The sequence below is a fragment of the Vibrio sp. B1FLJ16 genome, assembly GCF_905175385.1.
In the GTDB taxonomy this organism is placed as follows: domain Bacteria; phylum Pseudomonadota; class Gammaproteobacteria; order Enterobacterales; family Vibrionaceae; genus Vibrio.
Genome location: NZ_HG992749.1, coordinates 2306860 through 2364530, shown reverse-complemented (window position 1 = coordinate 2364530; position 57671 = coordinate 2306860). Strand labels below are relative to the sequence as shown.

At 44.0% G+C, this 57671-nt stretch carries 48 protein-coding genes and 1 pseudogene (1 of these 49 running past the window's edge); 35 read left to right on the top strand and 14 right to left on the bottom strand.

The genetic code is table 11. The annotated features are described in order from the left end of the window. The 3 genes from pnp to KHN79_RS10695 all read left to right on the top strand — a co-directional run. A protein-coding gene (pnp, locus tag KHN79_RS10705; RefSeq protein WP_182008785.1) for a polyribonucleotide nucleotidyltransferase crosses the window boundary here: on the top strand, positions 1-2004 show its 3' portion. The gene continues 132 nt to the left of window position 1, outside the view; 2004 of the gene's 2136 nt are visible here — the last part of the coding sequence; its start codon lies off the left edge, out of view; the stop codon is at positions 2002-2004. A 196-nt stretch (positions 2005-2200) separates the two neighbouring features. Next, positions 2201-3118, top strand: a complete 918-nt coding sequence (gene nlpI / locus KHN79_RS10700) for a lipoprotein NlpI (protein ID WP_182008784.1) — start codon at positions 2201-2203, stop codon at positions 3116-3118. 144 nt (positions 3119-3262) lie between these two features. After that, positions 3263-4612 (top strand): MATE family efflux transporter, encoded by a 1350-nt coding sequence (locus KHN79_RS10695; protein WP_182008783.1) that lies wholly within the window; start codon positions 3263-3265, stop codon positions 4610-4612. Positions 4613-4656: 44 nt separating this feature from the next. On the opposite strand, the gene KHN79_RS10690 is transcribed toward KHN79_RS10695, so the two are convergent. The 3 genes from KHN79_RS10690 to KHN79_RS10680 all read right to left on the bottom strand — a co-directional run bounded on the left by KHN79_RS10690 (position 4657) and on the right by KHN79_RS10680 (position 8730). Continuing rightward, positions 4657-5535: a U32 family peptidase gene (locus tag KHN79_RS10690; protein WP_182008897.1), complete on the bottom strand. Its 879-nt coding sequence runs from the start codon at positions 5533-5535 to the stop codon at positions 4657-4659. 20 nt (positions 5536-5555) lie between these two features. Beyond that, positions 5556-6569: a peptidase U32 family protein gene (locus KHN79_RS10685; protein WP_182008782.1), complete on the bottom strand. Its 1014-nt coding sequence runs from the start codon at positions 6567-6569 to the stop codon at positions 5556-5558. Between the two features lie 121 nt (positions 6570-6690). After that, positions 6691-8730 carry an EAL domain-containing protein gene (locus KHN79_RS10680; RefSeq protein ID WP_182008781.1) on the bottom strand — a complete coding sequence of 680 codons (2040 nt, stop codon included), beginning with the start codon at positions 8728-8730 and terminating at the stop codon, positions 6691-6693. Between the two features lie 340 nt (positions 8731-9070). Between KHN79_RS10680 and KHN79_RS10675 the strand changes: the two are divergent. The 12 genes and pseudogenes from KHN79_RS10675 to deoD all read left to right on the top strand — a co-directional run bounded on the left by KHN79_RS10675 (position 9071) and on the right by deoD (position 20721). After that, positions 9071-9597: pseudogene (locus KHN79_RS10675) on the top strand (SCP2 domain-containing protein). Beyond that, positions 9581-10084, top strand: coding sequence for an N-acetyltransferase (locus tag KHN79_RS10670; protein WP_182008780.1), 504 nt, complete (start codon positions 9581-9583; stop codon positions 10082-10084). Before KHN79_RS10675 ends, KHN79_RS10670 begins: the two are co-directional and overlap by 17 nt. A gap of 254 nt (positions 10085-10338) precedes the next feature. Further along, complete coding sequence (locus KHN79_RS10665) at positions 10339-10737, top strand: DNA polymerase III subunit psi (RefSeq protein WP_182008779.1); 399 nt, start codon at positions 10339-10341, stop codon at positions 10735-10737. A gap of 52 nt (positions 10738-10789) precedes the next feature. Continuing rightward, entirely contained in the window at positions 10790-11245 is a 456-nt protein-coding gene (rimI, locus tag KHN79_RS10660; protein ID WP_182008778.1) for a ribosomal protein S18-alanine N-acetyltransferase, read from the top strand. 146 nt (positions 11246-11391) lie between these two features. Continuing rightward, positions 11392-12981 (top strand): peptide chain release factor 3, encoded by a 1590-nt coding sequence (gene prfC, locus KHN79_RS10655; RefSeq protein WP_182008777.1) that lies wholly within the window; start codon positions 11392-11394, stop codon positions 12979-12981. Positions 12982-13099: 118 nt separating this feature from the next. Further along, positions 13100-13282 carry a DUF5363 family protein gene (locus tag KHN79_RS10650; protein WP_182008776.1) on the top strand — a complete coding sequence of 61 codons (183 nt, stop codon included), beginning with the start codon at positions 13100-13102 and terminating at the stop codon, positions 13280-13282. Beyond that, positions 13269-14042 carry a TatD family hydrolase gene (locus KHN79_RS10645; RefSeq protein WP_182008896.1) on the top strand — a complete coding sequence of 258 codons (774 nt, stop codon included), beginning with the start codon at positions 13269-13271 and terminating at the stop codon, positions 14040-14042. The genes KHN79_RS10650 and KHN79_RS10645 overlap by 14 nt, the downstream gene beginning before the upstream one ends. A 205-nt stretch (positions 14043-14247) precedes the next feature. After that, positions 14248-15531, top strand: a complete 1284-nt coding sequence (locus KHN79_RS10640; protein ID WP_182008775.1) for a NupC/NupG family nucleoside CNT transporter — start codon at positions 14248-14250, stop codon at positions 15529-15531. 565 nt (positions 15532-16096) lie between these two features. After that, positions 16097-16873, top strand: coding sequence for a deoxyribose-phosphate aldolase (gene deoC, locus KHN79_RS10635; RefSeq protein WP_182008774.1), 777 nt, complete (start codon positions 16097-16099; stop codon positions 16871-16873). Positions 16874-17114: 241 nt separating this feature from the next. Next, positions 17115-18443, top strand: a complete 1329-nt coding sequence (gene deoA, locus KHN79_RS10630; RefSeq protein ID WP_182008773.1) for a thymidine phosphorylase — start codon at positions 17115-17117, stop codon at positions 18441-18443. A gap of 178 nt (positions 18444-18621) precedes the next feature. Continuing rightward, positions 18622-19842, top strand: a complete 1221-nt coding sequence (locus tag KHN79_RS10625) for a phosphopentomutase (RefSeq protein ID WP_182008772.1) — start codon at positions 18622-18624, stop codon at positions 19840-19842. 159 nt (positions 19843-20001) lie between these two features. After that, the gene (gene deoD, locus KHN79_RS10620) at positions 20002-20721 is read left to right on the top strand and encodes a purine-nucleoside phosphorylase (RefSeq protein ID WP_182008771.1); all 720 of its coding nucleotides are present in this window, start codon (positions 20002-20004) and stop codon (positions 20719-20721) included. An 83-nt stretch (positions 20722-20804) separates the two neighbouring features. On the opposite strand, the gene KHN79_RS10615 is transcribed toward deoD, so the two are convergent. Continuing rightward, entirely contained in the window at positions 20805-21410 is a 606-nt protein-coding gene (locus KHN79_RS10615; RefSeq protein WP_182008770.1) for a YtjB family periplasmic protein, read from the bottom strand. 92 nt (positions 21411-21502) lie between these two features. Between KHN79_RS10615 and serB the strand changes: the two genes are divergently transcribed. Then, positions 21503-22483: a phosphoserine phosphatase gene (gene serB / locus KHN79_RS10610; RefSeq protein WP_182008769.1), complete on the top strand. Its 981-nt coding sequence runs from the start codon at positions 21503-21505 to the stop codon at positions 22481-22483. 62 nt (positions 22484-22545) lie between these two features. Here serB and KHN79_RS10605 read toward each other — a convergent pair whose 3' ends face one another. Then, positions 22546-24894 carry a PilZ domain-containing protein gene (locus KHN79_RS10605; protein WP_182008768.1) on the bottom strand — a complete coding sequence of 783 codons (2349 nt, stop codon included), beginning with the start codon at positions 24892-24894 and terminating at the stop codon, positions 22546-22548. 134 nt (positions 24895-25028) lie between these two features. Between KHN79_RS10605 and radA the strand changes: the two genes are divergently transcribed. Together radA and fusA are read left to right on the top strand one after the other, a co-directional pair. Continuing rightward, complete coding sequence (gene radA / locus KHN79_RS10600) at positions 25029-26408, top strand: DNA repair protein RadA (RefSeq protein ID WP_182008767.1); 1380 nt, start codon at positions 25029-25031, stop codon at positions 26406-26408. A 219-nt stretch (positions 26409-26627) separates the two neighbouring features. Beyond that, positions 26628-28715, top strand: a complete 2088-nt coding sequence (gene fusA / locus KHN79_RS10595) for an elongation factor G (protein ID WP_182008766.1) — start codon at positions 26628-26630, stop codon at positions 28713-28715. Positions 28716-28806: 91 nt separating this feature from the next. Here fusA and KHN79_RS10590 read toward each other — a convergent pair whose 3' ends face one another. Continuing rightward, positions 28807-29733: a LysR substrate-binding domain-containing protein gene (locus KHN79_RS10590; RefSeq protein ID WP_182008765.1), complete on the bottom strand. Its 927-nt coding sequence runs from the start codon at positions 29731-29733 to the stop codon at positions 28807-28809. Between the two features lie 98 nt (positions 29734-29831). Here KHN79_RS10590 and KHN79_RS21755 point away from each other — a divergent pair, with 98 nt between their 5' ends. Continuing rightward, a complete protein-coding gene (locus KHN79_RS21755; protein WP_182008764.1) occupies positions 29832-30041 on the top strand; it encodes a DUF1127 domain-containing protein in 210 nt (69 codons plus the stop codon). A gap of 60 nt (positions 30042-30101) precedes the next feature. Here the strand turns inward: KHN79_RS21755 and KHN79_RS10580 are convergent, their stop codons facing one another. Both KHN79_RS10580 and KHN79_RS10575 read right to left on the bottom strand, forming a co-directional pair. Next, the gene (locus KHN79_RS10580; protein ID WP_182008895.1) at positions 30102-31793 is read right to left on the bottom strand and encodes an AMP-binding protein; all 1692 of its coding nucleotides are present in this window, start codon (positions 31791-31793) and stop codon (positions 30102-30104) included. A gap of 147 nt (positions 31794-31940) precedes the next feature. Beyond that, positions 31941-32669, bottom strand: a complete 729-nt coding sequence (locus KHN79_RS10575; RefSeq protein WP_182008763.1) for an AraC family transcriptional regulator — start codon at positions 32667-32669, stop codon at positions 31941-31943. A 377-nt stretch (positions 32670-33046) separates the two neighbouring features. Between KHN79_RS10575 and KHN79_RS10570 the strand changes: the two genes are divergently transcribed. From KHN79_RS10570 to KHN79_RS10505, 14 genes are all read left to right on the top strand, one after another. Beyond that, positions 33047-33226: a hypothetical protein gene (locus KHN79_RS10570; protein WP_182008762.1), complete on the top strand. Its 180-nt coding sequence runs from the start codon at positions 33047-33049 to the stop codon at positions 33224-33226. Between the two features lie 19 nt (positions 33227-33245). Beyond that, positions 33246-33728 (top strand): prepilin peptidase, encoded by a 483-nt coding sequence (locus KHN79_RS10565; RefSeq protein WP_310648663.1) that lies wholly within the window; start codon positions 33246-33248, stop codon positions 33726-33728. An 84-nt stretch (positions 33729-33812) separates the two neighbouring features. Then, entirely contained in the window at positions 33813-35120 is a 1308-nt protein-coding gene (locus tag KHN79_RS10560; RefSeq protein WP_182008761.1) for an AAA family ATPase, read from the top strand. A 14-nt stretch (positions 35121-35134) separates the two neighbouring features. Then, a complete protein-coding gene (cpaB, locus tag KHN79_RS10555; RefSeq protein WP_182008760.1) occupies positions 35135-35884 on the top strand; it encodes a Flp pilus assembly protein CpaB in 750 nt (249 codons plus the stop codon). Between the two features lie 7 nt (positions 35885-35891). Continuing rightward, positions 35892-37358: a type II and III secretion system protein family protein gene (locus KHN79_RS10550; RefSeq protein WP_182008759.1), complete on the top strand. Its 1467-nt coding sequence runs from the start codon at positions 35892-35894 to the stop codon at positions 37356-37358. A 13-nt stretch (positions 37359-37371) separates the two neighbouring features. Beyond that, positions 37372-37596, top strand: a complete 225-nt coding sequence (locus tag KHN79_RS10545; RefSeq protein ID WP_182008893.1) for a hypothetical protein — start codon at positions 37372-37374, stop codon at positions 37594-37596. A gap of 31 nt (positions 37597-37627) precedes the next feature. Then, positions 37628-38914, top strand: a complete 1287-nt coding sequence (locus KHN79_RS10540) for a pilus assembly protein TadG-related protein (RefSeq protein WP_182008758.1) — start codon at positions 37628-37630, stop codon at positions 38912-38914. A 1-nt stretch (position 38915) separates the two neighbouring features. Next, the gene (locus KHN79_RS10535) at positions 38916-39383 is read left to right on the top strand and encodes a TadE/TadG family type IV pilus assembly protein (protein WP_182008757.1); all 468 of its coding nucleotides are present in this window, start codon (positions 38916-38918) and stop codon (positions 39381-39383) included. After that, on the top strand, positions 39380-39898 hold the full coding sequence (locus tag KHN79_RS10530) for a TadE family protein (RefSeq protein WP_182008756.1): 519 nt from the start codon (positions 39380-39382) through the stop codon (positions 39896-39898). Before KHN79_RS10535 ends, KHN79_RS10530 begins: the two co-directional genes overlap by 4 nt. Before the next feature lie 10 nt (positions 39899-39908). After that, on the top strand, positions 39909-41126 hold the full coding sequence (locus tag KHN79_RS10525; RefSeq protein WP_182008755.1) for an AAA family ATPase: 1218 nt from the start codon (positions 39909-39911) through the stop codon (positions 41124-41126). A 12-nt stretch (positions 41127-41138) separates the two neighbouring features. Further along, a complete protein-coding gene (locus tag KHN79_RS10520) occupies positions 41139-42578 on the top strand; it encodes a CpaF family protein (RefSeq protein ID WP_182008754.1) in 1440 nt (479 codons plus the stop codon). 8 nt (positions 42579-42586) lie between these two features. Beyond that, the gene (locus KHN79_RS10515; protein WP_182008753.1) at positions 42587-43555 is read left to right on the top strand and encodes a type II secretion system F family protein; all 969 of its coding nucleotides are present in this window, start codon (positions 42587-42589) and stop codon (positions 43553-43555) included. Positions 43556-43557: 2 nt separating this feature from the next. Then, the gene (locus KHN79_RS10510) at positions 43558-44517 is read left to right on the top strand and encodes a type II secretion system F family protein (protein ID WP_182008752.1); all 960 of its coding nucleotides are present in this window, start codon (positions 43558-43560) and stop codon (positions 44515-44517) included. A gap of 18 nt (positions 44518-44535) precedes the next feature. After that, positions 44536-45552, top strand: coding sequence for a CDC27 family protein (locus KHN79_RS10505; protein ID WP_182008751.1), 1017 nt, complete (start codon positions 44536-44538; stop codon positions 45550-45552). Between the two features lie 404 nt (positions 45553-45956). Here KHN79_RS10505 and KHN79_RS10500 read toward each other — a convergent pair whose 3' ends face one another. Continuing rightward, positions 45957-46865 (bottom strand): O-antigen ligase family protein, encoded by a 909-nt coding sequence (locus KHN79_RS10500; RefSeq protein ID WP_182008750.1) that lies wholly within the window; start codon positions 46863-46865, stop codon positions 45957-45959. Positions 46866-47366: 501 nt separating this feature from the next. Then, entirely contained in the window at positions 47367-48494 is a 1128-nt protein-coding gene (chrA, locus tag KHN79_RS10495) for a chromate efflux transporter (RefSeq protein WP_182008749.1), read from the bottom strand. A 110-nt stretch (positions 48495-48604) separates the two neighbouring features. Here chrA and KHN79_RS10490 point away from each other — a divergent pair, with 110 nt between their 5' ends. Beyond that, a complete protein-coding gene (locus KHN79_RS10490) occupies positions 48605-49516 on the top strand; it encodes a LysR family transcriptional regulator (protein WP_182008748.1) in 912 nt (303 codons plus the stop codon). Between the two features lie 60 nt (positions 49517-49576). On the opposite strand, the gene KHN79_RS10485 is transcribed toward KHN79_RS10490, so the two are convergent. The 4 genes from KHN79_RS10485 to ebgR form a co-directional block, all read right to left on the bottom strand. Further along, positions 49577-51004 (bottom strand): amino acid permease, encoded by a 1428-nt coding sequence (locus KHN79_RS10485; RefSeq protein ID WP_182008747.1) that lies wholly within the window; start codon positions 51002-51004, stop codon positions 49577-49579. Positions 51005-51208: 204 nt separating this feature from the next. Beyond that, entirely contained in the window at positions 51209-51658 is a 450-nt protein-coding gene (locus KHN79_RS10480; protein ID WP_182008746.1) for a beta-galactosidase subunit beta, read from the bottom strand. Positions 51659-51661: 3 nt separating this feature from the next. After that, positions 51662-54760: a beta-galactosidase subunit alpha gene (ebgA, locus tag KHN79_RS10475; protein WP_182008745.1), complete on the bottom strand. Its 3099-nt coding sequence runs from the start codon at positions 54758-54760 to the stop codon at positions 51662-51664. A 403-nt stretch (positions 54761-55163) separates the two neighbouring features. Beyond that, the gene (gene ebgR / locus KHN79_RS10470) at positions 55164-56150 is read right to left on the bottom strand and encodes a transcriptional regulator EbgR (RefSeq protein WP_182008744.1); all 987 of its coding nucleotides are present in this window, start codon (positions 56148-56150) and stop codon (positions 55164-55166) included. Positions 56151-56607: 457 nt separating this feature from the next. Between ebgR and galE the strand changes: the two genes are divergently transcribed. Further along, a complete protein-coding gene (gene galE / locus KHN79_RS10465) occupies positions 56608-57627 on the top strand; it encodes a UDP-glucose 4-epimerase GalE (protein WP_182008743.1) in 1020 nt (339 codons plus the stop codon). Positions 57628-57671 lie beyond the last annotated feature (44 nt).

Below are 57671 nucleotides of genomic sequence, written 5' to 3'. Positions count from 1 at the left end.
GTTGTTGGTAAGAAAGAAGCAGTAGCGGGTCAGGATTTCTTCCCACTAACGGTAAACTACCAAGAGCGTACTTACGCTGCAGGTAAGATCCCAGGTGGCTTCTTCAAGCGTGAAGGACGTCCATCTGAAGGCGAAACACTGACAGCTCGTCTAATCGACCGCCCAATCCGTCCACTGTTCCCAGATGCATTCAAAAACGAAGTGCAAGTTATCGCAACAGTTGTATCTGTAAACCCAGACGTTCAGCCAGATATCCCAACCATGATTGGTACTTCTGCAGCGCTTGCTATCTCTGGTATTCCATTCAATGGTCCTATCGGTGCAGCACGTGTTGGCCACATTGACGGTCAGCTAGTTCTTAACCCTAGCCAAACTGAGCTAAACACTTCACGTCTAGATCTTGTTGTTGCGGGTACAGAGTCTGCGGTACTAATGGTTGAATCAGAAGCTGACAACCTGACTGAAGAAGAAATGCTGGCAGCAGTTGTGTTCGGTCACGATCAACAACAAGTTGTAATCAATGCAATCAACGAGTTCAAAGCTGAAGTTGCTACTCCAGCTTGGGATTGGGTTGCTCCTGAAGAGAACACTGCGCTTAAGACTAAGATTGCAGATCTAGCAGAAGCTAAGCTTGTTGAGGCTTACCAAATCACTGAGAAGATGGCTCGTTACGACCGTATCCATGCGATTGCAGCAGAAGTAAACGAAGCGTTACTTGCTCAAGATCCTGAAGCTGATACGAAAGAAATCCACACTATCTTCCACGATCTAGAGAAGACAGTAGTACGTCGTAGCATCATCGCGGGTAACCCACGTATCGACGGTCGTGAGAAAGACATGGTTCGTGCGCTTGACGTACGTACTGGCGTTCTTCCACGTACTCACGGTTCTGCGCTATTCACTCGTGGTGAAACTCAGGCTCTAGTGACAGCTACTCTAGGTACTCAACGTGATGCTCAAATCATTGATGAGCTAACGGGCGAGCGTAAAGACCACTTCCTACTACACTACAACTTCCCTCCATACTGTGTAGGCGAAACTGGTTTTGTAGGTTCTCCTAAGCGTCGTGAAATTGGTCACGGTAAACTGGCGAAGCGTGGTATTGCTGCAGTAATGCCATCAGTAGATGAGTTCCCGTACACTGTACGTGTTGTATCAGAAATCACAGAATCTAACGGTTCATCATCAATGGCTTCTGTATGTGGTACATCTCTGGCTCTTATGGACGCTGGTGTGCCAATCAAGTCTTCTGTTGCGGGTATCGCAATGGGTCTTGTGAAAGAAGGCGATGATTTCGTTGTTCTTTCAGACATCCTTGGTGACGAAGACCACCTGGGTGACATGGACTTTAAAGTAGCAGGTACTAACACTGGTGTTACTGCACTTCAAATGGACATCAAGATCGAAGGTATCACTAAAGAGATCATGCAAATTGCGCTTAACCAAGCACAAGGCGCACGTAAGCACATCCTGTCTGTAATGGATGAAGCGCTTGCTGGTGCTCGTGATGATATCTCTGAGTTCGCTCCGCGTATCCATACAATGAAGATCAGCGCAGAGAAGATCAAAGACGTTATCGGTAAAGGTGGTGCTGTTATCCGTGCTCTAACTGAAGAGACGGGTACAACTATCGAAATCGAAGACGACGGTACTATTAAGATTGCTGCAACTGAAGGTGCTGCTGCGAAAGAAGCTATCCGCCGTATCGAAGAGATCACTGCTGAAGTTGAAGTAGGTCGTATCTACACAGGTAAAGTTGCACGTCTTGCTGACTTTGGCGCATTCGTTACCATACTTCCTGGTAAAGATGGTCTGGTACACATCTCTCAAATCGCTGAAAAACGCGTTGAGAAAGTATCTGACTACCTAACTGAAGGTCAGGAAGTTCAAGTTAAAGTACTTGAAATTGATCGTCAGGGCCGTGTACGTCTAAGCATGAAAGAAGCGGTAGAGAAGCCAGCTGAAGATGCAGCAACTGAAGCACCTGCAGCTAAAGACGAGTAATCTAACGTTTGTCTTTCGGTCTTTTATTAGCTTAAAAGCCTGAAAGCATGCTATAAAGGGGAGCATTTTTGCTCCCTTTTTTTTGTCTGTTTCGCGGAGTTTGCACTCAGGGAAGGCAAATTATCCTACTATTGCATTTAAAGGTAAGGCAATAAGAGAAACTGACCCGGAGCGGTCCAAACAGGAGTACCAATTAGTGAAATGGTTTCAAACCGCAAGTTTATGTCTTGCTATCGCGCTGACCGGTTGCGTAAATACTTCTCAGCAATCGGCCCAGCAGTGGGTATATCCACCTATGGCCGTGCCTTTGCAGCCAAGCGTTCAGCAAGAAGTTCAAATTGCGCGTTTATCACAGCTTTTACAACGTCCTGATCTGAGTGATGAAGTTCGCGCAAAAATGCACTATGAGCGCGGCAATTTCTATGACAGTGTAGGTCTGCGTGACCTCGCTCGTTTGGACTTCAATCAATCTTTACAGTTGAATCCGGCTCAACCGGATATCTTTAATCTAATGGGTGTTTATTTTACTCAGGTTGGAGAGTTTGATGCAGCTTATGAAGCTTTCGATTCTACATTAGAACTTGCCCCTGATAATACTTACGCCGAGCGAAACCGCGCTATTGCGCTGTATTATGGTGGCCGTATTGATCTTGCGCTTGAAGACATGACCAAACACTATCAGGAGATGCCAAGCGATCCGTTCCGCGCATTGTGGTTGTATATTATTGAAGCAGCACAGGACCCTGCTCAAGCGGAAGAAAACCTTAAGAAACACTATCAACGTGATCGCAGTGAGGAGTGGGGCTGGGTTTTGGTCGCGATTATGCTGCGTGACGTTTCAGACGAGCAAGCTCTGAAAGTGATCATGGATGGTACAAGAGAGAACTACCGCCTTGCCGAGCGCCTTACTGAGACTTACTTTTACTTGGCTAAACGTCATCAGATTGAAGGTGACGTGGCAAGTGCAATATCGCTGTACAAGTTAGCTATTTCATTCAACGTCTATGATTATGTGGAACATCGGTACTCGTTTCTTGAGTTAGCTGAGATTTATAAGCAGCTTCAACAAGATAAGCTGGCAAAGCAGAAAGTCGAGCAACAACAGGGTAATTAGGATCTGTTGACCCTAACCTAAAGCCGCTCACTGAGCGGTTTTTTTGATGGCAAAGGACTATTCAGCGCCCCCTTTTCTCTGATAGTTCCTGCAGTCATGTCTGTAACGTTAAGTAGTTAGCTTTGCTAACACTTGGTGGTAGTTATGCAAAGCTCTATTTATAAACAGTTCTGGAAATACACGATTCCAACCGTTGCTGCCATGTTGGTGAACGGTTTATATCAAGTGATAGATGGTATTTTTGTTGGTCGCTATGTCGGTGCAGATGGGTTAGCGGGCATCAATGTCGCATGGCCTGTTATCGGTACGATACTTGGTATTGGAATGATGGTTGGAGTCGGGACTGGCGCGCTTGTTTCAATCAAACGGGGGAAGCAGGACCAAGAAGGAGCAAAGCGGGTATTAACGACTGGGTTACTTCTGTTAGTTGCATTGATGCCAGTGGTTGCTTTGGTTCTGTTCAACTTTTCGGATGACTTTATTCGCTGGCAGGGTGCGCAGGGCCGCGTGTATGAGTTGTCTCTTCAGTATCTGCATATATTGATTGCTTCATGTATTTTCACGCTCGGTTCGATTGCTACTCCATTCTTGCTGCGCAACGATGACAGCCCAAATATAGCCACGATGCTTATGGTGATTGGCGCTGCCACAAACATACTACTTGATTACATTTTCATTGCCTGGCTGGATTGGGAACTGACAGGAGCAGCGATTGCTACTGCATTAGCTCAAATGGTCGTCACCGTACTCGGTATTGGTTACTTCTTCAGTGCTAAAGCTAAGCTACGCTTGCGTATTGGTGATCTGAAGGTACAGCTAGATATCTTACCTAAGATTGTCGTGATTGGTGGCTCAAGCTTTTTTATGTACGCGTACGGCTCCTGCATGGTTGCATTGCACAACTCGCTGTTTGCCCAATACGGAAGTGCACTCTTAATCGGCGCATATGCAATTCTGGGTTATATCGTAACGGTTTACTTCTTGATAGCCGAAGGCATTGCCAACGGCATGCAGCCTCTGGTGAGTTATAATCATGGCGCAGGCAATGCGGAGAACATCCGAAAGTTACTTAAAATCGCGATGGGGACCTCGGTGTTTGGGGGCATCGCTTTTGTCGCCTTGATGAATATTTTTTCTTACGAACTGGTGTCAGTGTTTAACAGTACAGATCAGCAATTGATTGAGAGTGCTGTGGTAGGCATCCGGCTACACATGTTTGCCCTGTTCCTGGATGGGTTCTTAATGGTTTCTGCCGCTTATTATCAGTCACTGAATAAAGGCAGTAAGGCGATGTTTATCACGATCGGTAATATGGTGGTTCAACTGCCATTTTTGTTCATTCTGCCTAAAATATTCGGTGTGTCTGGTATCTGGATTGCGTTCCCATTGTCGAATATTGCGTTGAGCGTCGTGGTGATGAGTATGCTATGGCGTGATGTTAAAAAGCTGCTGAATGAGAGTTCACCTGAGACCAGTGTGAGAGCTTCTTCGTAATTATATAAAGCAAAAAGCGAGGGTTTAACCTCGCTTTTAATGACTTAAATATTTTTTACTTCTAACCCTGCAAGCTGGTGCCAGTAGCCATTACATTGACGGCCTTTGAGTGCCCGAGGCTGCTCGCCGTTTTCATTAGCGCGAAACTGTTCCAGTTCAGAGAAAGTACTGATACCGAGTGGACTCAGGCGCACAACATCAACCAACCCTTGCATACTTGGCAGGTCATTGATTAGGTTATAACAATAGCCAGACTGCGTCTGGATACCATTTAGATTAAAGACTTCCTGTCCCTCCTGGCTGCTTACCTGGATGCCGGTTGGGTATTTAATACAGCAGGTTTCACAATCGTCTTTCGCACGGTTCTCCGCGCGAGCCGTAAAGCAGCGTGCAGAGTAAGCCAGAGGCAAGTAACCATGGCTGAACACTTCGACTTCAAACTTGTTGCGAATACCAAGACTCTCACATTGGGTTAATGTGTCACTTAACCATTCACGCGAAAGCTCTACCGGCATACACCAGCGGGTCATACCTTGTTTGAGAAACAGATTTAGAGTGTGCGCATTGTAAGTGTTGATAGCAGGACCGACGACAAATGGCACCTTATGCTCTGATGCAAGCTGGATGGCTGAAACGTCATTTGCCTCGATAGCAAAGTCACCATTGTCGATGTACTTCTTCATGATGTTGACTTCACTTGGTGCTTCTAGCAGTGCCATGGTTGAAAGCACTACTTGTTTGCCGGTAGAGGAGAGATCTTTAGCAATATCAAACCAATGGGCGGGTTTCATTTCTCTGCGTTTGGAGCAGACTGTTTCGCCTAAATAGATAATGTCTGCCGTACTTTCTTTTGCTTGTTGGTAGAATGCTTCAACGTCTTGTTTTGGCCAGAAGTACAGCAATGGACCAAGGGCGTATTTCATTGATTTATCCATTTTAACCTCTATTGCCACTGACGGTGATAAGCACCGAGTGTGGTTTGTGTGCCTTCTGATACATTTGCCAGTGCAGCATCCCAGGCCGCTTCTACCTGGTAAGCTTCAGGGTTCGCCTGGTAGCGGTCAATCGCCGCTCGCCACGTGCGAGTTACTTGCTCTACATAAGCAGGGCTACGCTGACGCCCCTCAATTTTTACAGATGCAACATTTGCGGCAAACAGCTCCGGAAGCATGGAAAGGGTGTTCAGGCTGGTCGGCTCTTCCAGTGCGTGGTAGCGTTTTTTCTCGCCTTCAATGTCGGCCTCAAATCGGCCTTTACATAAAGTCGGGTAGCCCGCGTTTTCACCTGCGCAGTATCGATCAATCAAAATGTCATTGAGTCTGGACTCTAAGCCTTGTTCGGTTTCCTGCCAGCGGACGTATTTTGCCGGTGAGCAAGCGCCTACCGTGTTTGGTGACTCACCTGTCATATAAGATGATAAGTAACAACGGCCTTCAGACATAATACACAGACTACCGAAAGCAAAAACTTCCAGCTCTACGTCACTGGTGATGTTACGCGATAACTGTTTTACTTGATGAATGGAAAGCACACGTGGCAGTACCACTCGTTTAACGTTGAAGTTCTGCTTGTAAAAATTGATAGCTGCAACGTTAGTTGCCGATGCCTGTACCGATAGATGTAGTTCTAACTCCGGATATTTTCGAGCAGCGTATTCAAGCACTGCGATGTCAGCAACGATCAGAGCATCAACACCTAATGCTGCCGCGTTATCGACTGCATTTGTCCAGCGTTCAAAGCCATTTGGGTGAGCAAAGGTATTGAGTGCGATGTGGATCTTTTTGTTGCGGTCATGAACGTACTGCACCGCTTTTTCGAGTTTCTTGCCGTGAAAGTTTAAGCCGGCAAAGTGACGAGCGTTTGTATCGTCTTTGAAGCCGATATACACGGCATCTGCTCCGCAATCGATAGCGGTTTTAAGTGCAGGCAGGTTACCCGCAGGACACAAGAGTTCCATATGCTCATAATCGTAGAGAATCAAAAGGTGTCTGCATTTTATGAAGAATTATGAATAGCGAAATTGACCTAAGTTAGGTTTAGCTCAATAAACTCCTCATTTACCCCTTGTGAGTAAGGGGTTAGGTCTTATGGCGGCGGTTTTGCATAAAGAGTTCTTCGATTTCATGTTTAGGCTGAGGACGGTGAAAATGGAACCCTTGAATCGAATTGCATTGCAGGTTGGAAAGTAATGTGGCTTGCTGGTGCGTTTCTACACCTTCGGCGACCACCGTTAGATCCAGGGACTTACCCAGGTTGATGATGTTTTCTATTACGGTAATTTGCTTCGGTAATACGTCAATATCACTAATAAACGCCCGGTCTATTTTCAGCTCATCAATAGGGAAGCGAGCGAGATAAGACAAAGATGAATAACCTGTCCCGAAGTCATCAATGGATAGGGCAAAGCCAAGTTTCTTGATGGCGTTAAGCATCTGTAATGTGTGTTCACTGTCACTCATCACGGCGCTTTCTGTGAGCTCGAAGGTAATACAACTAGGATCGAGGTCGGTAGTACGCAGCAGTTTTTCCATAAAATCGATAAGTTGCGGATTACCAAACTGCTCTGGGGATAAGTTGATTGCGACACGCCCCGGTAAAACACCTTGTTGCTTCCAGCGCTTTACGGAGTTGAACACATCACGCATGACCACTCGCCCGAGGTGCTCAATCAATCCTGCGCGTTCGGCTACTGGGATGAAAGCCCCCGGACTGATGTAGCCTTCAACCGGATGTTTCCAGCGGACCAGAGCTTCAGCGCCGTTGATGCTGAAATCGCGAGCGTTCACTTTGGGTTGATACCATACTTCCAGGCCATTCTGCTGCAGCGCTTTTTGCAGTTCGATTTCCAGCCACAAGCGTTTGCGCGCTTCCTTATTCATCTGATCGTTAAAAGTGACCAGGCGGTTGCGTCCCCGATCTTTTGCTTCGTACATCGCTGTATCTGCATTTTGCAGCAGTATTCGCGCGTCTTGGCCATCTTCTGGATAACGGACACTACCGATTGAGCAAGCAAGTCGCTTGCTGAAATGTTGCAAATCAAAAGGCTGATTGATGAGTGAAATGATGCGCTCGGAAAGGACAGCGGCCGTATTCTCGTTTTCAGGCTCAGGTAACAGCACACCAAACTCATCTCCACCTAAGTGACCAAGGATAGCCTGGCTTGGCAATAAGCGTTTTAAACGGGTGGATACTTCCTGAATCACTTTGTCACCGATATGATGGCCGAGTGAGTCATTGATGTTCTTGAAGTTATCTATATCAAGATAAAAGAGCAGCAGAGGTGTCTTGCTTTTGATCAGCTGTTCCAGATGTTTGGTGAAACCGAAACGATTGTACAGCTTGGTCAGAGAATCAATATGAGCGTCTTCATTGAATGCAGATGCCAAGTTTTTAGGAGTATTGACTGCGTCTTGGATCAGGATTATTTGTGAAGTGTTGCCTAAAATTGTGGCTGAGTCAGCATGTAGCTGAACTTTACGCTCCAATCCACACTGAGCGCTGGTTAAACAGATAAATGGCTGCTCAGCAATCAGGGCGCTTACCGGAGAGCGAAATGCAGTCTTGGTTTTTTCATCAATAAACAAACGACTGAGCTTTTCACCCAGAAGATCGTGTGGAGAGTTTATCCCCAGTAACCTTGCTGATGCCGGATTGGCTGAGATGATAATATCGCCTTCGGTAAGCAAAAAACCATCAGGTAACAGATGTGTCAGCTTTGCAAACTTACTTTCTGACTCTTCAAGTGAACGGACTAGAATTTGTTTCTCAGAGGTATCGACGGCATGAAAAATGATGAATCTGACTTCAGTACTTTCATAAACGGGTGATAAGCTAAAGTGAAGACTGGTTTCGAGATCGGTATCATCCAGGGTAATCTCTGCTTCGACGTGGTTACCGTTAAATGCACGCTGGTAGTACGGAGCCAGTTTCTGATAGAACTGTTCCCCTAAGACATGCTTGTCGTTGAGCCCAACGATTTCCTTACTGCTTAGCCCAGCGATATCACAATAGCGCTCACTCACGATTCGATAGTTATGTTCTCTGTCAATAATGGCAAAGAAGAAAGGACTATTCGATGTTAGCGTGGAAAACCAATGTTGTAATTGTTGGGAAGGCATTAGGTTACTACCGATCTCCAAAGATCCAAGTGATTCATGCGTGTTTTAAACGCACGAAGAGAAAAGCGAGTTTCTGGTGTCTAGTTTTTTGTCTTACAACTACTCAAGTCTTTGACTTGATTGAAGTCATCTGAAAAATAGGCGTTTGACAACTATAACTGTGAAAATGCGGTTGTTAAAGCGTTTATCGCTCTCTTCAATGCAATAATACTTGAGAGGTCAAAAAAATGAAGATTTTATGCAGTGGTGAAAAAAGTTTGTTTATTGATACATGACAGGTATTACGCGCACACAATTCCGTAATATTGATGCCTTGATCATAAAGTAACGGGTATAGAACGTGTTAAACAAGCTTCGTAGTCAACTAGTCAATAACGCAGCGCATATCTTGCGGTCTCCAATCCGGTTAATGCCTCAATCGCTTCAGAAAAAAGCCTTGCTCGATGGTCTTAACCTGGTATTTAAAGAGGCTTTAGACGATGGTGACTTTGATTTTTTGCAAGACAAATGGTTAAAAGTTGCGATTAAGGACTTGGATTAGCATGGTATATCAGCTACCAAGATGAAAATTTGCTGTTGGCTGAAAAACCTGTTCAGGAAGATGTGAGTTTTAGTGGTAATCTAAATGACCTAGTATTGATTGCTGGTCGTAAAGAAGACCCTGACACGTTGTTCTTCCAACGTCGCCTTTCTATTGAGGGCGATACTGAGCTTGGCTTAGAAGTGAAAAACTTAATGGACAGTGTCGACTTAGAGCAGTTACCAAAAGCAATGCAAGTAGCACTGAACCAACTGGCTGATTTTGTTCATAAAGGGGTTCAAGAGCCTGCACAACAACCCGGAGTAGCGAATGCTTATTCGAACTGAAGCCCCTGCGGACATTCTTACCATTGACCGCTTATTGAAACACGCATTTCCAACGGATGCAGAAGCTAATCTGGTGATGCGTCTGAGAGAAAACAGCAAGCTTACTTTATCGCTGGTGGCGTGTACTGATGAAGGTGAAGTAATTGGTCACGCTCTATTCAGCCCAGTTACGTTAAATGGTGAAGATTTGTCATGGCAAGGGCTGGCACCTTTGGCTGTTCATGAGGAGTATCGTCGCCAGGGCATCGGTGCGCAGCTGATCAAAGAAGGTTTCGACTCTTTACGCGACTTTGGCTATCAGGTATGTGTGGTGCTTGGTGACCCAGACTACTATGCCCGCCAAGGTTTTCAGGCTAGTGACGAGCTGGGATTCGAATGCGCTTGGGAAGTGCCTAAAGGTGCGTTTCGCATTGCAGAGCTGGTAGAAGGTCAATTTGAAGGACGTTCTGGTCGCATCGACTATTCACCAGAGTTCTCAGAGCTATAACTAATCATCTATAACTAATCAGTTACAACGTACATAGCAGTCAGTGGGGAACCTCTGGCTGTTTTTTATTACATTTCATTTTTCACCGCTCAGGTTAAATAATTTAGACATTCCATTGTTATTCCCTATTAAGCTTCAGTATTCAGTATTCAGTATTCAGTATTCAGTATTCAGTATTCAGTATTCAGTAATCGATCATTGGGTATCGTTACTATTCTTTGATAGTATTGCCGGGTTCAAACAGGTGACGAAAAATGTCGATAAACGAGAAACAGTATTTACATGAGATGGGAATCAGCACTTGGGAGTTGGTTCACCCAGATAGACTGGCTGGATATCAATCACCGATGATTGAGCTGCCTGGTAGTTGCAAACTTCTTTTGGTTTCACCGGGATGTCCTGTGAATGAGTCTGCGAATCTGTTTGAGAAAATACTCAAGAGTATGAAGCTGACAGTCGACCAATCCATGCACCTAGAGCCTGAGCGCTTACCTCTTTTAGCAGAGCATCAACTTGAGTGGATATGGTTTGCTGGCTGTGAAGCGCTAACGGTTGAAAACATCAAACAACTGACCTCTCCTTTGCTGGAAGATATCGATGGTAACAACGAACAAAAGCGCGCACTTTGGCAGCAGATTTGTTCCTACTCGTAACGCTTGTATTACGCTGTGGCACCACACAGTTAAGTTTTAAATAGGTTTTATAATGGCGATTGAGATAGTCCCAATACGTATTGAGCATTTGGATCAAGTGTGGCAAATCGAACAGCAAGCGCACTCACACCCCTGGGCAGAGTCTCTGGTTCGAGATTTATCAAGCCGGGGCGCTTGTCACCATGTGATGTTGGAAGGTGGTACGGTTATCGGTTATTTCTATGCTCAGAATATTGTCGGTGAGGTGACATTGCTCAATATCGCAATAGCTCCTTCACAACAAGGTAAAGGCTATGGACAGAAGCTGCTGGATGCGTTTTTAGAACACTGTGAACAAGTAAAAGCAGAAAGCGCCTGGCTCGAAGTGAGAGAAAGTAATCAAGCTGCAATTCATATCTATGAGCAGGCGGGGTTCAACGAGTTAGACCGTCGCTATAACTATTACCCTGCTAAAACAGGCAATGGCAAAGAAGATGCGATCATCATGAGTTATATCTTCTTTCATTAGCCAAAAACACGTTATATTAGGGATGATGTCCCAAAGCGATCAGTTGCCCCTAAAGCAATAATAAGCGAGAATACCGCGCAAAATTGAATCTAAAAATGCATGTTTGTTTTTCAGCAAGCGTGCATACATCAAAGAAGACCCGTTTCATGTCAAATACACCTTTTCTAGGCGAAGTCTCTAAACGCAGAACATTCGCTATTATTTCGCACCCGGATGCGGGTAAAACAACCATCACCGAAAAAGTACTGTTATTCGGAAACGCGATCCAAAAAGCAGGTACTGTCAAAGGTCGTGGTAATGCACAACATGCAAAATCTGACTGGATGGAAATGGAAAAGGAACGTGGTATCTCGGTTACCACTTCTGTGATGCAGTTTCCTTACAACGATTGTCTGGTGAACCTGCTCGATACTCCGGGGCACGAAGACTTCTCTGAAGATACCTACCGCACTCTAACCGCAGTAGACTCATGTCTGATGGTTATCGATGCGGCGAAAGGTGTCGAAGATCGTACCCGTAAACTGATGGAAGTAACCCGTCTTCGTGATACGCCAATCGTCACTTTCATGAACAAACTTGACCGTGACGTTCGTGATCCGATGGAAGTTCTGGATGAAGTAGAAAACGAACTGGGTATGATGTGTGCACCAATTACCTGGCCAATCGGTTGTGGTAAAGAGTTTAAAGGTGTTTACCATATTCACCGTGATGAGACGATTCTGTACGAATCTGGTCATGGGCATGAGATTCAGGAAGTCCGTATCATTAAAGGTCTGGATAACCCGGAACTGGATGAAAAAGTCGGTGCGGATCTGGCGGAAAGCGTACGTGAAGAGCTTGAGCTTGTTATGGGTGCTTGCCCAGAGTTCGAACTGGAGTCATTCCTGACTGGTGAATTAACGCCGGTTTATTTCGGTACCGCATTGGGCAACTTCGGTGTAGACCATATGCTGGATGGTCTGACAGAGTGGGCGCCTGCGCCGAAAACTCGTCAGGCAGTTGAGCGTGACGTTGAAGCAACAGAAGACAAGTTCTCGGGTTTTGTGTTTAAGATTCAGGCAAATATGGATCCAAAACACCGTGACCGTATCGCCTTTATGCGTATCGTATCGGGTACTTACACGCAGGGTATGAAGATGAACCATGTTCGTCTTGGTAAGCAGGTGAGTATCTCTGACGCCGTAACCTTTATGGCGGGTGATCGTGCTCGTGCAGAACACGCTTACGCCGGTGACATTATTGGTCTGCATAACCACGGAACGATTCAGATTGGCGATACGTTTACTCAAGGTGAATCACTTAAGTTCTCTGGTATTCCTAACTTTGCGCCGGAGCTGTTCCGTCGTATTCGTCTGAAAGATCCACTAAAGCAGAAACAGCTGCTGAAAGGCTTGGTTCAGCTTTCGGAAGAAGGTGCCGTACAGGTATTCCGTCCTCTGCAAAACAACGATCTTATCGTTGGCGCGGTAGGTGTGCTTCAGTTTGATGTGGTTGTTGCTCGTCTGAAATCTGAATACAACGTAGAAGCGATTTACGAAGGCGTAAACGTAGCAACGGCTCGCTGGGTAGAGTGTGGTGACGCGAAGAAACTAGATGAGTTCCAACGTAAGAACCAGGCAAACTTAGCACTCGATGGTGGTGATAACTTAACCTACATCGCACCAACTATGGTTAACCTGAACCTTGCTAAAGAGCGCTTCCCTGATGTTGAATTCCGTGCGACTCGTGAGCACTAACAGACGTTAATTGAACGCCGCTGTATAGCGACTGGATTTTAAAACGCCCTTGGCTATAGACTTAGTCAAGGGCGCTTTTATATCAGCTAGAATGATTTGAATTGTGTGAGGATGCAACATGAACTGGATTAAAAGAGGAATCAAGCGCTACGACGATTGGTGTGACGAGATGGGGTTAACGCCCGATCAAAAGCGCAGCTGCGTACCTTACCGAAAAGACCCGGTACATAAAGGTGAGGAGAAAATTACATCGTCTCAACCCGGTGATAGTCATGAGCAATCCCAAGATGAAGCTCTTTGATACCCATTGTCATTTCGATTTTGATGAATTTCAGGATGATTTTGAACACAACCTGAAACTCGCGGAGGAGCAGGGGGTAAGACGAATCCTTATCCCGTCGGTTGGTCCTTCAAACTGGTCACGTATTCAAACCTTAGCAAAGCAAAGTCCCCACTTATATTACGCATTAGGCTTCCATCCCTATTTTCTCGATCAAAGGTTTGAGCAATTTTTGCCGCAACTTGAGCAGTATTTGTTTCACGAATGTCCTCAGTGCGTCGCAATAGGAGAGTGCGGTTTAGATTTTGCAATCGACGTACCCGTTTCACTTCAGGAAAAAGCGCTTGAGATCCAGTTTGAGTTAGCCAGACGTTTTGACCTGCCGGTTGTTTTACATAGCCGCAAAGCACACAACCGACTAATTCAAATGGTCAAGGCGGCGAAGTTACCAAAAGGTGGTGTTGTGCATGCTTTTTCTGGTAGTTATCAGCAGGCAACGGAGTGGGTTAAATTAGGATTTTTCATCGGTGTAGGGGGCACCATTACTTACCCGAGAGCCAAGAAAACCCGCGATGCTATTCAAAAGTTGCCTCTTGAAAAACTCGTTATTGAAACAGATGCGCCAGATATGCCTATACTTGGGTATCAGGGGCAGCCTAATCACCCGGCTAAACTCATTCATGTGTTTAATGAGTTAGTGCGGTTACGATCTGGCAAAAAGCAACCGATTGCTTCTCAGTTGTGGAGAAATAGCAATTTTGCCTTCTGTATCTGTGAATGAAATTCAAAGTTAGTGTTCAAACTAGAAATTACTTTCTTATTTGGTGTGAGTTCACTCACAAAGATTAGTGAATCAACCCAGAGTCTTAATAGAAAGTGTGAGGTTGGCATTACTTTAATTCATTATGCGTGAGTATAATTGCCCCCGCTTTATTAGCTCCATTTTGTTACACGCCAATAAATAACTTATAAGGAAGTCATAAACTATGAGCCTGTTTATGAGCCTAGTCGGTATGGTAGTGCTTCTTGCAATCGCATTTGCATTCTCATCTAACCGCAAAGCTATCAATTTTAGAACCGTAGGTGGCGCATTCGCTATCCAATTCGCATTAGGTGCATTTGTTCTTTATGTACCTTGGGGCCGTGATCTACTGAACGGTTTCTCTAGTGGTGTATCTAACGTTATCGCATATGGTAACGATGGTACGTCATTCCTGTTCGGTGGTCTTGTTTCAGACAAGATGTTCGAAGTGTTCGGTGGCGGTGGTTTCATCTTCGCGTTCCGTGTTCTTCCTACACTGATCTTCTTCTCAGCTCTGATTTCAGTTCTGTACTACATTGGCGTTATGCAATGGGTTATCAAGATTCTTGGTGGTGGCCTTCAAAAAGCGCTGGGCACTTCTCGTGCAGAATCAATGTCTGCAGCCGCTAACATTTTCGTAGGTCAAACTGAAGCACCGCTAGTTGTTCGTCCATTCGTTCCAAAGATGACTCAATCTGAGCTATTTGCGGTAATGTGTGGTGGTCTTGCTTCTGTTGCTGGTGGTGTTCTTGCAGGTTACGCATCAATGGGTGTACCTCTAGAGTACCTAGTAGCGGCGTCATTCATGGCGGCTCCTGGTGGCCTATTGTTCGCTAAGATTCTTCATCCTGAAACTGATCAGCCTCATGAAGATTTCGAAGAAGCAATGGACGGTGGCGACGACAAACCTGCGAACGTTATCGATGCAGCAGCAGGCGGCGCAGCTTCAGGTTTGCAACTTGCTCTTAACGTTGGTGCGATGTTGATTGCATTTATCGGTCTGATCGCTCTTATCAACGGTATGCTAGGTGGCGTTGGCGGTTGGTTCGGTATGCCAGAACTAACACTAGAATTGATCCTAGGTTGGTTGTTCTCTCCACTTGCATTCCTAATCGGTGTTCCTTGGGCTGAAGCAACGACAGCTGGCTCATTCATCGGTCAGAAAATTGTTGTGAACGAATTCGTTGCGTACCTGAACTTCACGCCATACATCGGTGATAACGCTCAAGTAATCGCGGCAACTGGTGAAGTGATGTCTGAGAAGACAACAGCTATCATCTCATTCGCACTATGTGGCTTCGCGAACCTTTCTTCTATCGCGATCCTACTTGGTGGTCTAGGTAGCCTTGCGCCAAACCGTCGCAGCGACATCGCGCGCATGGGTATTAAAGCAGTACTTGCTGGTACGTTGTCTAACCTAATGGCAGCGACAATTGCAGGCTTCTGCTTAAGCCTAGCAGCAATGTAATTTAGTACTGGTTCTTAATATATAGACGCCATATTAAATCATGCCCTGTAGCAAGAGATTGCTGCGGGGCTTTTTTTGTTTTCAGCGCTGAAAATTTTTAGATAGTGCCTAGGTCAACAGACCCTAGATAATGATTCTCATCTGACTATCGAGAGAAAGGAAAGCCTGAAAATTTTGAGATACAAACCGTTTGCGCTCTATTTGGTACTACAGTTTTGCGATGAATATCTATAATGTAGACATCAAAAGGCGAACACAACTTACTCAATGGGTAAATGAATTTCCCTGAAATATTAGATCTCGTAGGCATTTTGCTGGTGATGTGATATTAAAGACACCGCAATCATAGATTGTTGTGCCATAGGCCAAACTGGTACTGTGCGGTGACAAGGATAGCAATTGGCATAAGACATTTTCGCAGTCTACGCCGAGTCTTCATGGAACAAAGTCCGTTCATAAATCGATTACTGAGCCATTTTTAACATTATCTCGACTCCTTGATTATAGTTAGAGGTGAGATATGAGGCTGAGTAGTGAATTTTTTGAATATTGATCGGAGATAGAAATGAGCGATTTAAAAGCAGCTGCACTACGTGCACTTAAACTTATGGATCTTACAACGCTGAATGACGACGACACAGATGCAAAAGTGATCTCACTATGTCATGACGCGAAAACAGCAGTAGGCAACACTGCTGCAATCTGTATTTACCCTCGCTTTATTCCTATTGCTAAGAAGACACTTCGTGAGCAAGGCACTCCAGAAGTTCGCATTGCAACTGTGACTAACTTCCCACACGGTAACGACGACATCGAAATTGCCGTAGCTGAAACTAAGGCGGCAGTGGCTTACGGTGCAGACGAAGTTGACGTAGTTTTCCCATACCGTGCATTAATGGCGGGTGATGAGAAAGTGGGCTTCGAACTGGTTAAGCAATGTAAAGAAGCTTGTGGTGACATTCTTCTGAAAGTAATCATCGAAACGGGTGAACTGAAAGAAGAAGCACTTATCAAGAAAGCATCTCAAATCTGTATCGAAGCAGGTGCTGACTTTATTAAAACTTCAACTGGTAAAGTGCCAGTGAACGCAACGCCAGAATACGCTCGTATGATGCTAGAAGTTATTCGTGATATGGGTGTTGCAGAAACAGTTGGCTTTAAACCTGCTGGTGGTGTGCGTACTGCTGAAGATGCACAAGCATACTTAGCAATGGCTGACGAAATCCTGGGTGACAACTGGGTTGATGCTCGTCACTACCGTTTCGGTGCGTCAAGCCTGCTGACTAACCTACTTAATACATTAGAAGTAACAGACGAAACAGCTGATCCAACAGCTTACTAACACATCCGTCATATTTGACGCTGCAGCGTTGTTGACTGCATAAGTTCACCCTAATCACATAGAACCCCTATGCTCATAGGGATGAACTTACTTGTCGCCTAGCTGCAACGCCGACTATTTTAGATGTGACTAAAGAATCTGTCTAAATGGTAGCACCGCGTTTGGTGCTACCACTTTTCTGTCCTACTTTTACCATAGCTCCTATTTTTACCATTGATAATAGAAAGCTTGGGAGGCACTAATGTATTTACCACAAGAAATCATCCGTAAAAAACGTGACGGCGAAGCCCTTACCGCTGACGAAATTAATTTCTTTATCCAAGGTGTAGCAAACAACACTGTATCTGAAGGTCAGATTGCGGCTTTTGCTATGGCTATTTTCTTCAATGAAATGACGATGGAAGAACGAATCGCGCTGACTTGTGCTATGCGTGATTCAGGTATGGTTATCGACTGGAGCCATATGAACTTTGGCGGCCCGATTGTCGATAAGCACTCAACAGGTGGCGTTGGTGACGTTACGTCTCTCATGCTTGGCCCTATGGTGGCAGCATGTGGCGGTTTTGTACCAATGATTTCCGGCCGTGGCCTTGGGCATACGGGTGGTACGCTAGATAAATTAGAGTCTATTCCAGGCTACAACATCACACCAACCAACGAAGTTTTTGGTCAGGTAACCAAAGACGCGGGTGTTGCAATCATCGGCCAAACAGGTGACTTGGCGCCTGCTGATAAGCGTGTTTATGCGACGCGCGATATTACCGCAACCGTTGATAACATTTCGCTTATCACCGCTTCTATTCTTTCTAAGAAACTGGCAGCGGGTCTGGAATCTCTGGTTATGGATGTAAAAGTAGGTTCTGGCGCATTCATGCCAACTTACGAAGCGTCTGAAGAGTTAGCGAAATCTATCGTAGCAGTAGCAAACGGTGCTGGTACTAAGACGACTGCAATCCTGACAGACATGAACCAGGTGTTGGCATCATCGGCGGGTAACGCCGTTGAAGTCCGTGAAGCGGTTCGATTCCTGACTGGTGAATACCGTAATCCACGTCTTCTTGAAGTGACGATGGCTTCATGTGCGGAAATGCTGGTACTGGGTAAGCTGGCGAAAGATACAGAAGACGCACGCGCGAAACTGATGGAAGTGCTAGACAACGGTAAAGCAGCAGAGTGCTTCGGTAAAATGATCGCCGGCCTTGGTGGCCCTGCAGACTTCGTAGCAAACTACGAAAACTACCTGGAAAAAGCAGAAATTATTAAACCTGTTTACGCAACGGAAACAGGCATTGTTTCAGCGATGGATACTCGTGCCATTGGTATGGCTGTCGTTGCGATGGGTGGTGGTCGCCGCGTTGCAACTGATGTCATCGACTACGCGGTTGGTTTCGATGAGTTTATCCGTCTTGGCGAAGTTGCTGATAGCGACAAGCCTCTTGCGGTAATCCACGCTCGCACTGAAGAGCAGTGGGAAGAAGCGGCAAAAGCACTTCGCAGTGCTATTAAAGTTGGTGGTGAGTACACACCAACACCAGAGGTTTACCGCCAAATCCGCGCAGAAGATATTTAACGACCCACATAAGCGTTTGATTCTCTTCACTGGTTAAAGCCGTCAATTGATACTTTTCTTTTGACGGTATTTCCAGGGCAGGATTTTGCGCGCTTGTTTTCGGTTCTGAATCAGAAAATTTTTTACACAAGGTCTGCTCAACGTTAGAAACTTGCCGAGTGGACCGAAGGAATAAGCAATGAAAAGAGCATTTATTTTAGTACTAGACTCATTCGGCATTGGTGCAACCGCTGATGCAGAGCAATTTGGTGATGTAGGTTCAGATACACTTGGGCATATCGCTGACTTCTGTGAAAAATGTCAGGCAGATAACGATAAACGTCAGGGCGCACTTCGTCTTCCAAACCTGTCTAAATTAGGTCTAGCGATGGCTCACAAAGAGTCTACTGGTCGTTTTGCTCCGGGTTTAGATGCTGATGCAGAAATCATCGGTGCTTACGGACACGCAGCAGAGCTTTCATCAGGCAAAGATACTCCTTCTGGCCACTGGGAAATTGCGGGTGTTCCTGTACTGTTTGATTGGGGTTACTTCACTAACAAGACAAACAGCTTCCCTGAAGAGTTGACTAACCGCATCCTTGAGCGTGCTGGTCTTGATGGTTACTTAGGTAATTGTCATGCATCTGGTACACAAGTACTGGACGACTTGGGTGAAGAGCACATGAAGACAGGTCTGCCTATCTTCTATACTTCTGCAGACTCTGTATTCCAGATCGCATGTCATGAAGAGACATTTGGCCTGGATCGCTTGCTTGATCTTTGCCAGATCGCTCGTGAAGAACTGGCTGATTACAACATTGGCCGTGTAATTGCACGTCCATTCACTGGTCCTGGTAAAGGTCAGTTTGAGCGTACAGGTAACCGCCGTGACCTGTCTGTAGAGCCACCATCAGCAACCGTTCTGCAAAAGCTTGTTGAAGAGAAGCAAGGCGAAGTTGTTTCTATCGGCAAGATTGCAGACATCTACGCGAACTGCGGTATCACGAAAAAAGTGAAAGCGAACGGTATTCCTGCGCTGTTTGAAGCAACGCTAGAGCAAATTAAAGCAGCTGGCGATAACACAATCGTATTCACAAACTTCGTAGATTTTGACTCAGCATACGGTCACCGCCGTGATGTAGCGGGTTACGCTGCGGCTCTTGAGTACTTTGATGGCCGAATCAACGAAGTACTAGAGCTAATGGAAGAAGACGATGTGTTGATCCTGACTGCAGACCACGGTTGTGACCCAACGTGGCCAGGCACAGACCATACACGTGAACACATTCCAGTGTTGGTTTACGGCAACAAAGTACCGGCTGGCTCTCTTGGCCTTCGTGATACGTTTGCTGATATCGGTCAAACACTGGCGAGCCACTTTGGTACATCGCCAATGGATTACGGTAAAAACTTCCTATAATTAGGATATTCAAAACTAGGAGCTCATGTAGCTCCTAGTTTTTTATCTAGCAGTAGTGGATAGCTAGTTATGTGAATCGCTATCTATTACATGTCGAAAAACACTCTGGCTGGCACGTATTAAGCGCGATATGCCAGAGAAAGGTTAAGGAAAAGAAACATGGCAACTCCTCATATCAATGCTGAAATGGGTGCATTCGCAGACGTTGTTTTAATGCCTGGTGACCCGCTACGAGCAAAATACATCGCAGAAACGTTCCTTGAAGATGTGGTTCAGGTTTGTGACGTGCGCAATATGTTTGGCTATACCGGCACATACAAAGGTCGTAAGATCTCGGTAATGGGCCATGGTATGGGCATTCCGTCTTGCTCTATCTATGTGACTGAATTAATCAAAGACTTTGGTGTTAAAAAGGTAATTCGTGTCGGTAGCTGTGGTGCTGTCAATGAAGACATCAAAGTGCGTGATGTGGTCATTGGTATGGGAGCATGTACCGACTCTAAAGTTAACCGTATTCGCTTCAAAGGACATGACTTTGCTGCGATTGCTGATTACAAAATGGTACGTGCAGCAGAAGAAGCGGCGAAAGCGCGCGGCATTGATGTAAAGGTCGGTAACCTATTTTCTGCTGAGCTTTTCTATACCCCGGATCCAGAGATGTTTGATGTAATGGATAAATACGGCATTGTTGGCGTTGAAATGGAAGCGGCTGGTATTTACGGGGTTGCTGCTGAGTACGGTGCAAAAGCTCTGACTATCTGTACGGTTTCAGACCATATTAAAACAGGCGAGCAAACCACTTCTGACGAGCGTCAGAGCACGTTTAACGAAATGATGTTGATCGCTCTGGACTCTGTACTGCTGGGTGATAAAGATTAATTTTCTTATCTGATTGAATGCTAAACGGCTCGCAACTGCGAGCCGTTTTTTATACTTCAACTTATATCTGGAGCCATCATTTCTTACTTTGTAAGCAATAAATTTTCGCCTTTCTTCCGGCGAATCGGCTGACTGTGCAAAATTATAATAATCAGCATGCCACACAGGAAGCTCATCAGAACCATCAGGTACATGTAGCGATCGCTCTTACGGTAGTGATGATCGGAGATAGCCGTCACCTTGCCTGTTTCGAAGGTAACCCGAATAAAACCTACTACAGAACCGTCAGCGACGACGGGCTCCAGCAGTTGTTGGCGGCCAATCGAAGCGGTCGCTAACGGGGTATCTAATCCCAATACTTCTCGTACTGATAACGCATCTTCACTCGAGGCGAGGCGCACGCCTTCTGCATCATAAATGGTTGCATCAAACACCAGACGATCTTGCGCGAGCTGGTTAGTCAGCTGCAGCAGTCGTTCCTGGTCATTGTTCACAATCATTTCACTGGCAGACAGAGATGCCTGTGAAATCAAAACTTTGGTGAGTGTTTCAAGCTGATGCGCTTGAATTTTCTCATTGCCCTTACTGATTATCACACTGTTCTTTATTGTCATAAACAACATCACACACAATAGTATTAGTGCCAGTGCTCGCAGGGCATTCCTTACTGAGAATAAGGATTCACTCATGCTCTTTACTCATCGATTTAAAAACAAAACAAAGACTTGCCTTTTTAGTTTGTTGAGGTAACTTTTTAGCAAAGTCAAAAAGGATTATATACATGGACGCGTCAAAAAGCTTGCCTATTCGAAAACATACGACACTTTTAAAACGATTGCCCGAAACCCGATTTGCTACGCAACTAGACAGAGCCAAAGCAAACTGGATTGTTTTTTCAACATACCTGTCACCGCGACATTTCGAAGATATTGATTTCTTTACCGGCTTTTATAATACCGTGCTGGATACGTGGAAAGTAGGCCAGTATGAAGTGGCTTTGATGTCTGGTGAGCTTACACCTCAACATGAGACGATTTTACAAAGTCTTCAGTTAGATTATGCGTCGTTAAATGAAGTGCCTGATTTATCCTCAGCCGGCCTGGTGGTGTTTGATATGGACTCCACAGCGATTGAAATTGAGTGTATTGATGAGATCGCTAAGTTAGCGGGTGTCGGAGAAGAAGTCGCCGAAGTAACAGAGCGTGCGATGCAAGGTGAACTCGATTTTGAGCAGAGTCTTCGCCAACGTGTTGGTAAACTGCAAGGTGCCGATGAATCTATCCTCGAACAAGTGCGAGCTGAACTGCCATTTATGCAAGATTTCGAAGCACTCATTGCTACCTTTAAAGCGTTGGGATGGAAAACGGCAATTGCGTCCGGCGGTTTTGACTATTTCTCCGATTATATTAAAGAGAAAGTTGGGCTGGACTTTGCCCGTTCAAACAAACTGGAAATCATTGACGGTAAACTAACCGGTAAAGTGCTTGGTGATGTTGTTAACGCACAAGTGAAGTCTGACATACTTGTGGAACTGGCAGACGACTATGACATTGAGCAGCATAATACAGTTGCAGTTGGTGATGGTGCGAATGACTTGGTGATGATGTCTGCAGCAGGTCTTGGTATTGCTTATCACGCGAAACCAAAAGTAGAGGCGCAAGCACAAGCAGCGATTAGGTATTCCGGCTTGGGTGGCGTACTTTGTATCCTCTCAGGGGCACTGGTTAAACAACAAAAAATTAGCTGGAAGTCGAAGCCGTAGCTATGCAGAACTCTGTTAAATAATCAAAGTTAAAAACACCGCCTATTGAGGCGGTGTTTTGTTTAGCTAGTCAGCTCAAGTCTTACAATGATCTCTTCTGTGATGTCTTCAAATTCACAGTATCCAACCAAAGCAGTCAGTTCTGTTTCCAGCTTGCTTGCCTGGTGTAGGCTGAAGTCAGCAAGCTCCTCTAAGTCTTGTCTTAGTAAAGAGGTCATCGGGTCGAAAATAGGTACCGCAGACAAACGCAGTACATAGAAATCTCCCAACATGCGTGCTTTCTTAATAAAGTGGATACGTTCCTTTACGCTTTTAAAATCCTGACGCAGCTTAGATTCAATATGAGTTATCTTTCTACCGACTTTTGAAGCACTGAGGTAAATATCCTGATGTTTTGCCGTTGCACCTTCGACGCGCTTTACAGGCTCAGCAATCAGTGTGCTAGTTCGCCCTTTAAAAATAGGCTCCAGTGAAAATTTGTTGTCATGCCCTAGTTGAGCGCATAGCTCGATATGTTTAGGCAAGGGGGAGCTCACACCAATAACCGATGTGTTAAAGGAGCCTGATGACGTTTTGCTGATAAAAATCGGCGAGCTCAACGATCTCGATAGCAGGATGCTATGGAGTCTCTCTAATAACGCATTGCTGGGCAGAACTTCATCCTGTTGAATGATTTTATCCTGGTTGTGTTCGATGATCGAATTGAAAAAAGCTATCACTCGCATCGTTTTACTATTTTCATCAATCACTAGCTGAACCTGACGACCATCAGCACTCACACGTACGGCCCGGTAAGGCACTGCAGAGAGGGGTAGATTCTTGTCGTAGAGTTGTAACTCGCGAAAATTAATCAGAACTTCTTGCCCTGAGCGCAAGGTGGTCGGTTCATCCAGCCTGATCCCCAGTCCTCGTTTGGATATGTCGACACTGTGTGCTGGTACGTTTATTTGACCGGCGGTCAGTTCCAGTGGCGTCTTAAACTGATAACGAGGCTCTTTACGCCGTGTTTGTGCATCAAAATAAATCCCTTTAGGACTGCCGATGATGCGTCTTGGATGTCGGAAAACATTCAGTGCGCTTGAAGGTACGCGAGGCTTCTCGGCTAAAAGGTAGTCCTGACCAGATTGCTCATCCGATATTTCCTGCAAAATTCCCATATGAGTGATGGAATGAGTTGTCTCCGCTAACTCCGCTGAAAAGGAGGCTAAATCATTTTTTTCCTGTTCGGATAGCTCAAACATTGATACCCGAAATACCCGCCAACTTTTACGTTTTGCCCCTATATGCCAGAAGAGCAGGCGCTGGTCTCTGTCCGCTTCCGGTCTGAGCATCGAGTAAAAATAGGTTTTGTTTTCGTGGTCGTGAGTGAAAGAGTAGAGAACATTCGTTGTTCCTTTCACTCCGGGAGCAATCAAAGATTTAATTCTTTCTGAATGGAACAGGGAGCCAAGAGTCTGTTGGTTTCGCTCGTCGTGCCAGTATTGCCATAATTTTTGGTTGTTTGGCGTTAGCATAGCGAGTTTCAGTTCATTACCCTGGAAGAACAAAGGCAGGTTGCTGGTATGCTTTAATGCAATGTGCTCATAACCACGGGTACGAGCACGAATAATTTTATCTTGGTTATCGTGACGGGTGCGTTTTTCAGCACTGTTCAGTACTTCGTCTATTACTCGGTCGATCAGCTGGGTTTCAGTCAGGCGGGCGGTTCGTAAATATCGGACAGCGTCATTTTCATAGCAATTATCTACAGCAAGTACCCGATAACTCATCGGCTTTTCAAATCCGACTAACTGAGATTTACTGGCTAACTCGGTAAAGCTGACTTCTATGGTTTCACCAAGGTTGTAATTAAACGCGGCAGGTACTTTGAACTTTGCCCCTGAGCTAGACAGATCAATACTTAAGCCATTAATGAGTTGACCGTTAGAACATTGGATCTCGACTTGTGATTGGAGCTTTAAACGTTTTTCCTGGCGTTTTAAGTTGTACCCTAATTGAATTGGTTCGGCTAAGAAGGGGCTTTTCGTATTGGCTAAGGAAACGTTCTGCTGCTGAGAACTCGGTTTACTCATTGAAGCAAAGTTATTACGTGCAGTTATCAGGGTCTCCCACACGCCTTCAGTATAGCTACCAAATTTCTTAATGTTTTTATGGTAGTCATTAAATGCAACATCATCTAACCAGTGTGAAATACCTTCGAACACATACTTTCTGCATTCGCCATTCACACGGCCGCGCAGATCAATGCTCTTTGTGCATGGAGCCATCAACCGATTGAGTTCTATTTTTACCAGAATTTTTGTCGAGGGCGGGGACTCCTCAGTCAGTTGGCCAAGGACAAAATCAAAGTCAACAGAGCCATAAACGGGGATGAGTCGTTCAGCGAGAGAGAGAATTTCAGATTGCAGCATTATTTCTGTTAGAGTATGTCGTTGTTCGAATTATATCGGCTAAGCACCGGAAAGCTTGAGTGTATCACCAATCCAGATCAGAAAAATCTGGCGTGGGTGTGCTTGGCCACATTTGTAGAAAAAATTGAGGCATCATGGCGAAAGCAAAACGAGCGTATGTTTGTAATGATTGTGGCGCAGATTTTCCACGTTGGCAGGGACAGTGTAATGCGTGCGGTGCGTGGAACACGATTACGGAAGTGCGTATCGCAGCGTCGCCAACGGTAGCACGCAACGAGCGTTTAACCGGCTATGCAGGTTCGGCCACAGAAGCGGTTGTGCAAACCTTGTCAGAAATTAATTTGCAAGAGGTGCCGCGCTTTACCAGTGGATTTAAAGAGCTAGATCGAGTGTTAGGCGGCGGTGTGGTTCCCGGTGCGGCAATACTGATAGGTGGTAACCCTGGTGCGGGTAAATCGACTCTGTTACTTCAGACTATGTGTATTTTGTCGGGACAAATGCCAACGCTGTACGTGACGGGCGAAGAATCACTGCAACAGGTCGCGATGCGAGCCTCTCGTCTTGGATTACCAAAAGAACACCTGAAAATGTTATCCGAGACCAACGTAGACAAAATCTGTCAGATCGCCGAGAAAGAGCAGCCGCGTATTATGGTGATTGACTCTATTCAGGTGATGCACGTTTCGGATGTACAGTCATCCCCAGGTAGCGTGGCGCAAGTCCGTGAATCGGCAACGGCGCTGACTCGCTACGCGAAACAGAATAACGTTGCGGTATTTATCGTTGGTCACGTAACAAAAGACGGTACACTTGCCGGCCCGAAAGTGCTTGAACACATTATTGACTGTTCTGTACTTCTGGATGGTGGCACTGACAGTCGCTTCCGTACACTTCGTAGCCATAAAAACCGCTTTGGCGCAGTGAACGAGCTGGGTGTATTTGCCATGACAGGACAAGGTCTGAAAGAAGTCAGTAACCCGTCCGCGATTTTCCTTTCAAGAGGAGAGGAAGAAACCTCAGGCTCATCCGTCATGGTTGTATGGGAAGGCACCCGTCCTCTATTAGTAGAGATTCAGGCGCTGGTGGATTATTCGCAGCTTGCGAACCCTCGCCGGGTTGCCGTTGGCCTCGAGCAAAACCGACTCTCTTTATTATTGGCTGTGCTCCATAAGCATGGCGGGCTGCAAATGGCAGACCAGGACGTGTTTGTTAATGTGGTTGGTGGCGTAAAAGTGACCGAGACCAGTGCCGACCTTGCATTAGTCATGGCTTTATTATCAAGCTTTCGTGACCGTGCACTGCCAAAGGATGTGGTTATCTTTGGTGAAGTTGGACTTGCAGGTGAAATTCGTCCGGTACCAAGCGGGCAGGAGCGATTAAACGAAGCGTTTAAACATGGCTTCAAAAAAGCCATCGTTCCTGCGGCTAACATGCCTAAAGGTGGCATTGATGGCATGCAGATCCATGGCGTTAAGAAATTGTCAGAAGCGATCGAGGCTTTTGATGAGCTATAAAGATGAGCGATAAAGTAGTTAACTAAACGATCACAATGTTTGGAATCTATTCGAACTGATAAGCGAATAAAGCACACAGATCGTTATGTTTGGCTATTATTTGAGGATGGAAAATTTAGGTTAAAAATTTTTTTCGTCCATCTGCACGCAAGGGTATCAGTCTTGACAGATTGTGTTATACTCTGCGCGCAATTTATACCTTATAAACAGAGTAAGACAATGGCAGATTTATCAAAGTACAGAAACATTGGTATTTTCGCGCACGTTGATGCGGGTAAAACTACCACCACTGAGCGTATTCTAAAGCTTACTGGTAAAATCCACAAAACTGGTGAAGTACACGACGGTGAGTCTACAACTGACTTCATGGAGCAGGAAGCTGAGCGTGGTATTACAATCCAATCAGCTGCGGTAACTTGTGAGTGGAATGGCCACCGCCTAAACGTTATCGATACTCCGGGACACGTTGACTTTACAGTAGAAGTATACCGTTCACTTAAAGTTCTAGATGGTGGTATCGGTGTATTCTGTGGTTCTGGTGGTGTTGAGCCTCAGTCAGAAACTAACTGGCGCTACGCGAACGAATCAGAAGTATCTCGTCTGATCTTCGTTAACAAACTAGACCGTATGGGTGCAGACTTCTTCAACGTAGTTGACCAAGTTAAGAACGTACTAGCGGCAAACCCACTAGTAATGGTTCTTCCAATTGGTCGTGAAGATGACTTCGTTGGTGTTGTTGATCTGCTATCTCGTAAAGCATACGTATGGGATGACTCAGGTCTTCCAGAGAACTACGAAGTTCAAGACGTTCCTGCTGACATGGTTGACGACGTTGAAGCTTACCGTGAAGAGCTAATCGAAACTGCGGTAGAGCAAGACGATGACCTAATGGAAGCGTACATGGAAGGTGAAGAGCCTTCTATCGAAGATCTAAAACGTTGTATCCGTAAAGGTACTCGTGATCTAGCATTCTTCCCAACATTCTGTGGTTCTGCGTTCAAGAACAAGGGTGTTCAGCTAGTACTAGACGCTGTTGTAGATTACCTACCTTCTCCAACAGAAGTTGATCCTCAGCCTCTAACAGATCCTGAAACTGGTGAGCCAACTGGTGAAGTTGCGACTGTATCTGCAGACGAGCCACTACGTGCTCTAGCATTTAAGATCATGGACGACCGTTTCGGCGCGCTAACGTTCATCCGTATTTACTCTGGCCGCATGAAGAAGGGTGACACTATCCTTAACGCTGCGACAGGTAAAACTGAGCGTATCGGCCGTATGTGTGAAATGCAAGCTGACGACCGTAACGAGATCACTGAAGCTCAAGCTGGTGACATCATCGCTGTTGTTGGTATGAAGAACGTTCAAACTGGTCACACTCTATGTGATCCTAAGCACGAATGTACTCTAGAACCAATGATCTTCCCAGAGCCAGTAATCTCAATTGCTGTTGCTCCAAAAGACAAAGGTTCAACTGAGAAAATGGGTATCGCGATCGGTAAAATGGTTGCAGAAGATCCTTCATTCCAAGTTGAGACTGATGAAGATTCAGGCGAAACCATCCTTAAAGGTATGGGCGAACTTCACCTAGACATCAAAGTTGATATCCTTAAGCGTACTTACGGCGTTGAGCTAGAAGTAGGTGCTCCTCAGGTTGCTTACCGTGAAACTATCACTCAAGCAATCGAAGACAGCTACACGCATAAGAAACAGTCTGGTGGTTCTGGTCAGTTCGGTAAGATCGACTACCGTATCAAACCAGGTGAGCCAAACTCTGGCTTCACGTTCAAATCAACAGTTGTTGGTGGTAACGTACCTAAAGAATTCTGGCCTGCAGTAGAGAAAGGCTTCGCTAGCATGATGGACACTGGTGTTCTAGCTGGCTTCCCAACTCTAGACGTAGAAGTTGAACTATTCGACGGTGGCTTCCACGCAGTTGACTCTTCAGCTATCGCTTACGAAATCGCTGCGAAAGGCGCATTCCGTCAGTCTATGCCTAAAGCGGGTGCACAGCTTCTTGAGCCTATCATGAACGTTGACGTATTCTCTCCAGAAGACAACGTTGGTGACGTAATCGGTGACCTTAACCGTCGTCGTGGTATGATCAAAGACCAACAAGCTGGTGCTACTGGTGTTCGTATTAAAGCAGACGTTCCTCTATCAGAAATGTTTGGCTACATCGGTCACCTACGTACTATCACTTCTGGTCGTGGTCAGTTCTCTATGGAGTTCGCACACTACGCACCTTGTCCAGCAAACGTTGCTGAGCAAGTAATCGCAGAAGTTAAAGAGCGTAACGCTAAGAAGTAATTCTTAAGTTAACTCTATGATTTCAAAGCCCCGCCTAGTGCGGGGCTTTTTATTTATACTAAATCAAACGCTGTAATTAAATTGAAGTTCTTCAATCTGTTAGCTCAATGGTTTTAAAATCCCGAGTAACGGATTGTTCAAAACTATCTATCTCATCTTTGAGCCACTTTGCAAACAGTTGCGCTTTGGGGCGTTGCAGATAGCCTTTGGGTGCACATAAGTAATAAGCAAATTTAGGCTTAATGGCGATATCGCCAATACGTACCAACTTTCCAGTTCTAAAGTACTGATACGCCAAACTGTGTTTAACCAGCGCCACACCTTGCAGTGATAACGCAGCCTCAAGCACGAGGTGAGAGCCGCTGTATTTTAAAGATGGTTTTGCCGCTTGTTGTCCAAGTCTCTCTAACCACATATTCCAATCGAGATCTGGCCAAAGATCTTCGATAAGTGAAGCTTTACTCAAATCTTCGATTGTATAAATACCGTGCTCTTGCTGATAAACAGGATGACAGGCCGGATAAAATGCCTCATCCATCAGCCATTGCGATTCTAAATTAGGGTAGTTTCCCAAACCGTATCGAACGCATAAATCTATCTGACTATCTTGAAAAGAGACCAGCTCATTGGTTGGTTCCAGTAATAGCGATAGTTCCGGATGACGCTGTCGAAAAGCAGTGATTTTGGGGACAAGCCAGTGGTGTGCAAATGAAGGTAGTGTTGAGATAGAAAGCTGGTTTGGGTTGGGATCTTGGTTTATAAGACGAACCCCTTGTTGTATATGACTAAATCCTATCTCTGCCTGAGTAAACAGCAACTCACCCTCTGGTGTCAGTACAATTTTTCTGTGCTGACGAACAAACAGATCCGTGCCTAAAAATTCTTCCAGCTGGCGTATCTGCTGGCTAATTGCTGCGGGGGTAACAAACAAACTCCTGGCTGCGTCTTTAAAGCTCCCTTCTTTTGCTGCGATGAAGAAATAGTACAAACCCTGTAATGGCGGCATTCGATCTTTCACATTAGTTTTCCTTAACTCAATGGCAGATTCTATCGTTTGAGGATATCAGGGTAGTCGCTGATTATTAAGTGGTCAACAATACACCAGGAGCCGAAGAGATGGAAAGCATGACGCGCCCTTGCGAATACGGATTAATAAAGAGGGAACAAAGCTGGATTCAGTTAATTATTTCTAAACTCTTTTTGTGGAGAAGGAATTACCGGACGCGGCGTCACTTGAGTGAATTACCGGAACACCTTTGGGATGACATTGGACTGGAAAAGCAAGAAATTCTCAAAGAGAGCTGTAAGCCGTTTTGGAGAGAGTAGGTTTATGGCTAATAATAAGAACTCCTCAATGAAGCTTCGTCATTGAGGAGTTACTGTTATTTACAGGTCTTCTTCCCAGAGTACCGTCGTGCCTTTTGGCCAGTTGTGGCCGATGTCGTGGTATTTCTGTTCAAGTACGTGACGTTTGATCTTCAGAGTTGGAGTAAGTACGCCGTTTTCGATACTCCATGGTTCCTTGATCATTAGTACGCCTTTTATTTGTTCATGAGATGCAAGCTCTTGGTTCATTCGCTCAACCACTTTACGTGTTGAACGCTCGTAGCGTTCTTTATCAAAGTGAGGGAAATCATGTGGAACAACTAAAAGAATCGGGCCCGGCAAACCAAGGCCAATTAGACACATCATTTCTACACGGCTGTATTCAAAAAGTTTCTTTTCAATCGGGACAGGCGAAACAAATTTACCTTTGGCGGTTTTGAAGGTGTCTTTCTTACGTCCCTGAATCGTAAGATAGCCGTCGCTGTCAATCGCACCTATATCTCCGGTGTGTAGCCAGCCTTGAGAGTCAAAGGACTCTTGAGTAGCAATGTCATTCTTATAGTAACCGGAGAACAATCCTTTACCGCGAACCATAATCTCACTGTCATCAGCAATTTTGAGTTCAATCCCCGGGCCTGCATTACCAACGGTTCCGATCTTGTCTGCTCTGAACGGGTAGTTGATGGTGCTGTAAGCGAAAGACTCTGTCATGCCCCACGCTTCAGTGATGTTGAGTCCGACACTGTGGTACCACTTTAATAACGCCGGTGATACCGGAGCTGAACCACAACCTAATACACGAGCCTGATCTAACCCCAGGCCAACAGCCAGTTTCTTCTTAATTAGTGAGTTAACAACCGGTATCTTGAGGATAATGTTCAGGGCCTTTTGTGGCAGTTTGTCCTGAATACGTTGCTGGAAGAGTGTCCATAATCGAGGCACTGAGATAAATAGCGTCGGGCGATGCATTTTGACATCTTCAATAAAGGTATCGAGTGACTCAGGGAATGCGGTTGGTACGCCGCCCATTATCGAAGAGCCAAAGATATAAACGCGCTCAGTAATGTGTGCCAGAGGCAAGTAAGAGAACAACCGGTCGTTTGGTTGAATGCCAATATGATTAATCAGTTGTTGGACAGACCAACTGAAAGCGCCATAGGTCAACATCGCTCCTTTCGGTAAGCCCGAAGTCCCCGATGTATACACCAAAGACATCAGCTTATCGTCGTAATGTTGCGGACGCTCTTCACTCGGCACTTCATTAGCAATCAGTTTTGCATATTGATACTGAGATTTAGGTGCTGTGTCATAAGGCAGCGCGATGCTGATAAGCTCACTCATCTCGTTAAGTACTTGCTGAGTCGCTTTGGCATCATCCAGCTTACCGCCGATCAACACCTTACTTTCACTGTGCGTGATGCAGTATTTAATGGTATCTGCACCGGCAGTCGGGAAGATAGGGACGCTGACGTAGTCACCCAACATCAATGCCAGATCGCATATGAACCATTCGGCGCAGTTTTTTGATATTAACGCGACCTTATCGCCGGGCTGGATGCCGAGCTTTCTTAATGCGCTGACCAATTTAAGCGCCTGATCGGCAACTTCCGCATAAGTAAACTCTACAAACTCACGGTTGATTATTTGTTTTAAGTAAACCTCTTTCGGACGCTCTTCAGCCCACTTAAGAATCATTTCATTTGGCGGAGGGAGAGTGCAACCAGCAGGGCTGCTGATGTTCGGCTTATGCATCATTAGTGACTCCATGTCTTCTCGTTGTACTTGTAATTGTTAATTTATTGTTAACTTTAGCACGTGAGTTAGCGACACGGGAATGCATTTTTATGAAATATGCGGGCAAGATAGCGCTAAATGGAATTAGCGCTATTTAATCGGAGATCAGTACTGCTGACGGTAACTGGCGGGAGACAGTCCGGTTTTCTTCTTAAATATCCGCGAGAAATAGGAAACATCCTGATAGCCGCATTGATAGGCGATGTAAGCTATCTTGGTGGACTCATCCTGAGTCAGCATTTTCTTTGCCAGCGAAATCCGTTTTGCAGTCACATAGTCGCGAAAGCACATGCCGACTTCTCGGTGGAACATTTTGGAAAAGTAGGTTGGCGAGTAGTGACAACGTGCTGCGACTTCTTCCTGGCTTATGTCCTTGTCTATATTGTTCGAGATATAGTCAACAACGTGTTCAGCAAAGTTTGGCTTACCCTGTGCCGGGTTGCTTGTATTACGCTGTACTACGATTTCATTTCGGGTTGGGCAGACAAAGTATTTCATCTTTATTTGCAGGAGCCAGAGAGGAAGAGTCGTCTCATCTAGCGTGTAATATTCGGCGGAAATATGTTCCGGAGGTAATTCGCATTTATTATTGGCTGAGCGGACAACGATCAGCTTCTTGTCCAAATTCTCACACATCGTAACGACACCTTGTAAAAGCCCGTCACTCTCGCTGCCAATATGATAAAAGACGTAATCACACGATTTATCACTAAGAACTGATATATCGCTGTTTTGATTGCGAAACTCAAAATGCTGTTCAAATGCTGAGCGGCAATGCTCAGGTAATGACTGTAGTGGATCTCCTATCCAACAAGCCATAATCATCCTATCCATAGACATAACCCATTCTGCTTTTTCTTGTGAATGTTTGTAATTGTTTTTGACTGACAGAAACTCAATCCTTGAACTTCCACTAGTACTTTCGTTTATTTAGGTACAGCTAATAAGCAATTATATGAACAAAAAGTTAACAATTAGTGTGATTATTGTCCCATATATTTATTTTTTTAGTTGTAGGTAACTAAATAATGGGAGGTGGAGCAGGAGTGGCAAAAAAGTGCTAATTAAAGTCATAAATATCCTAACGCTCTAACACTTTGCTGACCTAACTTAGTTCTGAAACGTCGTCGTTTTGAATGTTTCGTTAAGGGATGTAATAAAACTCAATACTGAATAAAGACTTTCGAAAGGGTCTTAAAGGGGAATGGAAAATGAATAAATTTACACAAGCAGTAAAAAACTTCTGGAATGATGAAGAAGGCTTGACCTTACTTGAGTACATTCTTGGTGCAGCTTTGATTGTTAGTGCAATGTTGACTCTAGACTTTTGGACGAAACTCGCGACTACCTTTGGGGATGTATCAACGAAAATCCAAAGCAAAGTTAGCTAAGACGATATAACGCATAGTTATGAGTTTCGTAATTTGGTTTTTGCTAACCGCGATCGGTGTCTCTGATGCACAGAGACACCGTATTCCAAACCAGTTAATAGTTTTTCTGTTTGTAGCTGTATCTGTAGATATATTACTGCAAACAGAGATGCAATGGTGGTTTCAACTCAAAGGCTTTCTGATTACCTTTGCAGTTTGCCTTGGGTTGTACGTATGCAAAGTTATGGCTGGTGGGGACGTAAAGCTCTTGGCAGTAATTGGTCTCTGGCTAGGAACTGAAGCTATGTTAGAAGTCACACCCTATATCGTTTTAGCTGGCGGTGTAATGAGTCTGTTTTACCTTGCGTTACACACAGCATCTTCTTATGAAACGATAGCAGAGCAACTCAAAGCTTATGCAATACAGAAACTGACTCCAGGATGGAGGGCTAAGCAACCTCTGGTTATTCCGTTTGCACCAGCAATTGTAGTTGGCTTGGCTTACTATTTTTATATTCAGTAGACATAATATTTTGAAATTAGAAAGGATTCTGTTCGGCATCGTTTGCCGACGAGAGGTAGCGCTAACACCAGGAGGGTGCAGCCTATGACTAATGTCTCAAGAGACAATCTGGTGCCTCAAATTGACCCGCCACCAGTTCCCACATCAGAAGAGCTGTTGGGTATTCCTTCAGTGGTGATAGAGCATTTGCTTCTCAAACATCTGTCAGCTTATCCGAAATCAGACTTGGTAGAACTTTCTAATAGGATGTGTGTTGTATCGACCATTATTGAGACGGCGTTAGCACACCTACGTGCCCGCAGTATGGTAGAAGTTTATCAACCATTAAATGCAACAAGTTCATACTCAAATATTCGTTATGGTTTAACGGAACTCGGCATGGCTGAATCTGAGCTAGCATTTCAAAGAGAAGCATATCTCGGGCCTGTACCTGTTTCATTAGAGCAATACTGGCAAATAGTTGAGCAGCAAAATCTACGTAATCAACCTATTACGCGCCCTGCGGTTGAGCGTGCTCTTGAAGATGTCTATGGTGCAGATCGTATTACACCTGTGTTGGGAGCTGCAATCAACTCTGGTCGAGCGTTACTTTTATATGGCCACGCAGGCACGGGTAAAAGTTATGTTGCAGCAAGAGTACTTAATGCACTGAATACATCTGTCTATATACCCTATGCCGTATTTTCCGACGGAAACATTATTAAAGTGTTCTCTGAACATCACCACAAGCGAGTAGATAATTCTCACAGTAAATCTTACCTGAAACTTGTAGAGCATTACGATAAACGTTGGGTGTTATGTGAGCGACCAAATATTCAGGTTGGAGGTGAGCTCACCATGGATATGCTGGAAGTTAACCACAGTGAACATAATCGAGTCTGGATTGCACCGCTTCAGATGATGGCCAACAACGGTATTTTAGTCATTGACGATTTGGGCCGTCAGCCAATGCCAGTTGCCACATTGCTCAACCGATGGATTGTTCCTATGGAGTATTGTGTCGATCACCTGGGACTGCCTAATGGACAGCAAATATCGGTCCCGTTTTTACTTACGCTCGCTTTTTCATCCAATTTATCGCCCAGTTCGATTGCAGATCCGGCATTTTTACGCCGTATCGGCTACAAGATTGAGTTTAAGCCTCTATGGGTCGAAGAATACTGTCAATTATGGATGGAGTTGGCAAAAAGTAATCAGCTGAGTCTGGAAGAAGGCTTTTTTGAACAGTTAATACAGCTTCATGATGAAACGAATACAGGTTATTTCCCTTGCCTTCCAAAGGATATATTGGGAATTAGCCGCGATATTTTAATGTTTGAAGAAATAGGAAATCAGGTATCCACAGAGACACTCAAGCGCGCTTGGGCGCTCTATTTTACTGTAGATGAATAACGGAGAGGGATGACATGAGTAAGACACAAATTGCCATGCTGTTGCTGCTGTCAATCGCTTTTGGATTGGGGGCAGTGATGATTGCTCAACAGTGGTTAGCTAATCAAACACAGCCAACAGTAAAACTTGAAGAGGTCGAGCGACATCCGGTGTTAGTTGCAGCAATGGAGTTAGAGCCGGGAGTTATCATTGAAGAAAAGCACCTTAAGACCAGGCTAATGGAAGTTGACTGGATTGATGAGTTGACGCTCAAAGAACCTTCCCAGGCTGTAGGTAAAGTAGTCGCTAACTCAATTTATGAAGGGGAGTTAGTTAACCCCAACCGAATAGCCGTATTAGGTGAAGGGGTTACCTTGGCAGCTATGATTCCGGAAGATAAGCGTGCGCTTACAATACGTGTAAACGATGTTATTGGTGTTGCGGGCTTCCTATTGCCAGGAAATAAAGTCGATGTGCTTAATACAAAAGGTAAAGACAATTCTGTCTCTACGAGAACAGTTTTGAAAAATATAAAGGTACTCGCAGTGGACCAGACTGCAAGAACTCAGGACAACAAACCCGTGATTGTTCGTGCTGTAACTTTGGAAGTTAGCCCACAAGAAGCAGAGAAACTACTAACTGAAAATAGTAAAGGTCGAATTCAGCTCGCATTAAGAAATCCATTAACCATAGATAAAGCCCCACCAGTCAGAGTTTATACCCCGAGACCAAGTGTGACGGTTATTAAAGGCTCCAAAACTTCTAATGTACGCGTGACTAATTAGGTGAATTATGAAAAGAACAATACTAATTTTGAGCCACTTAATAATGGTTTTCGCCAGTGTCACTGTCTATGCAGCTGCTCAGTCAGGGCGAGTTGTCAGTGTGCCTCACCACCAATCAACGCAACTAATGATATCCGGAAAAGCTAAAAAAGTTACGTTAGGTGATCCGACAGTTTTAGATATTTTGGTACTTAAATCTAATGAGTTGTATTTGATTGGTAAAAAGTTAGGTACCACCAATGTGTCAGTTTGGGATCGTAGTGGGAGAATTATTGAGTCTTTTAATGTGGAAGTGACTCACGACTTAAATACACTAAAGTCTAAACTCTATCAATTCTTGCCCGGCGAAAAAATCGAAGTTCATAGCACTCAAGACAAAATCGTATTACGTGGGTTGGTGAGCAGCCAACAAAATATGGATGTGGCAATTAAAGTAGCTGAAACATTTGCTGCAGGTAAACCAGTAGATAAAAGTGAAGATGAAGAGAATGAAAGCTCTGTTATTAACTTGCTTTCTATCGGTGGTGCTCAGCAAGTAACTCTTGAAGTTACGGTTGCCGAAGTTCAACGTTCATTAGTGCGTACTTTCGACTCAAATTTTCACTTTTTTCAGAAAAGTGGCGATATTACTTGGGGAACAACAACGATTGGTGGCGCGATAGATGATATCGGTCCTATATTGAGCGGTAACGCTGGGGTCAATGAATTTGGATTCCTAGGATCATTCCTAGACAGCAATACCCTATTTACGTTCGCCCTTGATATTGCCAAACAAAACGGTGTAGCAAAGGTTCTGGCAGAACCTAGCCTAACGGCGCTCAGTGGCACAAAAGCTGAATTTGTTGCTGGTGGTGAGTTTCCAATCCCCGTTCCGAACGAAGATGGAATTACCATTGACTATAAAGAATATGGCGTATCGCTAGATTTTGTACCGTATATCCTTAGCGATAAGAAAATAAACTTAAAACTTAATGTCAGTGTAAGCGAATTAGCTACGTCTGGTGTAGTCACTTATAGCGTAGGCGATACTAATTCAGCATATTATATTCCACCTCTAACTACTAGGCGTGCGGGAAGTACGCTTGAACTAGCAGACGGTCAGACTATGGGAATTGCAGGGTTACTCAGCGAAAACTCCCGTAATGTTGATGAAGGTTTGCCAGGAGTAGCAGATCTACCGATATTGGGACGTCTGTTTAAGAGCGAACAGTTTACTTCAGGTGAAACAGAACTCGTTATTTTAGTGACCCCTCGATTAGCGAAACCAGTTGACAGACGTAAGATTACTCTGCCAACAGATGGGTTTGTCAGCCCTAATGATATTGAATTCTATCTTCTTGGCAAAGGTGCCAGCCTTGACTTCGATAAATATCAATTAAATAAGGGCACAAGCGCAAATGTCCTTAGTGAATCTGATTATCAATACGCAATCGGAGAAGGTGGTACAGACGGCCAGTTCGGACACAGTTTATAGAGGGAAAGCAATGATGAAAAATACAATGAAGTTAGCCATTTGTTTTACGTTGCTTAGTCTCACGGGCTGTGCGAACGAACCAAAATTGGGTGCGGCTTTGAGCCAACTACACACAGAACAGACTCTTAACCCAAATGCGTGGTACGAAAACGTAGATTACCTACCTGAGGGAAGCGGTGAGCGTACACAAACTAGCATAAAAGTGTACAACAATAATGGCTCTGCTAAGAAAAAGTAAGTCAGGTTACTAAGTCATTTCGGAGGCTGCTATGGGATTTCCAAAACTAATAGCAACTAGACGTTCCCAGCACGGGATAACGTTAGTACTGATCAGTATGATTTTGCTGATATTGATAGGTATGGGGGCTTTTGCGATGGATTTAAATCACCAAGTCCTGAATAAAGCACGTTTGCAAAATGCAGTGGACTCCGCAGCATTGGCCTCAGCAGTAGTTGCTGAAAATACTACAGATGTAGATTTAGCGAAAGCAGCTGCTATTGATGCTTTAAATAGTTTTGCATCAGGTGATGGTAACCACGAGTTGACTTACACAGGGGAAAATATCTCGGTTACCTTCTCTAATGATATGCAAAATTTTGTAGAGGCGGGTAGTTTTAAAATCGGCACTGACAGTGATATTTATGTAAGAGTTGCTGTTAGTGATGTCTCTTTAACTCAGTACCTCAGTTTCATTTTTAGTGTTGGAAAAAACGTGTCAGCCAGTGCGGTAGCGGGACCAAGTGCACCTATAACAGCAACTTGTAATTTATCGCCGATAGGCATTTGCGGAGATGGCACTTCTACGGATCTGGCATGGGGATATATACCAAGTTCTAACCCTTACTATGATGCTAAATCTGACAAACTTGCAGAAACGATTCATGTATTGAAACCTTCCAGCCATAAGGATGGGGGAATCGGTGCGGGGAATTACCACCTTTTAGACTTCGGCTCTGGTAAAAAAACGGTTAGAGATATGCTCGCAGGTGCTACTGACATTTGTCGCTCTGTCGGGGATACCGTATCAACAGAAACAGGTAAAGGTACTGGACCCGTAGCCCAAGGGTTAAACACTCGATTTGACACAACGGCTAATAATGTGACTGACACGGGGGAAGAGATTAAACCGGACAAATATCTGGAAGAGTCGAATGTAACTTACGAAAACTATAAGTCTGAATATGAAAATAATACGGAAAACGCATTTTACTATGCAGACTATTACTCATCTCTGAAATCTTGTGAGTCGGGTGGGGCTTGTAATTCGCAATATTATGAGGCTTCAGGGCAAATAGGTAGAAGAGTATTAAGGGTGCCTATAGTAAATTGTGACAACACCCCTAAACCAGGTGGTTCAATGGATCTAAAAGTCTATGGTATAGGCTGCTTTTTTATTACCCAACAAGTTGAAAGTAAAGGCAATGAATCAGAAATATATGGTCAATTTCTGGAAGATTGTACCGTAAAGAATGCGTCTACAGGTATAGACCCGAGTGACACTATAGGACCCTATAAAATTCAACTATATAAAGATCCATTAAGTGGAGAGTCATAATATGGGCGCGCCAATTAATGTCCTGCTATTGGGTAGAAACAATCAGACTGGCCTAGCTGCACTCGAGTTTATTATTTGTTTGCCTGTATTGCTGATGTTAACTGCGTTACTTATAGACGTGAGTCGTGCGTTTGTTCAGTACACCGAAATAAACAAAGCTTTGCAAAATGGTGTTCGGTATGCCGTTGTTGATACCTACGGTACACTTGATTTCGGTAGTATTGCTGATGAAGACCTTATTAAAAATATGGTGGTATACGGAAAGCCTATCCCCTCTCAAGGTGATAGTAAAGTTGTTAAATATATTGACACAACGGATGTGATTGTTACGGCTCCAACATCAACTTCAAAAGAAGTGGTGATATCGACTTATTATACTTACGTTCCTATATTTAGCAGTTTGCCCTTTTCTAATAGTTCTCTTTCTTTCACTATTGGTGCAACTAGCAAAATGAGGACCGCGCCATGAGTAAATGGAATTTTAGGCAAAAAGGAGTAACTCAGGTTGAATTTACTTTAATAGCGTTAGCTGTTTTATTGGTAATATTCTCGATTTTAGAGTTTGCTCTTTATTTTTACTCAATACAGATGGCAAATGAAGTGACAAGAAGGGCTGCTCGATTGGCTACAGTTTGCTACATAGCAGATCGTGATGATATATCGTCGTTACCTGCAATTGAAAGTTTATACCCCCCAAATTTTTCCTCGGGAAACTTAACAATAAGTTATCTGGATAAATATGGTAATGACGTAGATGTTTCAGGATTTCTCACTTCTCCCCCTGCGGATGTAGATACTTTAAATCCTATATTCTCCAATATTCGATTTGTTAAAGCTGAGGCTGATTATACTTTCAAATTTTTAGTTTTATCATTATTAATAAATGCCATTGGTGCCAGTCCAGAGTTTGAAACAATTCTACCCGCTGAAAGCCTAGGTGTATTAAGGCCTGAATCTGGGCTTGATTCAGTAGAAGATTGTTGATGGAGTCCTTATGTTAAAACCAGTAGAATTAAATAAAGAATTTGAGTCAGTTAGCATTCATACCCTAAAGACAAATATTACTATTTGGGTTATTTATGCAACAAGTGAATTCAAACGTACTATGGAAGAAGAACTATCAAAATGTATCAGTGTTAAAATAGAATGGCTTGACTTGAATGAAATATCTGGGAACGGAGAAAGGAGAACTCCTGATGTCATTTATATTGAGGCTGGAGATAATTGGGCGAAAAAAGTAGCTAATATATATTCTAATGAAGGCGATATACAAAATAATCAAACAGCGTTAGTGGTTTTTGGTGATGAGCACGATACTACATCACTAAAGCTAGCACTGAAGTTAGGGGCTTCAGATTATTTCAATCACGAAGTGAGTTTCTATGAGTTACTCCCACTTTTAGAAGATATAGCGATGGATAAAGCCTCCAGCAATAAATTAGGGGAACTATCACTATTTATTAATACTAAAGGTGGCTCTGGAGCAACGACAGTAGCATTGAATACGGCAATTGCATTATCAGAGTATTCAAAGGGCAAGGTTCTCCTTATTGACTTAGGAATGCAGTTTAGTGATGCCACTGATTACCTGAGCAGTAAACCCAAATACAGTATAAATGATGTCGTTGATACGATGAATGATCTTGATGAGTTATCACTCGAAGGATTAGTACACACACATAGTTCTGGTGTGAATTATCTATGCTTTAGTCCTGAAAATATAAAAGATAATTATGATAGAGCTACAAAAGTTAGTGAATTAATTCCTCTTTTACGTCATTATTATCAGCACGTTATTGTTGATATGTCTCACGGAATTGAACATGTATTCCAGCATATCGTTTCTCCTGCGTCTTATATTTTTCTAGTTATGCAACAGAATGTTGCTTCAATTAAACATGCCACAAATTATATTAAATCTCTACAACTTGACTACGGTTTATCTGGCGATCAAGTGAGACTTGTTATTAACCGCTATGAGAAAAAAAACTCAATTACTGTTAAAGACATAGAGAAAACTCTCCCTAACCGAGAAATGCTTTTAGTTCCGAATAACTTCTCGATCTCAATGGAATGTTCAAATTTAGGTAAACCTATCGTGCAGTCGAAGAAAAATAGCGCTATTAAGTCTTCGTTAATTGATATATCACATCACTTAGAAAAACCAACAGAAAAAGACACAAAAAACTGGTTCGGTAAACTATTTTCTTAGCAGGGAGTCGTTATGTTTTATAAAAGAAAAAATGTTGGTAGTAACCTTTCCGGTGCTGAACTGCTGAGTGCTAAGGCTGATGCTAGTTTAGAGCCAGTTGAAGGCTCAGACAAAATTAATCTGCCAAACTCCTCAGTGATTGAGGAAAAATTACTCAAGATGGAAGCGGAGAGAAAGCAGTTAGAACATGATCAGTCGATTAAGCACTATTACCATGGAAAACTACTGGATACTTTAGACTTGGGTTTACTTTCGCACCTGCAAGAAGATAAGGCGAAAAAAGAGCTACGTGAAGCAGTGATACACTTACTTGCTGAAGACCAGACACATCCACTTAGCTCTGAAGCTAGAAGCCGAATGATCCGTCAGATTGAAGATGAGATTTTCGGTTTGGGACCATTGGAGCCTTTACTAGCTGACACGTCGGTTTCTGATATTCTTGTTAATGGGCCGAAAAGTATTTTCGTAGAACGATTCGGAAAATTAGAAAAAACGCCGCACACTTTTCTCGATGACAGACATTTACGCAGTATTATTGATCGAATCGTTAGCCAGGTTGGACGTCGAATAGACGAGTCTTCTCCTATGGTCGACGCTCGTCTAAAAGATGGTTCCCGTTTTAACGCAATTATTCCACCTCTTGCCATCGATGGCGCTTCAGTTTCGATTCGTAGATTTGCAGTCGAACGCTTGAACATGGATAACTTGTTAAGTTTAAATTCGCTTTCTGCGCAGATGGCAAAATTTTTAAATGCTGCGGTAGTTGGTGAACTGAACATTTTGATTTCCGGGGGTACTGGCTCAGGTAAAACGACTACCCTTAATATTTTGTCGGGATATATACCTTCTGATCAGAGAATAGTAACAATAGAGGACTCAGCAGAGTTGCAACTGCAGCAACCTCACATTGTTCGCTTGGAAACGAGACCACCCAATATTGAAGGTAAGGGAGAAATATCTCAGCGTGAACTGGTGAAAAACTCGCTTCGTATGAGGCCGGATAGAATTGTACTCGGTGAGGTGCGGGGTAGCGAAGCAGTAGATATGCTCGCTGCTATGAATACCGGTCATGATGGCTCACTGGCTACAATTCACGCCAATACGCCGAGAGATGCCCTAAGTCGTGTAGAAAACATGTTCTCTATGGCAGGGTGGAATGTTTCGACGAAAAACCTACGATCTCAAATTGCTTCAGCAATAAATCTAGTTGTTCAAATGGACAGGCAAGAAGATGGTAAGCGTCGTATGGTCAGTATCCAGGAGATCAATGGCATGGAAGGCGAAGTGATCACTATGTCGGAAATATTTAAGTTTCAAAGACAAGGTATGGATGAGAATGGCAATGTAATAGGCGATTATATATCTACAGGTATTGTACCTGCCTGCCACGATCAACTGATTAAAAGAGGCTTGGATCTTCCGTTTGAAATATTTAACGAGAAAGTTCGCTAGGAGGCTTTATGGGAGGTCAATTACCACTATTCCTGCTGTTGCTATTTTTATCAGTGTTTTTTATTAGCCAAGCATTGATCATGCCTTCAGCAGGTAAAAAAGTAAAACACCGGCATTTAGTACAGAGAATAAAAGAGAGTCATAAAAATATTGATCAGGAAAGTGTTTCTCTCTTAAAAGAGAACTCTCTTAAGAACTTATCCTCTTTTGAACGTTTTTTAATTCGCTTCTCTTTGTTTGAAGTGTTTAAAAAGAAACTAGAACTTGCAGGTATAAATATCCCTTTTGGTAAGTTTCTATTTTTTTTCTTCATCGGTGGTGTGATTAGTGCGCTAGTATTAATGTTCTTCAATCAGACTTGGTATATAAGTCTGGGCTGTGCTGTTACGATTTGGATTGTCGAATACTTTTTTATTCACAAAAGAATTGCTGATCGATTAATGAAGTTCGAGGAGCAATTACCAGAAGCGTTGGATATCATTAAGCGTGTTCTGCAAGCTGGTCAACCGATAAATCAGGCTTTTGGTGAGGTTGGCAAGGAAATGCCAGCTCCTATCGGACCTGAGTTTAAAAATACCTTTAGTTTACTTAATTATGGATATGACATGCGCTTAGCTATTATGCAAATGAGTGAGCGTGTTCCAACTGTTTCTATGATGGCTTTTTCAAGTGCGGTCTTATTACAAAAAGAGACTGGTGGTAACTTAGTGGAAAATATAGAGAAGCTTTCACGCGTACTACGAGAGCGGTTTAAACTAGCAAGAAAAATAAAAACTATTTCTGCTGAGTCAAGGATGTCTGCGTGGGTTCTCGTGCTTGCTCCATTCGCGATGTATATCCTTATATCTATATTGAAACCAGACTATATTTCTATTTTACATAATCACCCAACAGGTGTGAAAATGATAATAGGTGGTATGGTCTCCTTATTCATCGGTTCGATGTGGATTCGCAAGATTGTGAATTTTGAGGTGTAGGTATGGACGTAATAAATGATTTAATTTCGACGCTCAATATAAACAAAGAAACTCTATTTATACTGTTTGTCTTGCTAACAACGGTACTCGTGGTGATGACGGTTGGTTATATTGTAATAGGCGTTAATTCTCCAGTAAAGCGAAGAATGGCGCAATTATCTACTGTAGATAAGTCAAAAAGCATATATGCTAGCGAAAAAGTGATGAATAGTTTAGAGTCGTTAGCTCCGCTTACCTCTTCGAATAATGATAAAGATCGAGACTCCTCGCGTGCTCTATTGATGCATGCGGGATTCCATCAAAAAAACTCTTTGTCCCTTTTTTATTCAATTAAGTCGTTGTCTACAATTTTAGGGATGCTAATAGCTTTAGTTCTTTACATTTCACTTCCAGAGAATAACAAGTTATATTTTTATATGGCTTCTTGTGCTTTTATTGGGCTCATTTTTCCTGATATTATTTTGAAAAAATTAGCTAAAAAACGTCAGAATAAGATACGTGCAGGTGTCGCTGATATGCTTGATTTATTAGTGGTTTGTACTGAATCCGGATTAGGTTTTAATGCATCTTTACGACGAGTTGCGAATGAAATGGTAATATCTCATCCAGAACTAGCGGATGAGATCGACACTGTTTGTGCGAAAATTCAAGCAGGTAAATCTATGCCCGACAGTCTTCGAGAAATGATTGTTAGGACTGGTCTAGTCGAATTCATGGGGCTAGTAAGTATGTTAAGTCATGCGTCACGTGTTGGAGGTAGTTTAGTTGACTCGTTGCGAGAATATACTGAGGACTATCGAGATAAGAGGCAACAAGCAGCTGAAGAAATCGCGGCTAAAATTCCGGTAAAAATGATGTTTCCAATGGTAATGTTTATATGGCCATGCTTTTTTATTGTTGCGATAGGACCATCATTAATTACATTATCAGAAGCTTTTTCTGGAAGTAAAGCCTTTGGTTAATAGAAAAGGGATGTTTATATGTGGAAGCAATTCTTACTTGTTTTTGTTTTAGTATTTATTTCTGGGTGTGTAAGTAACGACACAAAACAAATGGATTTTGATAAAAGTTTATATTCTGGTAAGCCAGTTGAGTCTCTAACTAATGATGAACCACCAGTTGACGAAGCAGAAGCCATATCTAGAGGTGATGCGGCATTAGCGAATAATAATACCGATTTGGCGCTATATGAATATTTACGCTCTCTTACATTCATCGATGGTATACATAAGGATAAAACGTTATATACGATAGGAAGAATACACGAAACTAGAGGCGATTACGAACTTGCAGACAGAGCATACCGTGCTTCTCTAGCGGAAAATACAAACCATATTGGTTCGTTAGAAGAGTTAGGGAAACTACACACTAAACAAGGCCGAAAAGATGTAGGGCGTAGTTATTATGTACGTGCCATTAATGCGGATCAAATACGTCTTGGAGGGGCTGGTGATATAACAGCTAATGAAATTACAACCGAGAAAATCCAAACTCTAAGGTATGATGAAGAATCACCAGTGAATGCGTATGTTGGCTTAGGAGTGTTGTTTGACATCAATAATCAACATAAAACGGCTCAAGATTTACTGCGCAAAGCCTTAGATATTAAACCTTATAATGAAAAAGCACTTGTTAGCCTCGGTTATTCTTACTACATGACAAATGACTATGGTAGAGCTACCCACTTTACCAATGCAGCGTTGGGAGTTAATAGTAATAGTAAAAAGGCGATTAATAACCTGGGGTTAATTACGATTGCTAAGGGAGAACCTAGAAAGGCTCTAAGCATTTTGGGTCGTAATATGTCACAGTCCGAGGCTTTGAACAGCGTAGGTTATTTTTTGATTATAAGAGGAGAGCCAAGTGAGGCAATTCCGTACCTTCAGCAGGCAATAGATAAAAGCCCATCTTATTATGAGAAAGCTAATGAAAATTTAGAACGAGCATTGGCAATGGTAAGAGCTATTAGAGATACATCCAAAGTAATTATACAATAGACATTTATGAAACTTTAATCTATTGGTTTTTATTTAAGCCACCTTAATTAGGTGGTTTTTCTTTAATGGAGGAGGGCTGAAATCTTCTTTGGTATATATGTTTGATATATATGATTGTTGTATAGTTCGCGAGCGATTTAAGTAATCAAATTGTCAGATAAACAAATTTTCATCTTACATTCATGAGTCCAAATGAAAATTTTCGATAGTAATAACACTAGATATGTAGTCTAATATCTAGCTTGTTATGTTATTTTCTAAGTATAAATTATTTATGGTTCTTGTTTCCTTTAATATATTGATCGCATTAAATTGATTTATACTAATCAAATGTTGATAGTTGGAGTTAATGAGTTTTATTTTATATAAATGAGAGTGGTAATAGAAGTTTGTGATCGGGTAAGTTAAAGTTTCTCACGGTTTTTGAATTCGCAGTTGGTTATAATAAACGAAATCGTAATGCATACAATGAAAAATGGAGGAGAGTAGTATAAAGTTCCAGATATTAGCGCATTGGATATAAGAGCCAAAAAGCAAGACATAGCAATCAATCTATACGTATTTAATAGAGAATCTTGTTTTTTATATCCCGTAACAATGACATAGGTAATTAAGACTAGGAAAATCAATGTACCTAAAAATCCAAAATCTAATAGCCATTGAACGATAACGTTGTGCGGGTGTCTATATCCCGATTCGGAATTTAATATAAAGCTCTCTGAACCATAACCTAAAATAGGTTTTTCTTTAATATAACCCCAACTTTCATTCCATAAAATTATTCTATTTGATGATAAACTGTTAACGTTTTCTCTATAGTAATTCTCAGTTTCTGTTAGTCGATTTAATCCATTCCAAGAATATATATTTAATGGGAGGGATATAATCACTGATACTACAATTAAATATACTAGTTTTAATGACCCTTTTACTTTTAGTCGGTTTTTTTTATAAATAGTTATTAGAGCAACAGTAAGGCCTAAGACATATGACAAGATTGCCCCTTTTCCTCCTAACCATATGAGTAATGAGATGCTAGTTGCTGAAAGTGCCATAAAAAGTAAGTTATCTGACTTGTCTGTAACTAAGATTTTTATTGATAAATACAAGGTGCTTACGATGACAATATGCCCCAAATGCCTTATATTACTCGATGTTATAATCCTAAGTCCTTCATTGTAGTTAATACCAGTTAAGTTAAAACCTATGTCAATAAACAATAAAATAACAGCTATAAATATACTGTATGGTAGGTAGTCGAAGGCAAGGTTTTCATTAAGTTTGAAATATTTCGTTAAGCTCAATGCGAACATAAAGTGTGAAACTATAATAACATACCTAAATAGTGATAAGGCTGCCTCTGCGCTCCAACCTAACCTATTAATTAGTAGGGCGTTTGAGGCCGTTATCGATGCAAGGCATAAAAAAATTAATACATAGAAAGGATTGAATGAGGTGTAATAATCGTTGTCTTTAATGTTATAGATGAGTCCGATAATCGATAGTTCGAAGAAAAGAACTACGATCTCCCCAACAATGGTAAGTAAAAATGCATGAATGGTGTAAGAAAGATAGCTAGTTTTAGCCTCTTATCTATTTTGGATAAAATTGAACTTACTTCGTGTCTAACTTCCATGTTGACTTTGTATTCCCATATTTTCCATATTTTATAATTTTATGTCTATAATTTACCATTTCCAATAAAAATCTTTTCTAATATAAATAGAACGTTATATATGTGCTCTGTGTCAAATTTTGTTATAACTCTTGATTATTTAATTTATTTAACCGTACATATGTCTGTTATTTGCTTTTTATAGTAGAGTTACCCCCACAAAAAACACGATCATCCACAGTATTGAAACATTCAGTTTCTTCAGTAAATAGAATCCAGCAATAACCAATGCAATATCCATCGGTTTAACCACAGCGCTGGTAAATACAGGTTGGTAAATGGCTGATAATAGCAGGCCTACTACCGACGCATTTACACCACTAATAGCTCCCGATATTGCAGGTTTGTCTGCGAGGTCTTGCCAGTTCTTTAATACCCCAAGCAATAAAAGGAATCCCGGAAGGAATATACCTAGCGTTGCTACCAGAGCGCCGAGTATTGGCGTTTCAGATAACTCATAACCAATGTAGGTTGCGAATGTAAACATTGGCCCTGGTACGGCTTGTGCTGCGGCGTATCCGGTTAGAAATGCATCCGGGCTTAAATTGTCACCAACGATATTCTGCAACAGGGGAAGCACGACATGGCCTCCACCGAATACCAAACTACCCGCCTGAAAAAAGTCGTTAAACAAACCCAGCATTGGTATAGTGTGCGCGACGAGAGGGAGGCCAAATAACAGGGTTGCAAATATCACCAAAGGAGTGATGCTCGGTTTAAACGGAACTTGTGTCCGGGTCGGCTGTTTTTTAAGGAATCGTACACCAATCGCACCAGCAGCAAGTAAAACCAGCATTTGAGTCATGATACCCGGAATAAGTAACAGAGCGATCGCGGTGGCGACACATAGTCCGCCAGTCAGTTTCGTTTGGCAGAAGTTATTGTACATTCCCCACGTTGCATCAGCGACAACGACAACCGCCAATAGCTTTAGTCCGTGGACAATGTTGTTGAAGATAGCGGTATCGGTGATTTGGCTGCTTACCATGGCTAATGCCAGCATGATCAGGACCGATGGCAGGGTAAAGCCGATAAACGCTGCACACGCTCCACCTAAACCGCCTCGCTTGTAGCCCAACGCAAAACCTACCTGACTGGATCCCGGGCCAGGCAGAAACTGGCTCAGTGCGACGATTTGAGCGTACTCACTGTCATCTAACCATTTTAGTTTTTCGACAAAAGTCTGGCGGAAATAACCAATGTGAGCCGCTGGGCCGCCAAAGCTAAACCAACCTAGCCAAAAGAAAGTGTTGAAGATAGCAAACATGTTGAGCCTGTTTATCTAATTTGAATTGCCGCTAATTTATCGGTTGTTATAAAATGACTCAAATTGATAGTGTTAATTTAATCTATGAATGAAATAGGATAAAAGGGAAAGTGAACGACGAAATTCAGTGGCGTAATATCGATTTAAATTTGTTGGTGACTTTCTCCTATCTTTACCGCTATCGAAGCGTGAGTTTAGCGGCGGAAAACAGCTATGTGAGTCAGTCGGCGATGAGTCACAGCTTGTCTCGTTTGAGGCTCCTTTTTGAAGACCCGTTGTTTGAACGTAAAGGGCACAAAATGGAACCGACCGAACACGCGCATAGCGTTGCGCCGACGGTACATCAACTACTTGACTCCATCGCTAGAGATTTACTGACCAAATCGAGCTTTAAGCCTGATGACTACTCGGGCGTATGTCGGATTGGTTTAACTGACTATGCGGAATTTATCTTCGCGCCGCGTCTATATGATGAAATTCACCGCCTGGCTCCACAAGCTCAAATCAGCTTTATTAATGTCGATCGCAGTAATTACATGCAGCGAACTGAGCAGGAAAAACTGGATCTTGTGATAGGCAGTATGCCGCTGCTTAGTGACGATTTTGCGAGTCATTATCTGTATACAGAAAAGCACGTATGTCTGTGCGATAAAAAGGTGTTGCAGGGCAAAGTTAAGCTGTCTGTTGCAGAATTTGCCGACATCGAACAAGCGTTGGTAAGCCCCGATGGGAGCTTAAAGACACAAGTAGACCAAAAGCTGGCAGAACATGGTGTAAGCCGAAGAGTGACCGTGGCTTCGCGTAATTTTCTGACGATTCGCAATTTGCTTAAACAGCGTGAATTGATTGCTATTGTGCCAGAGAAGATGGCGCTTGCTGAAGGTTTCTCAGATGACCTAGTGACAGTAAAACCACCGATTGCAGTCGCGGATTTTGATATTGCGATGGTATGGCACACCAGTCGTAATAACGACGACAAAGGCATTTGGTTGCGTCAATTGGTGGCGGGGTTGATAGGTTAAATACAATGAAAAAGGGCACTAAGAGAGTGCCCTTTGTTAAGTGTTTCTGAGTAAAAAGTATTATGATTGCGTCGCAGGTTTAACTACTTGCTCTTTATGCGCTTGCTTCTTTTCGAAGCGGGAGATCCACCACCAGGCAAGTGCGGAGAATACCGCCGTCATAAATACATTGATGAAGAACGCGCGTACCACGTCAACGCCAGTTGGGAATGCAGACGCTGTCATGCTTATCACGAAAATCACAATCAGCACCGCGACGACACTCATACCAAACTTACGTGAACCCATGCGGAAGTCACGAGGCGTATCGTCGTGCTTCAGACGGAAAACAAAGTAAGCGACCATGATGAAGATAGGCGGCAGCATCGCAGTACCTGCCGTGAGGTTAATAGCCTGGTTCATCATGTCCTGTACCGATTCTGAGCCGAAGCCGTTCACAACAAGCATCACCACCACGAAGGCAAACTGCCACCATGCAGCACGCACTGGTACGCCATGTTCATTTAGCTCAGTGGTTTTCTCGCCGTACACTCCTTTTGGAATTTCCGAGAAGTGAATTTTCACTGGTGCGGCTGTCCACATCATCATCGAACCAAACATCGCGATGAACAGAACGATACCGACAAAGCGGCCAACCAGAGCGGTTGAAATGTCGAAGTATTGCGCCATACCAGTAAAGATTTCTACCATACCGCCAGCGTAAGTCAGATCTTCACGCGGAACGAAGACGTTCACCAGCAGTGAGCCGAGTGCATACATTGCGCCGATCAACACACCAGCCATAATGATCACTTTGATAAACGCTTTTTGCCCTCCTTTGACATCTTTTAGGTAGGCCGCTGCGGTTTCCGCACCGCCGGCTGCCTGGAAGATCCAACACATAATACCGAGCGTTGCCCAGTTAATCGTAGGGCTCATTGCCTCTAGCGTAATTGGCTCGGCAGGTGTGTAGCTGTCGCCGCCCAGTGCCATTAGCGCACCAAGTACATAGATGGCAAACAGCGCAAAAACACCGTATGCAACCAGTTCAGAGATTTTGCCCAACCAGGAAGCGCCTTTGGTTGAAATGTGCGTTGCGGCGGCGAAAAGAACAATCGAGATTACGGATGTCACCATTGGTGAGAAGGTGTACTCGTAACCAAGCATCGCGTAAGACGCATAAGCAATCACGTTCGGTAGCAGAGAGACAAACCAGAACAGATTCACAAACCAGTACAGGAATGACCCGAGATAAGCGGCTTTTGAACCAAGAGGTTGCTTAAGCCAGTCGTACATGCCTGACTCAGAGTTTTTATTCGCAGACACGAACTCGGCAATGATGAATACAAATGGAATAAAGTAAACGATCGTCGCAAATAGAAAAATAGGAGCTGAGCTAAGGCCAAGCTCGATGTTGTTGTTCACTATGTTACGGACGTTAAAGACCGCCGCAAATGTCATAGACAGCAAGGCAAATTTGCCGATGGTGCCGCGCATAGATTCAGACATAAAGTCCTCCGATGAATCACGTCAATTCCCTTCGTAACTCAAGTCACAGTGCTATTGACCGCTCTTCCATCCTTCGCGAATACTATTCATTATTACGCGAGATTGCAGAGCGCTCTGATAAATCTGTGAACTGAGGTACTCAGGAGTTATATATTTATGTGTTGTTAAGCGAGGCAGCCATTGCCTCGCATTGGGTATAACTCGTTATTTATTCAGGAAGTAGCCATCTTCGATGGTCACTTTGAGCACCACTTTTCTTACCCGGTGATCACCGTGAAAGCGGTAGGCTCTGTTGTTATCAAAAATCGCGATTTGTCCCTCACAAAGCTCACGAGTCTCACCCTGACCAGAAAGGAACTCACGGTCGGTTTCATCTCGGTAGGCTTGTTCTGGCCGTAGATCGGTTTTGGCTGCGAACTCAATAGATTCACGCCCTTCCAGGTAGTAGTGAATGTCGAAGTAGCGGCGGTTACCTTCAAACAGTTCGGTCTGTTTTGTCCCGTCTGCAATCATGTAAACCAGCGAATCACCAATGGAATACATCACGCCCTCTTTGATATTGGTGATGTTTTCAATCGCTTCGACGCAGCGGTTCCATTTACGGCCGTCGCGGTACACGACTTTGAATTGCTCTAAGCTGTCTAACACGATCATGGGTTACGCCTCGTTTGCTGTTTGAGTGTTGGAATGAGTGAAGAACGCGTTGTCGAAATCATGCTTTGCCATGACCTGAGCGTTGCAATCGCCCGCCTGAAGCGGCATTAGTGTTAAGCCGTAACGGAATTGGTCCATGTATACGCGGTAAGAGTCGAGTACTTCGCTGCCCCAAGAGTTAGAGCCCAGCCCCATCACCTGATGGTCAAGGTTCAGCGTGATATAGCCGCTCTTCACCAGCTCAATCGTATGTTGCGCTTCATGCAGGTTTTGGTTGGTGTAGAACCAAGCACTGAAGTTGATCTCTTGCTGTGGTTTCACTAATAAACCGCTGCCGTGACGGTTAGTGAGCGATGCCCAGCGCACGTGCTGGCGGTTACCGTTGTTTTGCGGGAACGGGTAGTTCTCGAACATGTCTGTTACAGTGCTGTGGTAAACATCAATGAGGTTTGCCTGACGGCTATCCTGGTAGTTTTCCTCAGGGCCGCGACCGTAGTAACTGACTTGATCAAAGCTGCCGTTGATACCTAAATCCAAACCAATCACAGGGATAACGTGAGGGTAGTCGCCATAGCGCTCACCGCTCAGTTCTACATTCAGATGGCCTTGCGCGTTGATTTGGTAGCGGTAAGTACAGCGCATGCCAAAGTCGAATACAGGAGGCGCAATGATGCTGGTGGTTGTAATCAAAACCGAGTCACCTGCAGACTCTACTTTTAGCGTTCTGAAGTGCTCTTGCATGATTTGCAGGTGAGCGGGGTGCCACAGTCCTTCGTATTCTTGCTTGTGGTTATCAATCATCGGTTTGAAGAAGTTCAGTCTCGGCTCTGACTGAATCAGCTCTTCACCATTGACGCGCCAGGAAGTCAGTTTGCCGTTGACTTTAGAGAAGATCAGCGTGAAGTTGTGTCCTTCAATCACGTGGTCCAAACGGCTTTCAGTCACACTCAGCGGTTGCGCATTGTTATTGATAAATGCAGGTACGGAGGCGGTATTCTCTTTTAGCTGGAACTGGTAAACCGCAATATCGTGGTTCGCTTCGCTATAGAACGTGCGAGTGTCTTTGCGCACGGTGAAGTTGATGAAAGCTTCACGTTCATCCAGTTCTGGTAAATCGAGTTCTACTTGGCGTTCACTGTTCGCTGCCAGCTCTTCGACTTTGAACTGAACACTGCGCAGGGTTTCACCTTCTGCACGAACCTCTGCAGTGATGGTGTAATCATCTAGGCTGGTGAACCACAACTTGTTCTCGATGATGAAAGTTTTCTTGTTACCCTCAACCGCGCGAATTTTCACTGGAGCAATAACTTGCTTGTACTCTTTAAGGCCCGGCCCCGGTGTTTGATCTGGGTAGATCAAACCATCCATACAGAAGTTGTAGTTGTTCGGGTAATCACCGTAGTCACCGCCGTACTTATAAAACTCTTGACCGTCCTCATTACGAGCCAGGATGCCGTGATCACACCACTCCCAGACGTAATGGCCCTGAATATGGTCATGTTGGTAGAAGACATTTTGGTACTCAGTTAAACCGCCAGGTCCGTTGCCCATCGCGTGCGCATATTCACAGATGATGCGAGGCTTTTCGTGTGGATGTTCGCCAAAGTGGTTCATGAGCTGAGCGCGTGAATACATGGTTGAAATAACATCCACGACTTCTGCGTCACGGTCTTCTTCGTAGTGAACCAGGCGGGTGTCATCAATGGCTTTCGTCGCGTCGTACATAGCGCGGATATTACAGCCGTAACCAGATTCATTACCCAGAGACCACATGATGATTGAAGGGTGATTCTTTTGTGCGTGTACATGACGCTCAGCGCGATCAACAAACACCGCTTCCCAGGCTGGATCATTAGTTATACGGCTCAGGTCGCCAACATTGGCGAAACCATGAGTTTCTACATCGGTTTCTGCCATCACAAATAAGCCGTAAATGTCACACAGTTCATAAAAGCGCGGGTCATTAGGGTAGTGCGCGGTACGAACGGAGTTGATGTTGTGCTGCTTCATCAAGATCAGGTCTTTTTCTACTCGATCTATGCCTACAGCCCGGCCTTTTAAATGATCATTATCGTGACGGTTTACTCCGTGCAGCATTACGTACTGGTTGTTGATGTAGAACAGACCATCGCGAATTTTGATGTCACGGAAGCCAACGCGTTGCGGGATCACTTCAACCACAGTACCTTGCGGATCTTTCAGGGTAATGAACAGTTGGTAGAGATACGGGTTTTCAGCCGTCCAGTGAACCGGGTTTACCATATCAATCGCAAAACTGAGTGAGTTGCTGTTTTGGATTTGCAGAACTGTACATTGTCCGTCGGCAACAGAAACGCCTTTGTTCTGTAGGGTGTATTCCAGCGTGTATCCGGAGGCGAGCGATGAAGAGAGATTCTCCAGTTCGACCTGGCAATGTAGCGTGGCGCTTTGGTAATCGTCGGCGAAATCGGTACGAACGGTCAGATCTCGGACGTGAACCTGTTCTTTTCCGATTAGGTAAACGTCACGGAAAATTCCGGCTGTCCACCACATGTCCTGGTCTTCAATATAGGTCGAATCTGCCCATTGCATTACACGAACACAAAGCAGGTTTTCGCCCTGTTTAACGTACTGGGAAATATCGAATTCTGCGGTGAGGCGGCTGCCTTTACTGAAACCGACGTAGCTGCCGTTTACATACACTTCAAAGTAGGTCTCAACGCCGTCAAACTTGATGATGGTTTGCTTATCGTCCCATTGCTGACCCAGTGTGAAGGTGCGCTGATAAGCGCCAGTCGGATTATCGCTTGGTACAAAAGGCACATCGATAGGGAACGGGAAACCTTCGTCGGTGTACTGAAGATCGCCATGACCTTCCATCTGCCACATGTTCGGAACCGTAATCTGTCCCCAGTCTTCCATCTTTTGTGAGTAAAACTCATCAGGTACCAGAATCGGGTTGTTAAAGTAGTTGAACGTCCATTGACCGCTTAACAGCTTGAAGCGACTGCTCAGCTCGCGTTGAAAGGTCTGTGCATTTTGAATGGAGTCATATGAGAAGAAGTAAGCACGTGGTGCCATACGGTTCTCATGCAGGTGGAGGAAGTTTTCCCAGTTGTTCACGTTTGTTCTCCCCTCGGCTTAATCTGTTCCTTTCCAGCGAGGGTGCTGAAGAGGTCAAAAAAGATGCAGCCGATGTTATGTGAAAAAGTTTGTGCGTTATCTGGGAAAAGATTTTAGTAAAAGTTTTACTAAAATAAATCGGTAAAACTTTTTAAGTTTAACTTGATCACGTTTTATTGAATGATCACCGAACAAGGTGTGATCAGGGTAAAGGAATCGGAGTCCGGAGTTACAGGTGTCACTGGAGAGCTTGATTACTGCGAGTATTAGCGGGGCCAGCCCCTCAGTTTTTGCAGGGAAGACAGTGATTTACGGCGAATGGGATTTAGGACGGGAAATAAAAAAGCACTGAAAATTCAGTGCTTTGTTTAGTTTTCTTTACTTGGTAAGGGCGATAAATGGTTTATTTTGTTGTGCCGCGAAGCTTTAGCTTGCTTGGAACATGCACCTGCAGTGGTAACGCGCGGCCGTCACGGTATTTTTCTACCAGTAAGTTTACCCCCTGAATGCCCATCAACTCTGAATGAATACGGACCGTTGAGAGTGGTGGGAAGGTAAAACGTGCGGTTGGTATGTCATTTACGCTGATTAGTGCGATATCTTGCGGAATGTTTAAGCCAAACTCATGAATCGCACGCAAAACACCAATAGCAATCGAGTCCGAAGCAATAAACATCGCCTTAGGAAAATCGCCTTTCGCCAGCATGGCTTTAGCTAAGTCATACCCGGACAGGCTGGAAAAGTCGCCGCGGTAGATGTCGTTTTCCGATACAACACCTTTCAGGTTACCGTATTCCACAAACGCTTTTTCACGAATATCGGCTGTGTTGGGTTCGTCTTGTCCGCCAATGAAGCCAATGCGCTGGTAACCTTGTTCAACGAAGAAGTCGATCACCTGCTTACTGATCCGCGCCAGGTCGATATCTACACAATCGTACATACTGTCGTTGTCGGAGAAGTCGATGTAACAAATGCTGTCTGACAGACGTTTCGGCAGTTTGTTAATCACGCTTTTGTCCGTTTTACCGACTAAAAGGATACCGGTGACCTTCTGCGTTTCAACATCGATGACACTGTCGTAGCAATTGGTCAGCGTGATGCCCAGTTTATCGCACTGGGTTTCTATCCCGTGACGAATCGATAAATAGTAAGGGTCGTTCACTTCAGCTTCTTGCTTGTAGTTGTACAAGGCTAAAAAGTGGTGTTTTTGTTTTGTCTCTTTGGTGGCTTTTTTAGAACTGCTGGTGCGGTACTCAAGCTGTTCTGCAATCTCTAATATACGGTGTTTGGTTTCTTCTTTGACGCTCAGTGTCGGGTCGTCGTTCAACACGCGTGATACGGTTGCAAGTGAGACGCCGGCTTCAGTAGCGATATCTTTTAGTGTTGCCATGTATGCTTCCCGTTGGCAAAGCTCACTGTCCCAGTGAGATAAGCAATAATCCCCATATTGTAAACAGCTGTTTATGGATGCACAAACTTTTACTAAAACAGTGCGAGCTTTTGTAGTGTAGTGATGTTCAAAAAACGGTCCGAACAATCACAAACAGAGCTATTCCTCTCTTTCTACTTAGTTAAGGCTGTAGTCCAATTGTCGTGTAAACGTTTATACATGGCTGGATTGTTAATCTGAAATTCTTAACAGTATTAAATGCAATGAATCAATTTTTATTGAATATAGCCGATGGTGTAATTTTGTGGAAACGTTTACACAATTTGAGTTTGATCACGGATCTTGATCGGTTTTGGTTGCTAAACTTTTAGCCAGTTAAGAGGTAAGCGAATTTGCCTGGTGAATATGCTCAGGCAGGCTCAGTCAAAATCGGGCAGCAATAGCGGAGAAGTGAAAAGTGAAAGTTCTTGTCACAGGTGGTATGGGATACATCGGTAGTCACACATGTGTACAGATGATTGAAGCAGGTATGGAGCCGATCATTGTTGATAATTTGTCTAATGCCAACGTCGAAGTGTTAAGCCGTATTGAAGCATTAACAGGAACGCAGCCAGCGTTTTATCAGGGAGACATTCGTGATGAAGCCTTTTTGGATTCCGTTTTCGCTAAGCACGACATCCAGTCTGTCATTCACTTTGCTGGTCTGAAAGCGGTAGGCGAGTCAGTTGCGAAGCCACTGGAGTACTACGACAACAACGTTAATGGATCTTTAGTGCTCGCGCGCAGCATGCGTAAAGCTGGCGTGAAAAGTATTGTCTTCAGTTCATCAGCAACGGTATATGGCGATCCTGAGTGTGTGCCGATAACCGAGAGTTCTCCAACGGGTGCAACCACCAATCCATATGGCCGCAGCAAGTACATGGTGGAAGAGTGTCTGAGTGATCTGTTTAACGCAGAAAGCGACTGGAGCATTACTCTGCTGCGCTACTTCAACCCGGTAGGAGCACACCCGTCAGGCACCATGGGGGAAGATCCGCAAGGCATTCCAAATAACTTAATGCCATTTATTGCTCAGGTTGCCGTTGGACGCCGCGAGAAACTGTCGGTATTTGGCAGTGATTACCCAACTCCAGATGGCACTGGAGTGCGCGATTATATCCACGTAATGGATTTGGCTGACGGTCACATTGCTGCTCTTAAATCTGTTGGCGAGAAAGCTGGCTTACATATTTACAACCTGGGGACAGGTAAAGGTTCCAGTGTTCTGGAGATGGTCGAAGCATTCAGCGTGGCTTGCGGTAAACCGGTCGCGTATGAACTGTGTCCGCGCCGCCCGGGCGATATTGCTGAGTGTTGGGCGAGCACGCAAAAAGCGGAACGTGAGCTTGGGTGGAAGGCCACCCGCAGCGTTGCAGAAATGACCGCCGATACGTGGAAGTGGCAGTCAAATAATCCTGCTGGATACACCACTAAGTAAGTGTTGCCTGGTTGCAACTCCCATTTTATTGGGAATGCAAAGTA

Bases quoted from the DNA above. Each gene is read 5' to 3' on its own strand.
- KHN79_RS10695 (WP_182008783.1), top strand. From the start codon at position 3,263: ATGCAAAGCTCTATTTATAAACAGTTCTGGAAATACACGATTCCAACC.
- KHN79_RS10690 (WP_182008897.1), bottom strand. From the start codon at position 5,535: ATGAAATACGCCCTTGGTCCATTGCTGTACTTCTGGCCAAAACAAGAC.
- KHN79_RS10685 (WP_182008782.1), bottom strand. From the start codon at position 6,569: ATGGAACTCTTGTGTCCTGCGGGTAACCTGCCTGCACTTAAAACCGCT.
- KHN79_RS10680 (WP_182008781.1), bottom strand. From the start codon at position 8,730: ATGCCTTCCCAACAATTACAACATTGGTTTTCCACGCTAACATCGAAT.
- KHN79_RS10670 (WP_182008780.1), top strand. From the start codon at position 9,581: ATGCTTATTCGAACTGAAGCCCCTGCGGACATTCTTACCATTGACCGC.
- KHN79_RS10665 (WP_182008779.1), top strand. From the start codon at position 10,339: ATGTCGATAAACGAGAAACAGTATTTACATGAGATGGGAATCAGCACT.
- rimI (WP_182008778.1), top strand. From the start codon at position 10,790: ATGGCGATTGAGATAGTCCCAATACGTATTGAGCATTTGGATCAAGTG.
- prfC (WP_182008777.1), top strand. From the start codon at position 11,392: ATGTCAAATACACCTTTTCTAGGCGAAGTCTCTAAACGCAGAACATTC.
- KHN79_RS10650 (WP_182008776.1), top strand. From the start codon at position 13,100: ATGAACTGGATTAAAAGAGGAATCAAGCGCTACGACGATTGGTGTGAC.
- KHN79_RS10645 (WP_182008896.1), top strand. From the start codon at position 13,269: ATGAAGCTCTTTGATACCCATTGTCATTTCGATTTTGATGAATTTCAG.
- KHN79_RS10640 (WP_182008775.1), top strand. From the start codon at position 14,248: ATGAGCCTGTTTATGAGCCTAGTCGGTATGGTAGTGCTTCTTGCAATC.
- deoC (WP_182008774.1), top strand. From the start codon at position 16,097: ATGAGCGATTTAAAAGCAGCTGCACTACGTGCACTTAAACTTATGGAT.
- deoA (WP_182008773.1), top strand. From the start codon at position 17,115: ATGTATTTACCACAAGAAATCATCCGTAAAAAACGTGACGGCGAAGCC.
- KHN79_RS10625 (WP_182008772.1), top strand. From the start codon at position 18,622: ATGAAAAGAGCATTTATTTTAGTACTAGACTCATTCGGCATTGGTGCA.
- deoD (WP_182008771.1), top strand. From the start codon at position 20,002: ATGGCAACTCCTCATATCAATGCTGAAATGGGTGCATTCGCAGACGTT.
- KHN79_RS10615 (WP_182008770.1), bottom strand. From the start codon at position 21,410: ATGAGTGAATCCTTATTCTCAGTAAGGAATGCCCTGCGAGCACTGGCA.
- serB (WP_182008769.1), top strand. From the start codon at position 21,503: ATGGACGCGTCAAAAAGCTTGCCTATTCGAAAACATACGACACTTTTA.
- KHN79_RS10605 (WP_182008768.1), bottom strand. From the start codon at position 24,894: ATGCTGCAATCTGAAATTCTCTCTCTCGCTGAACGACTCATCCCCGTT.
- radA (WP_182008767.1), top strand. From the start codon at position 25,029: ATGGCGAAAGCAAAACGAGCGTATGTTTGTAATGATTGTGGCGCAGAT.
- fusA (WP_182008766.1), top strand. From the start codon at position 26,628: ATGGCAGATTTATCAAAGTACAGAAACATTGGTATTTTCGCGCACGTT.
- KHN79_RS21755 (WP_182008764.1), top strand. From the start codon at position 29,832: ATGGAAAGCATGACGCGCCCTTGCGAATACGGATTAATAAAGAGGGAA.
- KHN79_RS10580 (WP_182008895.1), bottom strand. From the start codon at position 31,793: ATGCATAAGCCGAACATCAGCAGCCCTGCTGGTTGCACTCTCCCTCCG.
- KHN79_RS10575 (WP_182008763.1), bottom strand. From the start codon at position 32,669: ATGGATAGGATGATTATGGCTTGTTGGATAGGAGATCCACTACAGTCA.
- KHN79_RS10570 (WP_182008762.1), top strand. From the start codon at position 33,047: ATGAATAAATTTACACAAGCAGTAAAAAACTTCTGGAATGATGAAGAA.
- KHN79_RS10565 (WP_310648663.1), top strand. From the start codon at position 33,246: ATGAGTTTCGTAATTTGGTTTTTGCTAACCGCGATCGGTGTCTCTGAT.
- KHN79_RS10560 (WP_182008761.1), top strand. From the start codon at position 33,813: ATGACTAATGTCTCAAGAGACAATCTGGTGCCTCAAATTGACCCGCCA.
- cpaB (WP_182008760.1), top strand. From the start codon at position 35,135: ATGAGTAAGACACAAATTGCCATGCTGTTGCTGCTGTCAATCGCTTTT.
- KHN79_RS10550 (WP_182008759.1), top strand. From the start codon at position 35,892: ATGAAAAGAACAATACTAATTTTGAGCCACTTAATAATGGTTTTCGCC.
- KHN79_RS10545 (WP_182008893.1), top strand. From the start codon at position 37,372: ATGAAAAATACAATGAAGTTAGCCATTTGTTTTACGTTGCTTAGTCTC.
- KHN79_RS10540 (WP_182008758.1), top strand. From the start codon at position 37,628: ATGGGATTTCCAAAACTAATAGCAACTAGACGTTCCCAGCACGGGATA.
- KHN79_RS10535 (WP_182008757.1), top strand. From the start codon at position 38,916: ATGGGCGCGCCAATTAATGTCCTGCTATTGGGTAGAAACAATCAGACT.
- KHN79_RS10530 (WP_182008756.1), top strand. From the start codon at position 39,380: ATGAGTAAATGGAATTTTAGGCAAAAAGGAGTAACTCAGGTTGAATTT.
- KHN79_RS10525 (WP_182008755.1), top strand. From the start codon at position 39,909: ATGTTAAAACCAGTAGAATTAAATAAAGAATTTGAGTCAGTTAGCATT.
- KHN79_RS10520 (WP_182008754.1), top strand. From the start codon at position 41,139: ATGTTTTATAAAAGAAAAAATGTTGGTAGTAACCTTTCCGGTGCTGAA.
- KHN79_RS10515 (WP_182008753.1), top strand. From the start codon at position 42,587: ATGGGAGGTCAATTACCACTATTCCTGCTGTTGCTATTTTTATCAGTG.
- KHN79_RS10510 (WP_182008752.1), top strand. From the start codon at position 43,558: ATGGACGTAATAAATGATTTAATTTCGACGCTCAATATAAACAAAGAA.
- KHN79_RS10505 (WP_182008751.1), top strand. From the start codon at position 44,536: ATGTGGAAGCAATTCTTACTTGTTTTTGTTTTAGTATTTATTTCTGGG.
- KHN79_RS10500 (WP_182008750.1), bottom strand. From the start codon at position 46,865: ATGTTCGCATTGAGCTTAACGAAATATTTCAAACTTAATGAAAACCTT.
- chrA (WP_182008749.1), bottom strand. From the start codon at position 48,494: ATGTTTGCTATCTTCAACACTTTCTTTTGGCTAGGTTGGTTTAGCTTT.
- KHN79_RS10485 (WP_182008747.1), bottom strand. From the start codon at position 51,004: ATGTCTGAATCTATGCGCGGCACCATCGGCAAATTTGCCTTGCTGTCT.
- KHN79_RS10480 (WP_182008746.1), bottom strand. From the start codon at position 51,658: ATGATCGTGTTAGACAGCTTAGAGCAATTCAAAGTCGTGTACCGCGAC.
- ebgR (WP_182008744.1), bottom strand. From the start codon at position 56,150: ATGGCAACACTAAAAGATATCGCTACTGAAGCCGGCGTCTCACTTGCA.